Origin of the sequence: Aeromonas sp. 603757 (genome assembly GCF_049171255.1) — a bacterium.
Taxonomy (GTDB): Bacteria; Pseudomonadota; Gammaproteobacteria; order Enterobacterales; family Aeromonadaceae; genus Aeromonas; species Aeromonas veronii_A.
On the sequence record NZ_JAAKOE010000001.1, the window covers coordinates 173014 to 230684 of the forward strand.

General features: G+C 58.8%; 46 protein-coding genes and 2 pseudogenes (2 of these 48 only partly in view). 23 read left to right on the forward strand and 25 right to left on the reverse strand.

The window, feature by feature from the left end:
- A protein-coding gene (locus G5332_RS00715) for an insulinase family protein (protein ID WP_421311030.1) crosses the window boundary here: on the reverse strand, positions 1-2644 show its 5' portion. It extends 143 nt beyond the left edge of the window; 2644 of the gene's 2787 nt are visible here — the first part of the coding sequence; it begins with the start codon at positions 2642-2644; the stop codon falls past the left edge of the window.
- Between the two features lie 162 nt (positions 2645-2806).
- Between G5332_RS00715 and sixA the strand changes: the two genes are divergently transcribed.
- The 3 genes from sixA to G5332_RS00730 all read left to right on the forward strand — a co-directional run bounded on the left by sixA (position 2807) and on the right by G5332_RS00730 (position 4696).
- Positions 2807-3274, forward strand: a complete 468-nt coding sequence (gene sixA, locus G5332_RS00720; RefSeq protein ID WP_005351311.1) for a phosphohistidine phosphatase SixA — start codon at positions 2807-2809, stop codon at positions 3272-3274.
- A 133-nt stretch (positions 3275-3407) separates the two neighbouring features.
- The gene (locus G5332_RS00725) at positions 3408-3614 is read left to right on the forward strand and encodes a DUF1107 domain-containing protein (protein ID WP_005336998.1); all 207 of its coding nucleotides are present in this window, start codon (positions 3408-3410) and stop codon (positions 3612-3614) included.
- A 164-nt stretch (positions 3615-3778) separates the two neighbouring features.
- Positions 3779-4696: a DMT family transporter gene (locus tag G5332_RS00730; protein ID WP_421249219.1), complete on the forward strand. Its 918-nt coding sequence runs from the start codon at positions 3779-3781 to the stop codon at positions 4694-4696.
- Between the two features lie 104 nt (positions 4697-4800).
- Here G5332_RS00730 and G5332_RS00735 read toward each other — a convergent pair whose 3' ends face one another.
- Positions 4801-6417, reverse strand: a complete 1617-nt coding sequence (locus G5332_RS00735) for a peptide ABC transporter substrate-binding protein (RefSeq protein ID WP_227340693.1) — start codon at positions 6415-6417, stop codon at positions 4801-4803.
- Positions 6418-6799: 382 nt separating this feature from the next.
- Between G5332_RS00735 and fbp the strand changes: the two genes are divergently transcribed.
- Positions 6800-7834 (forward strand): class 1 fructose-bisphosphatase, encoded by a 1035-nt coding sequence (gene fbp, locus G5332_RS00740; RefSeq protein ID WP_005336993.1) that lies wholly within the window; start codon positions 6800-6802, stop codon positions 7832-7834.
- 245 nt (positions 7835-8079) lie between these two features.
- On the opposite strand, the gene mfd is transcribed toward fbp, so the two are convergent.
- Positions 8080-11547, reverse strand: a complete 3468-nt coding sequence (mfd, locus tag G5332_RS00745; protein WP_421249294.1) for a transcription-repair coupling factor — start codon at positions 11545-11547, stop codon at positions 8080-8082.
- A gap of 55 nt (positions 11548-11602) precedes the next feature.
- Positions 11603-12178 carry a hypothetical protein gene (locus G5332_RS00750; protein WP_005351323.1) on the reverse strand — a complete coding sequence of 192 codons (576 nt, stop codon included), beginning with the start codon at positions 12176-12178 and terminating at the stop codon, positions 11603-11605.
- A 76-nt stretch (positions 12179-12254) separates the two neighbouring features.
- Between G5332_RS00750 and G5332_RS00755 the strand changes: the two genes are divergently transcribed.
- The 3 genes from G5332_RS00755 to lolE all read left to right on the forward strand — a co-directional run bounded on the left by G5332_RS00755 (position 12255) and on the right by lolE (position 15518).
- A complete protein-coding gene (locus tag G5332_RS00755) occupies positions 12255-13490 on the forward strand; it encodes a lipoprotein-releasing ABC transporter permease subunit (protein WP_421311031.1) in 1236 nt (411 codons plus the stop codon).
- 88 nt (positions 13491-13578) lie between these two features.
- Positions 13579-14277 carry a lipoprotein-releasing ABC transporter ATP-binding protein LolD gene (gene lolD, locus G5332_RS00760; RefSeq protein WP_421249221.1) on the forward strand — a complete coding sequence of 233 codons (699 nt, stop codon included), beginning with the start codon at positions 13579-13581 and terminating at the stop codon, positions 14275-14277.
- Positions 14277-15518 carry a lipoprotein-releasing ABC transporter permease subunit LolE gene (lolE, locus tag G5332_RS00765; protein WP_005336986.1) on the forward strand — a complete coding sequence of 414 codons (1242 nt, stop codon included), beginning with the start codon at positions 14277-14279 and terminating at the stop codon, positions 15516-15518. Before lolD ends, lolE begins: the two co-directional genes overlap by 1 nt.
- 88 nt (positions 15519-15606) lie before the next feature.
- On the opposite strand, the gene yfbR is transcribed toward lolE, so the two are convergent.
- Both yfbR and G5332_RS00775 read right to left on the reverse strand, forming a co-directional pair.
- Positions 15607-16197 (reverse strand): 5'-deoxynucleotidase, encoded by a 591-nt coding sequence (gene yfbR, locus G5332_RS00770; protein ID WP_421249222.1) that lies wholly within the window; start codon positions 16195-16197, stop codon positions 15607-15609.
- A 92-nt stretch (positions 16198-16289) separates the two neighbouring features.
- Positions 16290-16724 (reverse strand): YccF domain-containing protein, encoded by a 435-nt coding sequence (locus G5332_RS00775; protein ID WP_005336982.1) that lies wholly within the window; start codon positions 16722-16724, stop codon positions 16290-16292.
- A gap of 441 nt (positions 16725-17165) precedes the next feature.
- Here G5332_RS00775 and tig point away from each other — a divergent pair, with 441 nt between their 5' ends.
- The 6 genes from tig (at position 17166) to ppiD (ending at position 25604) form a co-directional block, all read left to right on the forward strand.
- Positions 17166-18476 (forward strand): trigger factor, encoded by a 1311-nt coding sequence (gene tig / locus G5332_RS00780; protein ID WP_421249223.1) that lies wholly within the window; start codon positions 17166-17168, stop codon positions 18474-18476.
- A gap of 86 nt (positions 18477-18562) precedes the next feature.
- On the forward strand, positions 18563-19186 hold the full coding sequence (gene clpP, locus G5332_RS00785) for an ATP-dependent Clp endopeptidase proteolytic subunit ClpP (protein WP_005336979.1): 624 nt from the start codon (positions 18563-18565) through the stop codon (positions 19184-19186).
- 70 nt (positions 19187-19256) lie between these two features.
- The gene (gene clpX, locus G5332_RS00790; protein ID WP_005336977.1) at positions 19257-20531 is read left to right on the forward strand and encodes an ATP-dependent protease ATP-binding subunit ClpX; all 1275 of its coding nucleotides are present in this window, start codon (positions 19257-19259) and stop codon (positions 20529-20531) included.
- Positions 20532-20672: 141 nt separating this feature from the next.
- Positions 20673-23027 (forward strand): endopeptidase La, encoded by a 2355-nt coding sequence (gene lon / locus G5332_RS00795; protein WP_319920699.1) that lies wholly within the window; start codon positions 20673-20675, stop codon positions 23025-23027.
- 240 nt (positions 23028-23267) lie between these two features.
- A complete protein-coding gene (gene hupB, locus G5332_RS00800; protein ID WP_005315375.1) occupies positions 23268-23540 on the forward strand; it encodes a nucleoid-associated protein HU-beta in 273 nt (90 codons plus the stop codon).
- A 150-nt stretch (positions 23541-23690) separates the two neighbouring features.
- Positions 23691-25604 (forward strand): peptidylprolyl isomerase, encoded by a 1914-nt coding sequence (gene ppiD, locus G5332_RS00805; RefSeq protein ID WP_421249224.1) that lies wholly within the window; start codon positions 23691-23693, stop codon positions 25602-25604.
- A 206-nt stretch (positions 25605-25810) separates the two neighbouring features.
- On the opposite strand, the gene G5332_RS00810 is transcribed toward ppiD, so the two are convergent.
- The 5 genes from G5332_RS00810 to G5332_RS00830 all read right to left on the reverse strand — a co-directional run bounded on the left by G5332_RS00810 (position 25811) and on the right by G5332_RS00830 (position 32053).
- Complete coding sequence (locus G5332_RS00810) at positions 25811-27403, reverse strand: ABC-F family ATPase (protein WP_040068106.1); 1593 nt, start codon at positions 27401-27403, stop codon at positions 25811-25813.
- 167 nt (positions 27404-27570) lie between these two features.
- On the reverse strand, positions 27571-29223 hold the full coding sequence (locus G5332_RS00815; protein WP_047434904.1) for a cation acetate symporter: 1653 nt from the start codon (positions 29221-29223) through the stop codon (positions 27571-27573).
- Positions 29220-29531: a DUF485 domain-containing protein gene (locus G5332_RS00820; RefSeq protein WP_040068110.1), complete on the reverse strand. Its 312-nt coding sequence runs from the start codon at positions 29529-29531 to the stop codon at positions 29220-29222. The genes G5332_RS00815 and G5332_RS00820 overlap by 4 nt, the downstream gene beginning before the upstream one ends.
- Before the next feature lie 105 nt (positions 29532-29636).
- On the reverse strand, positions 29637-30263 hold the full coding sequence (locus G5332_RS00825; protein WP_421249225.1) for a 3'-5' exonuclease: 627 nt from the start codon (positions 30261-30263) through the stop codon (positions 29637-29639).
- A 2-nt stretch (positions 30264-30265) separates the two neighbouring features.
- Positions 30266-32053: a putative nucleotidyltransferase substrate binding domain-containing protein gene (locus G5332_RS00830; protein WP_421249226.1), complete on the reverse strand. Its 1788-nt coding sequence runs from the start codon at positions 32051-32053 to the stop codon at positions 30266-30268.
- Positions 32054-32221: 168 nt separating this feature from the next.
- Here G5332_RS00830 and G5332_RS00835 point away from each other — a divergent pair, with 168 nt between their 5' ends.
- The 3 genes and pseudogenes from G5332_RS00835 (at position 32222) to G5332_RS00845 (ending at position 33883) form a co-directional block, all read left to right on the forward strand.
- Positions 32222-33028 (forward strand): crotonase/enoyl-CoA hydratase family protein, encoded by an 807-nt coding sequence (locus tag G5332_RS00835; RefSeq protein ID WP_216953774.1) that lies wholly within the window; start codon positions 32222-32224, stop codon positions 33026-33028.
- Between the two features lie 18 nt (positions 33029-33046).
- Positions 33047-33573 (forward strand): annotated as a pseudogene (locus G5332_RS00840) (phage portal protein); the annotation flags it as partial.
- 58 nt (positions 33574-33631) lie between these two features.
- Positions 33632-33883 (forward strand): ogr/Delta-like zinc finger family protein, encoded by a 252-nt coding sequence (locus G5332_RS00845; protein WP_421249227.1) that lies wholly within the window; start codon positions 33632-33634, stop codon positions 33881-33883.
- A 53-nt stretch (positions 33884-33936) separates the two neighbouring features.
- On the opposite strand, the gene G5332_RS00850 is transcribed toward G5332_RS00845, so the two are convergent.
- From G5332_RS00850 to G5332_RS00870, 5 genes and pseudogenes are all read right to left on the reverse strand, one after another.
- The gene (locus G5332_RS00850; RefSeq protein WP_421249228.1) at positions 33937-34980 is read right to left on the reverse strand and encodes a hypothetical protein; all 1044 of its coding nucleotides are present in this window, start codon (positions 34978-34980) and stop codon (positions 33937-33939) included.
- A 107-nt stretch (positions 34981-35087) separates the two neighbouring features.
- The gene (locus G5332_RS00855; protein ID WP_421249229.1) at positions 35088-35432 is read right to left on the reverse strand and encodes a hypothetical protein; all 345 of its coding nucleotides are present in this window, start codon (positions 35430-35432) and stop codon (positions 35088-35090) included.
- A gap of 80 nt (positions 35433-35512) precedes the next feature.
- The gene (locus tag G5332_RS00860) at positions 35513-36235 is read right to left on the reverse strand and encodes a hypothetical protein (RefSeq protein ID WP_421249230.1); all 723 of its coding nucleotides are present in this window, start codon (positions 36233-36235) and stop codon (positions 35513-35515) included.
- A gap of 208 nt (positions 36236-36443) precedes the next feature.
- Positions 36444-37701 (reverse strand): annotated as a pseudogene (locus tag G5332_RS00865) (replication endonuclease); the annotation flags it as partial.
- A 290-nt stretch (positions 37702-37991) separates the two neighbouring features.
- The gene (locus G5332_RS00870; protein WP_245094306.1) at positions 37992-39491 is read right to left on the reverse strand and encodes an alanine/glycine:cation symporter family protein; all 1500 of its coding nucleotides are present in this window, start codon (positions 39489-39491) and stop codon (positions 37992-37994) included.
- Positions 39492-39839: 348 nt separating this feature from the next.
- On the opposite strand from G5332_RS00870, the gene G5332_RS00875 reads away from it, so the two are divergent.
- Both G5332_RS00875 and G5332_RS00880 read left to right on the forward strand, forming a co-directional pair.
- Positions 39840-40277 (forward strand): GNAT family N-acetyltransferase, encoded by a 438-nt coding sequence (locus G5332_RS00875; RefSeq protein ID WP_194496312.1) that lies wholly within the window; start codon positions 39840-39842, stop codon positions 40275-40277.
- A gap of 76 nt (positions 40278-40353) precedes the next feature.
- Positions 40354-41118 (forward strand): zinc-dependent peptidase, encoded by a 765-nt coding sequence (locus tag G5332_RS00880; protein WP_421311069.1) that lies wholly within the window; start codon positions 40354-40356, stop codon positions 41116-41118.
- Positions 41119-41199: 81 nt separating this feature from the next.
- Here the strand turns inward: G5332_RS00880 and G5332_RS00885 are convergent, their stop codons facing one another.
- The 9 genes from G5332_RS00885 to G5332_RS00925 form a co-directional block, all read right to left on the reverse strand.
- Complete coding sequence (locus tag G5332_RS00885; protein WP_005336948.1) at positions 41200-41796, reverse strand: acetate uptake transporter; 597 nt, start codon at positions 41794-41796, stop codon at positions 41200-41202.
- Between the two features lie 224 nt (positions 41797-42020).
- On the reverse strand, positions 42021-45029 hold the full coding sequence (locus G5332_RS00890; protein ID WP_421311032.1) for a DUF748 domain-containing protein: 3009 nt from the start codon (positions 45027-45029) through the stop codon (positions 42021-42023).
- A 52-nt stretch (positions 45030-45081) separates the two neighbouring features.
- Complete coding sequence (locus G5332_RS00895) at positions 45082-45843, reverse strand: substrate-binding periplasmic protein (protein ID WP_319920705.1); 762 nt, start codon at positions 45841-45843, stop codon at positions 45082-45084.
- Positions 45844-45879: 36 nt separating this feature from the next.
- Positions 45880-46290, reverse strand: a complete 411-nt coding sequence (locus tag G5332_RS00900) for a MerR family transcriptional regulator (RefSeq protein ID WP_047436889.1) — start codon at positions 46288-46290, stop codon at positions 45880-45882.
- A gap of 2 nt (positions 46291-46292) precedes the next feature.
- Complete coding sequence (locus tag G5332_RS00905) at positions 46293-47261, reverse strand: hydroxymethylglutaryl-CoA lyase (protein WP_421251744.1); 969 nt, start codon at positions 47259-47261, stop codon at positions 46293-46295.
- Entirely contained in the window at positions 47258-49228 is a 1971-nt protein-coding gene (locus G5332_RS00910; protein WP_421251743.1) for a biotin carboxylase N-terminal domain-containing protein, read from the reverse strand. The genes G5332_RS00905 and G5332_RS00910 overlap by 4 nt, the downstream gene beginning before the upstream one ends.
- Positions 49225-50079 (reverse strand): enoyl-CoA hydratase-related protein, encoded by an 855-nt coding sequence (locus G5332_RS00915; protein ID WP_421251742.1) that lies wholly within the window; start codon positions 50077-50079, stop codon positions 49225-49227. Before G5332_RS00915 ends, G5332_RS00910 begins: the two co-directional genes overlap by 4 nt.
- Positions 50080-50089: 10 nt before the next feature.
- Positions 50090-51691 carry a carboxyl transferase domain-containing protein gene (locus tag G5332_RS00920; RefSeq protein WP_421251741.1) on the reverse strand — a complete coding sequence of 534 codons (1602 nt, stop codon included), beginning with the start codon at positions 51689-51691 and terminating at the stop codon, positions 50090-50092.
- Positions 51688-52830: an isovaleryl-CoA dehydrogenase gene (locus G5332_RS00925; protein ID WP_100645989.1), complete on the reverse strand. Its 1143-nt coding sequence runs from the start codon at positions 52828-52830 to the stop codon at positions 51688-51690. Before G5332_RS00925 ends, G5332_RS00920 begins: the two co-directional genes overlap by 4 nt.
- 304 nt (positions 52831-53134) lie before the next feature.
- Between G5332_RS00925 and G5332_RS00930 the strand changes: the two genes are divergently transcribed.
- The 5 genes from G5332_RS00930 to G5332_RS00950 form a co-directional block, all read left to right on the forward strand.
- On the forward strand, positions 53135-54292 hold the full coding sequence (locus G5332_RS00930; protein WP_421172159.1) for an acyl-CoA dehydrogenase family protein: 1158 nt from the start codon (positions 53135-53137) through the stop codon (positions 54290-54292).
- A 140-nt stretch (positions 54293-54432) separates the two neighbouring features.
- Positions 54433-55215, forward strand: coding sequence for an enoyl-CoA hydratase (locus G5332_RS00935; RefSeq protein ID WP_005345131.1), 783 nt, complete (start codon positions 54433-54435; stop codon positions 55213-55215).
- A gap of 18 nt (positions 55216-55233) precedes the next feature.
- Positions 55234-56346, forward strand: coding sequence for an enoyl-CoA hydratase/isomerase family protein (locus G5332_RS00940; protein WP_421172158.1), 1113 nt, complete (start codon positions 55234-55236; stop codon positions 56344-56346).
- 51 nt (positions 56347-56397) lie between these two features.
- Complete coding sequence (gene mmsB, locus G5332_RS00945) at positions 56398-57300, forward strand: 3-hydroxyisobutyrate dehydrogenase (RefSeq protein WP_201953309.1); 903 nt, start codon at positions 56398-56400, stop codon at positions 57298-57300.
- A gap of 51 nt (positions 57301-57351) precedes the next feature.
- Positions 57352-57671, forward strand: the 5' end (the start) of a protein-coding gene (locus tag G5332_RS00950) for an SDR family oxidoreductase (protein WP_421172157.1). 460 nt of this gene lie beyond the right edge of the window; only the first 320 of its 780 coding nucleotides appear in the window; its start codon is at positions 57352-57354; its stop codon lies off the right edge, out of view.

Below are 57671 nucleotides of genomic sequence, written 5' to 3' on the forward strand. Positions count from 1 at the left end.
TAAAGCGCACCAGGTCGGCGCGGCTCAACTTGCCCACCTCGTCGCAGACCCGTTCCCGCTGATCAAACCCCAGATCCTTGTTGCCGATGCTGACCCACAGCCGCTGGCCGCGACTGCGCAGGTTGGCATCCCGCTCGCTCAGCTGGGCTTGCAGCCCCGCCTTGCTCTCCTGCCACTGCTGTTCGGTGAATTCGAGCATGGCGAGCGGGAAGAGGTCGATAAACTCCTCCACCGCATCGAGCAGGATCTGCGGTCCCGCCACCGGCGACTGGATATAGAAGATCAGCCCCGGATGGCGATTGAGGGGCAGGTTGCCGGCTCCCACCACATACCCCAGTTGCTGGCGGGTGCGCAGCTCGTGGAAGAAGGTGGAGGACATGATGTGGTTTGCCAGAGTGAAGCAGGCGAGATCCCGCGCCCGGGTGGTGCGGGACTGGTAGTAGACCAGCAGTGCCGAGTCCTCGTGATCGCAACCCTGCTCGCGAATAAGGGTGCCCCTGTCCTGAATGGAGATGAGCGGGCGGCGGGTCTCGCCGCTCGGCTTGCTGCTGGTGCCATTGATATCGCTCAGGTGACGCTCCATCAGAGCGGCCAGCTCCAGCGCTTCGGCGGCAGTCCAGTCGCCGTGTACCAGCGCCTCGACATGCACCTCGCCAAACAGTTGGGCCACGAAGCCGGGCATCTCTTCCAGCTCGACGGTGCGCAGGTGGCGCAGCAACTGCTCGAACGGCGGGTTGTTCGGCTGCAACAGGCTGGTGAGCTGGTTAAAGAGCTGGGAGATGGGGCGCGCCTTGGACTGGTTGTCCCAGTTGCGGATGAGCTGCTCCTTGATCTCGGCGAAGCGACCCGGATCCGGATACCCCAGGGTGCGGTTGCCGAGGATCATGTCGAGCAACAGCGGCTGCTTGTCGGCAAAACCGCTCAGGTTGATGGTAAAGCCCCCCTGATGGGCATAGATCTGATAGCCCAGCCCCGCCAGCTCCGCAGGATAGGTGAGGGCGTTGAGGTGGTCGGCCAACAGCTCCACGGCGAGGCGCGCCATGGCGATATTGCGCGGATTTTTTACCGCATGTTCGCTGTCGATGGAGATGTAGAGATTGCCCTTGGGCACGCTGAACAGGTGCTCATGGAGGTGCCAGAGGCGAAAACCGGGGCGATCGATAAGACAGGCGGGCATGTCGGCGGCAAGCTCGGGCGTACGCGGATCGAGCCTACTGCTGATAAAGGGGTTGGGCTTGGGTAGCGCCAGCGCCGGATCCGGCTCGCTCTGCTGCCAGCGAATTTTCTCGGCCTCGGTAATGGTCGTCACGCTGTAGGGGGTCTGATACCAGCGGGCCAGCCGATCGGTCGCCACTTCCGGCGCAGTGATGGTGATACGCAAATTGTGCGGGGTGAGTTTGGCGAGGAGGCGGCGGATCAGCCCCTCGTCATATTCGCGCATCATGTAGTCGCCGTAGAGCAGATCCTCAGGTTTGTAGCTAAAGAGGTTGAGCACCAGCCCCGACACCGTATCGAGGGGGCGGCCGCGCTCCTGAAAACGGAATGCCGATTCGAGCACGGTCCGTTTTTCGTCATAGCGCCAGCTCTGCAGCCCTTCGCGGCCAATCAGTTTCAGATAGCCAAACAGGGCGGCGAGGATGTCGTCCACATGTTCAAGGCCCAGAGGGGTGAGGCCGAAGTTGACGCCAAAATCCTTGAAGTTGGCGCCGCTGATGCCACCGCCCGCCGAGAGCTGGTTGACCCAGCCTTTCGCCTTGAGCAGGGAGAGCAGGCTGCCATCCCCCTCATAACCGATCAGATGGCTCAGGAAGGTGAGGGGCTTTTTGTCGTAGAACTCGTCCACATTGGGCAAGGGGAAGCTGAGCGACAGCTTGCGGGTCTCCTTGACCGGATTGATGTGGATGCGCACGCCGAGATCGTCGAGCCGGTAGAGCGGCATGGTGAGGGTCGGGGTTCCCAAATTGCGATTCAAAATGGGAGCAAAGTAGCGACAGCACCACTGCAACTGGGTATCGATGGATTCCGGCGAGATCATCACCAGTGCCATGCGATCCGCGCTGTAGTGGCTTTCGTAAAAACGGATAAGGTCGGAGCGCAGATCCCGTCCCGGCAGATCGGCCAGGGTATCGAGGTTGCCCACCGAGAACTTGGAGAAGGGGTGCGCCGGGTTGACCGTCTCTTTATGCACCTGATAGCTGCGGCGCATGTCGTCCTGCAGTTTGAGGCGATACTCGGAGTCGACCGCGTTGCGCTCCTTGTCCACCCACTCCGGATCAAAGGTGGGGCAGATAAAGAACTGGGAGAAGCGATCCAGCCCCGCTTCGAAGAAGCCGTTGTCGATCTCGAAGAAGAAGTTGGTGAATTCGGTGCCGGTCCAGGCGTTGTTGCTGCCGCCATGGCGGCTCATAAATTGCTGGTACTCACCAGGCTTGGGGTAGGTGCAGGTGCCGAGAAACAGCATGTGCTCCAGAAAATGGGCCATTCCCTGCCGGTCGGCGGGATCGTCAAAATGGCCGGTATTGACCGCCAGAGAAGCGGCGGATTTGTCGGTGTCGGGATCACAAATCAACAAGACCCTGAGCCGGTTGGCCTGCTCCAGAAAATGGTATTGCCGATGGTCATTGGGACTGGCATATGGGCTCATTGGCGTGTGACTCACGTTGGATTTATTTGAATTTAAACATGATTATCGACCCCGCTATCCCGTCAGGCAAACCCTTTTCTGAGAGGTAGCGCAATTGTTTCCACACCCGTGGCGGGGTAAGATCCCCCGGCTATCAAAACAGGCCCGTTGGGCGAGGTTGTAATGAAGATCTATATCATGCGTCATGGCCAGGCTGGCATGAATGCGAAAACAGATGAACAGCGTCCATTGACCGAGCAGGGTATTGAAGAGTCTATCCAGATGGCCCGCTGGCTGGCGCCTCAGCTGATTGGCCCGCTGGATCGGGTGATCCACAGCAACTATCTGCGGGCACGCCAGACCTGGCAAGCCATATGCAGTGAATTACCTGACGCAGCAGCCGTTGAAGAGAGTGGCGACATTACCCCTTACGGTGATCCCGCTTTCGTGGCCAGCTACCTCACCACTTTGGCGCAGCAACATGACCAGATCCTGATGGTCAGCCATCTGCCGCTGGTGGGTTATCTGGTGCAAAGCCTCTGTCCGGCCGCAGGAGCACCCATGTTCGCCACCTCGGGGATCGCCTGTATCGAGTGGCACGATGGCAAAGGAGCCTTGCTCTGGCTCGAAGGGCCGCATACAATAGGCTAAAAGTTAATAAAAAGTTATAGATTGAATTTTTTGGGAAGAGATGGGCGAGTTTTCCGGATTTTTATAAATACTTTACGGAATTAATTCGCAGAAGCTGCTGTCATACGGATACAACTGCAAGAGGTTGCAAACGATGAGAGTGTTCAAGAAGTACCTGCCACTGATGGTGGCAAAGCATGTCAAAACCTTCTTTAAAGGTCGGATTTACATCCATGGTCGGGGGCGGTTTGATTTCCAATCCGGTTTGTTGCTGATGCCGAATCCGGCGGATATTCCCCACCGCCAGACAGTCACCGAAGTCAACGAGCTGATCTCCAGACTGCACATGGATGCCGCGTGATGCGCTTCTGAACCTGTTTCTGCACTGATATGCCCGCACTTTTGCGGGCATATTTGTTTCTGGCTACTGGCGTTCACCATGTGGCTGTTCAGGCCCACACCTTTGTTTATCTTCCATCGCCCCCTATACTGGCCCGCTGTTGTCTCTTCGGTCTGGATCCTCTCATGCCCTTTGCCTTTCTGTTTCCTTTCTCCTGCATTGCTATCTGGGCTGGCAATGGCATCGTCAGCAAACTGGCGGTTGGTGTGTTGTCCCCGGCAGCCTTGGCCTGGTCGCGCTGGGTGGTGGCTGCGCTGGTATTAAGCCCGTTTCTGGCCCGTCGAGTATGGCGTGCCCGTGCCCGTCTGCGCGCTGGCCTTTGGCAGATCGCCATGCTGGCCTCGCTGGGCATGGTGCTTAATCAGACCTTTGGGTACTACGCCGCACAGACCATGGGGGCCACCGAGATGGGATTGATGATGGGGCTGACGCCACTGTTGACCGTGTTACTCAGCATCTGGCTGCTGCGTGAGCGGCCCACCTGGGGCGCCGTGCTGGGGGCGCTGCTCTCCATCTTTGGCTTGTCTATCTTGCTGGGGCAGGGGGATCCGACCCGACTGTTTACCCAGGGTATTCATATCGGCTCTGTCTACATGCTGCTCTCGGCGGGCACTTATGCCCTTTATAGCGTGCTGCTCAAGAAGTGGGATTTGGGGCTCGACAACTGGTCGCTGCTCTACGGTCAGGTGCTCTGCAGTGTGCTGATCCTGACCCCCTTCTTTCTGCTGGTGGATGGTCAGCTGCCAGAGGGGCGTGCGATCTGGCTGATCTTCTATGCGGGGATCCCCGCGTCGGCCCTCTGTCCCTGGCTCTGGATGCAGGGGATCACCCTGCTTGGTGCCAATCGTACCGCCATCTTTATGAATCTGCTGCCAGTGATGACGGCTGGCCTTGCCATCACCCTGCTGGGAGAGCGGCTGACCAGCTATCACCTGATCGGGGGCGGTCTGACTCTGCTGGGGGTTTTGCTGGCTCAGTTGCTGGTGCGTCCGGTGGTGATGGGCCGCCGCCGGGTAGTGCTGGCACCCTGTCCCGAAGAGTAATCTTGCGTGAAGGTGTAGAGGGGCCAAGTGGCCCGTTTGGCCGCCAATGAAAAGCGCCTGCAGCAATGCAGGCGCTTTTTTATGGTCACATCTTGCCGAGCCGGTTACTGGGCAACCAGATAGAGCTCCTTGCTGTAGACCACATCCTGCGGGTTAAGGTGGGGATAGCCTTTCACGAAAGGCTTGAGCAACCTGGATTTGACCGAGAAATAGATGGGGGCGATGGGGGCATCCGCATCAATGAGAGCCTCTGCCTGCTGATACAGGGCATTGCGTTCAGCGGGATCCAGCGAGTCGTGGGCCTTGGCCAGCAGGGCGTCGTACTCCTTGTTGAACCACTTGCCGCTGTTGGCGCTGCTGCTGGAGGTCATGATGTCGAGAAAGGTGGAGGCGTCGTTATAATCCCCGTTCCAGCCATAGCGGCTAACCCCGAAATCCCCCTCGTTCAGCGCCGAGACCATGGTCTTCCACTCCATGTTGTTGAGGGTGGCAGTGACCCCTAGGTTGTGTTTCCACATGGAGGAGACGGCCAGCGCAATCTTTTTGTGGCTCTCGTTGGTGTTGTAGAGAATGTCCACTGTGAGTGGCTTGTCCGGACCATAACCCGCTTCGGCCAACAGGGCTTTGGCTTGCTTGATCCGCTCCTCTTTGCTCTGCAGCTGGCTGGCCGGTTTTTTCAATTCAAAACCGTCCACAATGGGGGGCGTGAAGCTATATGCGGCAATTTGTCCCTGCCCCAGGATCTTGTCGGTGATAGTCTCCCGGTCGATGGCGAGCGAGAGCGCCTTGCGTACTTTCGGGTCATCGAACGGTTTGCGCTGGGTATTGAAGACATAGTAATAGCTGGCCAGCGTGGGGACGCTGACCAGTTCTTCCGGGCTCTTGCTCTTGAGCTGTTTGTATTGCTCCAGCGGATAAGTGGTGTAGTGCAGTTCACCGGTGCGATAGCGGTTGTAGGCGGCGGTTTCCGAGACGATCTCCAGATAGATCACCTTGTTCAGGACGGTGTGCTGGTTGTTCCAGTAGTGGGTATTGCGCTCGGCGCTCAGCCGCTCGTTGGGGGTCCACTCCTTGAGTACAAAGGCGCCGTTGGAGACGATATTGCCCGGTTTGACCCAATCCTTGCCGAATTTTTCAATGGTGGCCTTGGGGGCCGGGAATGTGGTGTAGTGGGCCAGCGTTTTTAGGAAGAAGGGAACCGGATTTTTCAGGGTGACCTGCAGGGTGTGGTCATCGAGCGCCTTGATCCCGAGCTCTGACGGGCTCTTCTTGCCCTGGGTCACCTCGCTTGCATTGACCACACCGGTCAACTCGATAAACCAGGCGTAGTTGGAGGCAGTCTTGGGATCGGCCGCCCGTTGCCAGCCGTAGACATAATCGGCGGCGGTGACCGGTTCACCGTTTGACCACTTGGCCTCGGGCCTCAGTTTGAAGGTGTAGACGGTACCTGTCTTGTCGACCTCGTAGCTGATGGCACCTGCTGGCTTGATCTTGCCGGTATTATCCAGCTCGTAGAGCCCTTCAAACAGATCGTTGACGATGGCACTACCGGCGGTCTCTTCTACCAGCTGGGGGTCGATGGTGGTAGGTTCGGTGCCGATATTGGTCACGTAGATTTGTTGGGCATCCGGCAGCAGCTTGGTACCGGCAGGCACCTGGGCAGCCCAGGCGGGAAGGGCAAACAGTCCGGCTACCATGCCGGCAATGAGAGTCTTGTTCATTGATAATCCTTGAGTTTTATTTGCTTCCAAAGCGAAATCAGTGTGCTGGATTGGCGATCGGATCTCAAGAGGCAATGGTTGAGGGAACGGCAGGGCCATCAGACTCCATTTTTAATGGCTCAAGGCCAGTCAGCTCATGGCTTGTCGCAGGTTATTGCCACGAATTAAGGGTCCGAAAGTTATCGATTGAAACCGAATGAAACGCGTCTTTTACCATAACGTGAGGCGAAATAGCTTATTTAATAGGCCGCTTAATTCGCTGCAAAAACAAAAAACAGACGTTACATTAGGTTACAAATCAAGGCCGCCGGTGATCGGCATTTTTTTTGCCGACGCCTGCAAACGTTTTCAATGCCAACGGATGCGATCTAAAGGAACAAAAATGCGAAACATGATCACCATGGGTGAGTTCATCGTCAAAAAGCAGGCGGATTATCCTACCGCGACCGGCGAGCTGACCTCGTTGCTCAGCTCGATCCGCCTTGCTGCCAAGGTGGTGAACCGGGAGATCAACAAGGCGGGACTGGCGGATATCATCGGTTCCATGGGCGCTGAAAACGTACAGGGCGAGGTGCAGCAGAAGCTGGATGTTTATGCCAACGAACGCTTCAAGGCGGCGCTCGAAGCGCGCGGCGAGGTGTGCGGCATGGCCTCGGAAGAGGAAGAGGACTTCGTCGCCTTTGACTCACCGCTCTCCAAAAACTCCAAGTATGTGGTGCTGATCGACCCGCTCGATGGCTCCTCCAATATCGACGTCAACGTCTCGGTCGGGACCATCTTCTCCATCTACCGCCGTTTGAGCCCGCAGGGTTCGCCGGTGACGCTGGAGGACTTCCTCCAACCGGGCAACCGTCAGGTCGCCGCCGGTTATGTGGTCTACGGCTCCTCTACCATGCTGGTCTACACCACAGGATTTGGCGTCAACGGCTTTACCTACGACCCCTCCATCGGCTGCTTCTGCCTCTCCCACGAGAACATCCGCATTCCGGAAGAGGGCAAGATCTACTCCATCAACGAAGGCAACTACATCAAGTTTCCGGACGGGGTGAAGAAGTACCTGAAATATTGTCAGGAGCGCGACGAAGCGACCCACAGACCCTACACCTCCCGCTATATCGGCTCCCTGGTCTCTGATTTCCATCGCAACCTGCTCAAGGGTGGCATCTACATCTATCCGTCCGGCACCAACTCGCCGAACGGCAAGCTGCGCCTGCTCTATGAGTGCAACCCGATGGCGTTTCTGGTGGAGCAGGCCGGTGGCAAGGCATCCGATGGCTTTGGCCGCATCATGGATATCCAGCCCACCGCGTTGCACCAGCGTACCCCTTACTTTGTTGGCTCGACCAAGATGGTGGAGCGGGCCGAGGCCTTTATGCGCGAGTTCTCCGCCCATGAGGATCCAGCCAACCAGGGCTGATCGTCAGAGGTGTAGGTTGGTGCTGAGCGCAGCGAAGCCCAACATTTACCGATGCGATTCCCTCTCCCCAGGGATAGGGCAGGGTGAGAGGAATGGTTTTCACTGCCCCCCTCATCCCCGACCCTTCTCCCACAAGGGGAGAAGGGAGACGCTAGTAGCCAGCCAACATAAGCAAAACGGGAGCCAATTTGGCTCCCGTTTTTGTTGGCATTCTCTTTCTGGCTCGCCGCCAGCGTTGCAGAGACTCACAGGCTGTTGCTGGCCAGATCAGCCAGCAAACCATCTACCAGTTTCAGGCGCATGGCGCGATCCTGGGTCGGCACCTGGAAGCGCAGCCGGGTCGGCCCGTCCATCTTGTAGACCCGTGGCTGGCTGGAGAGCAGTTTGACCAGATAGGCCGGATTGACCTTGGTCTCTTGCGTGAAGTCGAGATAGCCGCCGCGCTCGCTCATCTCCACCCGGCGAATGCCAAGGGCAGTGGCACGCTGACGGAAGGCAGCCAGCTCCAGCAGGGTTTTGGTCGCCTCCGGCAAGAGGCCGAACCGGTCGATCAGCTCCACTTTTAGCTCGCGAAGCTCCTGCTCGTCCGCCGCACTGGCAATCCGCTTGTACATGGAGAGACGCATATTGACGTCCGGAATATAGTCATCCGGCAGCAGCGCAGGCAGGCGCAGCTCCACCTCGGTGTGCTGGCTCATCAGTTGCTCCAGCGACGGCTCCTTGCCATTTTTCAGTGCCTCGACCGCCTGCTCCAGCATTTCCATGTAGAGGGTGAAGCCCACCGATTCAATCTGGCCGCTCTGATCGTCGCCGAGCAGTTCGCCCGCGCCACGGATCTCCAGATCGTGGGTCGCCAGCGCAAAGCCGGCACCGAGATCTTCCAGCGAGGCAATCGCCTCCAGCCGCTTGGCTGCATCCTTGGTCATCAGCTTGGGATGGGGGGTGAGCAGATAGGCATAGGCCTGATGGTGGGAGCGGCCAACCCGGCCCCGCAACTGGTGCAGCTGGGCCAGACCGAGGTGATCCGCCCGATCCATGATGATGGTGTTGGCGCTTGGCACATCGATGCCGGTCTCGATGATGGTGGTGCAGACCAAGAGGTTGAAGCGCTGGTGGTAGAAGTCGGACATGATCCGCTCAAGGTCACGTTCGCGCATCTGGCCGTGGGCGATGCCGATGCGGGCCTCCGGCACCAGTTCCGCCAGATCGGCGGCGCACTTCTCGATGCTCTCGACGTCGTTGTGCAGGTAGTAGACCTGACCGCCGCGCTTGAGTTCCCGCAGCACCGCCTCGCGCACCACCGCCGGTTCGTGCTGGCGGACAAAGGTTTTGATGGCGAGCCGCTTGGCGGGCGGGGTGGCGATGATGGAGAGATCCCGCATGCCGGACATCGCCATATTGAGAGTGCGTGGAATAGGAGTGGCGGTGAGGGTGAGGATATCCACATCGGCCCGCAGCGCCTTGATCTTCTCCTTCTGGCGTACCCCGAATCTGTGCTCCTCATCGACGATGAGCAGCCCCAGATCCTTGAAGGTGAGTTCGGAGCCGAGCAGCTTGTGGGTGCCGATGATGATGTCCACCTTGCCTTCAGCCAATTCCTTCATCACAGCGCTCTGCTCCTTGGCGGAGCGGAAGCGGCTCAGTACCTCGACCCGCACCGGCCAGTTGGCGAAGCGGTCGCGGAAGTTGTCGTAGTGCTGTTGCGCCAGCAGGGTGGTGGGCACCAGCACGGCAACCTGCTTGCCGCCGTGCACCGCCACAAATGCCGCCCGCATCGCCACTTCGGTCTTGCCGAAACCCACGTCGCCGCACACCAGTCGGTCCATGCTCTTGGCCTGACACATGTCCCCCAGCACCGCATTGATGGCGTTGAGCTGATCGTCGGTCTCCTCGAACGGGAAGCTTGCAGCAAATTGGCGATAGGCCTCTTTGTCGTGCTTGAAGGCAAAGCCGGCGCGAGCGGCGCGATGAGCGTAGACATCCAGCAACTCGGCTGCCACGTCGCGCACCTTCTCCGCCGCCTTGCGCCGCGCCTTGCTCCAGGCCTCGCCACCCAGCTTGTGGCTGGGCGGGTTATCAGAGCCGGTGTAGCGGCTGATAAGGTGCAAACTGGTGACCGGCACGAACAGCTTGTCGCCGCCGGCATATTCGAGGGTCAAAAACTCGGTGGGCAGACCACCGGCGTCGATGGTTTCGAGCCCCAGATAGCGGCCGACCCCATGATCCAGATGGACCACCGGCTGACCCTGGGTCAGCTCGCCCAGGTTTCTGATCACCGCATCGGAGCTTAAGTTTTTGCTCTTCTCCCGCGCCCGCTTGCTGCGCACTTTGCCGCCCAGCAGTTCGGTCTCGGTGATCAGCGCCAGTGGATCCTGACCGACCTCCTGCCACAGGAAGCCACGCTCAAGCGGTGCAACCAAGAGGCCGTGGCGATCCTGGCTTGCCATAAAGGCGTCGAGGGAGGGGAACTCTTTAGGTTGCAGCGAGATACGCGCCAGCAGATCGCCGAGCACCTCCCGTCGCCCTTCGGATTCCACCGCAAACAGGGTGCGCCCGGCAAAGCCTTGCAGGAACTGGTTAAGCGCCAGCAGAGGTTGCTCCTTGCTGTGATCGAGTTGCAGATCGGGCAGCGCCGAGATAGGCAGATCGTGCTGACCTGCATCGCCCGCAGTGGCGGCCTCTTGCAGCCGCACCGCGCCATATTGGCCCAGAGAGGCAAAGAGCTGCTCCACCGGTAGATAGAGCTGGGCTGGGGGTAGCAGGGGGCGGGTGTTGTCCCAGCGTCTGTCTTCATAGCGCTGGCCGATGTCGTTCCAGAAACGCTGGGCGGCGGGGTAGATATCCCCCACCGTGAGCAGCAGGGTCTCTTCCGGCAGGTAGTCAAACAGGCTGGCGGTCTGGTTGAAGAAGAGCGGCAGATAGTACTCGATGCCGGCGGGCCAGCGCCCCTTGCTCACCTCCTGATAGACGGAGCCCTCGGCCCGCGACAGCTCGAACTGCTCGCGGAACTGGCCGCGAAACAGTTCGATGGCCGCCTCGTCGGTAGGGTATTCCCGGGCGGGTAGCAGGCTGACAGTCTTGACCGGTTCGCTGGAGCGCTGGGTCTCGGGATCGAACGGGCGGATGGAGTCCACTTCATCGTCGAAGAAGTCGATGCGATAGGGGCTGCTACTGCCCATGGGGAAGAGATCGAGCAGGGAGCCGCGAGCGGCAAATTCGCCATGTTCCAGCACCTGATCCACCGCCACGTAACCCGCCTCGGCCAGGCGTCCGCGCAGCTGTTGCAGATTGAGGCGCTGACCGGCCTTCACCATCAGGCTGTATTTGTCGAGATAGACCCGGGGGGCGCAGCGCAACATCAAGGTGGAGATGGGGACAATCAGCACCCCCTTGTTCATCTGCGGCAGCTTGTAGAGAGTCTCGAGCCGCTGGGAGATGATGTCCTGATGGGGAGAGAAGGTGTCGTAGGGCAGGGTCTCCCAATCGGGGAACAGTAATACGGGGGCGGACTGATCGGCTAGCTGCTTGTCTGCCAGCAAATACTGAAGCTCCTGCTCCAGGCGCAGGGCGCTCGGGGTATCGGCGGTGATAAGCAGTACCGGCCCCTTGGCTTCATTGGTGAGACGGGCTGCAATCAGCGAGAGGCTGCTGCCGACCAGCTGGCCGAGCGTGATCTTTTGGCCCGCTTTGGCGGGCAAGGCGGGGAGTGTCATTGGCATGATTCGATTCTTTTAACGTTGACGTTATCTATCGCGACGTTCGCTCTGGTTAGCGCTGGCGTTCTTGGGCGCGCAGCTTGAGCTGCTTCGATTGCACGTGGAGGCTGGCTCGAACCAGCAGTTCACGGTCATCTTCGCGGATCCGCACATAGTCGAGCTGCACATGGGTGCCATGTTCACCGCCGTCGAGCTGTTTGACCTGGCCATAGCAGTAGATGGCGGCCGCCTCTTCCCGCAGGAAGATCTTGAGGCGGACGATCTGGTGCAGGTGCGGCGCATCCCCGTGATCATGATAGGGGTGTAGGTAGGTGAGCTGGCCAGCCCCGAAGCGCAGGGTGTGAAAGCGCTGCTCCGGATGGTCCTGCAGGGAGAGCACATAGCCCATGATCATGTCGATCTTGCGGGACTGCTGATTGACGATCTCGATCAGATCGTGCATCGACTCGTTCTGGTTGCGCAGCAGGCGAGTGGTCACCAGATCGATGGAGGTAATGGCCGAAGAGATCCGAAAGGGCTCCGGCAGCTCAGCGTCCAGCTCCTCCAGCGAGGGGAGGTGGAAGTCGGCCGGCATGGGGATCACATTGACCGGCGTGGCATGAGTGACGCTGAAGAACTGTTCCTGCATGGAGGCTATCCCTTGTTGTCATGGACGGTTTCCCTTTATTATCCGGTATCTTATTTTGTTGGCAACGTACATATCCTTGAAGACCGGACTTTTTCAGCCCCTTTCGCTGGCCATCGGCCTGCGTTATGCAGGCTCGAAGCGCAGCAATCGCTTCGTCTCATTTATCTCCCTGTTCTCTACCTTTGGCATCGCCATCGGGGTCGCCGCCCTGATGGTGGTCATTTCGGTGATGAACGGTTTCGAAGGGCAGCTCAAAGGGCGCATCCTCGGGGTGATCCCCCATGTGGTGGTGACCAATGAGGCTGGCCGCATTGATGCCGACCCGCAAGGCTTGCCGGATCTGGCCAAATTACCCCATGTGGTCGCCTCGGCCCCCATGCTCGACAGCGAAGGGATGCTGCAAAGCCCCGGCCAGCTGACCGGGGTGAGCGTGCAAGGGATCGACCCTGCGCAGTGGCCCAAGGATGACATCCTCCACAGCCAGATGCTGGGGGGGCGCCTCGATACCCTGCAGGCGGGTCACTACCGCATCGTGCTGGGGCAGGGGGTGGCACGCCGCCTCAATGTCTCCATCGGCGATCAGGTTCGCCTGATCCTGACCGAAGGGACCCGCTTCACCCCGTTTGGCCGGGTACCGGCCCAGCGCCTCTTTACCGTCTCCGGCATCTTCGGGGTTGGCGCCGATGTGGATAACCAGATTGCGCTGATCGCGCTGGGGGATGCCCAGCGGCTGCTGCGTCGGCCGCCAGAAACCGTCGGTGGCATTCGCCTCTGGCTCGATGATCCGTTTGCGGCCGATGAGGTGATCAAGACGCCGTTGCCTGACGGATTGGTCTGGCAGGATTGGCGCCGCGAGCGGGGCGAGCTGTTCCAGGCGGTCGCCATGGAAAAACGGATGATGGGGCTGATGCTGGTACTGATCATCGCCGTCGCTACCTTCAACATCCTCTCCGCGCTGGTGATGGTGGTGACGGACAAGGAGGGCGAAGTGGCCATCCTGCGCACCATGGGTATGAGTGAATCAGGGATCGTTAAAATCTTCATGGTGCTTGGCGCCTCCAGCGGGGTGATTGGCGCCCTGTTTGGCGGACTGGCAGGCCTTGCGCTCTCCCTGGGTCTCAACCCTCTGCTCAATGCGGTGGGGCTCAACCTCTATATGGCGGCGGGCGGCAGTGGCCTGCCGGTGATTGTCGAGCCGGCTCAGGTCATCACCATCTTGCTGGGCGCCGTGCTGCTGAGCTTCAGTGCCACCCTCTATCCGGCGGCCCGCGCTGCGCGGGTGAAACCGGCCGAGGCGCTGCGTTATGAGTAATGCCGTGAATAATACATCTTCTGTTGTGACTGGTGCCCCCGTAGTTGCGGGTGCCAGCGTTGTTACCGAGGCAAGTGGAGCCCCTGTTATGAATGAAGCCGTATCCCGTGAACCTCTGCTGCGCTGCCAGGCGCTCAATCATGTCTATAAAGAGGGGGAGCTGGAGACTCAGGTGCTCAAGGGGATCGATCTCTGCGTCGCGCCCGGTGAAATGCTGGCGGTGGTGGGGAGCTCGGGCTCCGGCAAGACCACTCTGCTGCATCTGATGGGGGCGCTGGACAACCCCTCCAGCGGCGCCGTGCTGTTCAAGGGGGAGGATATCCACCATTGGGACAGCCGTAGCCAGGCCCGTTTTCGCAACCGCGAGCTGGGCTTTGTCTACCAGTTCCACCACCTGCTCTCCGAGTTCAGTGCGCTGGAAAATGCGGCCATGCCGCTGCTGATCGCCGGTGAGTCGGTGGCGGTTGCCACCGAAAAGGCAACCAAGATGCTGGGGCGGGTGGGGCTCTCCCATCGCTTGAATCACCGTCCCTCCGAGCTCTCCGGTGGCGAACGTCAGCGGGTGGCCATTGCCCGGGCGCTGGTCAACGAACCGAGTCTGGTGCTGGCGGATGAGCCTACCGGCAATCTGGATCACGCCAGTGCCACCGCGGTGTACGAACTGCTGTGTGAACTGAATCGTGAACTGGGCACTGCGTTTGTGGTAGTGACTCACGACTTGAGCCTCGCGGCCAAGCTCCATCGCCGGGTGACCCTGGTGAGCGGCGTGATGGCGGAGGTTGCCTGATGTTCAAACCGCTGCCCCTCTTTCTGGGCCTGCGTTACAGCCGCTCCCGCCGTCGCAACGGGTTTATCGCCTTTATCTCTGCCTCTTCCCTGATCGGTATTGCCCTCGGGGTGATGGCGTTGATCCTGGGCCTCTCCGCCATGAACGGTTTCGAGCGGGAGCTTAAAGATCGGGTGCTCTCGGTCGTGCCGCAAGGTGAGCTGGACGCCGTCGAGCGGCCGCTGCCGGATTGGCCACGTCTGCGTGACTATCTGCTGGCCCAGCCGGGCGTTGAGGCGGCTGCGCCGGTCATTCGCCTCAATGGCCTGCTGGAGCATGGCTCTGCCCTCAAGGGGGTGCAACTGCGCGCCGTGCTGCCCGATCTGGAAGCCAATCTGTCGGATGCCGGCAAATACATGACGGGCCGTGGTCTGCGTGAGCTGCAACCGGGTGAACGTGGGGTGATCCTTGGCAAGACCATCGCCGACAAGCTGGGGGTCAAGGTGGGGGATTCTGTTGCCCTGCTGCTGCCGCAAGGGGGCGATCAGGCGGGGATCAAGAATCCCCGCCGCGAAGCCCTGACCGTGGTAGGGCTGCTGGAGATCGGCGGTCAGCTCGACGGCCTGCTCGGCTTTATGCATCTGGCCGATGCGCAAGCGATCACCGGCATGGGCAGCGATGTGGAGGGCTTCAGCCTGCGGGTGAGCGATGTGCTTAATGCACAAAATATTACGATCGCCGCGGCGCAGCAGTTCCCTCATCATGTTTACATCCGCAGCTGGATGAACAGCCAGGGTTATCTCTATCAGGACATCCAGATGGTGCGTACCGTCATGTATGTGGTGATGCTGATGGTGGTGGCAGTGGCCTGCTTCAACATCGTCTCCACCCTGGTGATGGCGGTGAACGAGAAGCGCAGCGAGATCGCTATCCTGAAAACCATGGGGGCGAGCCCCGGCCAGATCCGGCTCACCTTCGTCATTCAGGGGATGGTCAACGGCGTGGCCGGTGCCCTGCTCGGCGCCCTGCTGGGCGGGCTGCTCTCCAGCAAGCTGACCCAGATCCTGAGCGTTGTCGAAAAGCTCATCGGTCACCGCTTCCTCAATCCGGATATCTACTTTATCGACTTTTTGCCGACCGAGTTGCATATGCAGGATCTGCTTATCGTGACGGGCGCCGCCATCCTGATGAGTCTGGTGGCGACCCTCTATCCCGCCTGGCGGGCGAGCGGTCTGGTGCCATCTCGCGAGCTGGGTCACTGATGGGTTGCATCTAATCCGCTGATAAAGACGAAGAGCCCGCCGGTGTTAAACCGGCGGGCTCTTCTGTTTTCAGGTCATGTAGACTGGCTTAGTGAGCGTTCAGCTCATCGAGCGGCAGGGAGAAGCTGGCCACAAAGATATCGATAAAGTAGCGCATCTCCTCGCTCATCCGGGCTGCCAGCATGGCCTCGAGGCGCTTGCGAGCCGGTTCGAACTCCCGGTTGCCCGCGTTGATCTCCTCCAGACACTTGGTATAGGCGCAGAGGGTGTCGGCATCCTTGACCAGCCTGGCCAGCTCGTCATCCTGGGCTGCCGAATCGAGCAGGGGGCGAAAGTCCTCCACCAGTTCCGGCGGCAGCATGCCAAGCAGACGCTGCTCGGCGGCCAGCTCTATCTTCTTGTACTCGCGGGCAATTTCGGGGTTGAAGTATTTGACCGGGGTGGGCAGATCGCCGGTCAGCACCTCGCTGCTATCGTGGTAGAGGGCCATCACGGCGGCGCGGTCGGCATTCACGCTGCCGCCAAACAGTCGATTTTTGATGATGCCGAGGGCATGGGCCACCATGGCCACTTGAAGGCTGTGCTCGGCAATGTTTTCCGGCTGGATGTTGCGCATCAGGGGCCAGCGGTAGATGAGTTTCATGCGGGCGAGATTGGCGAAAAAGTGGCTGGGTAACATGACGGCCTCAACAAAAGAGAATAGAAAAGGGCAGACCCTAGTCTGCCCTTTTTTTCGTTGCAGGGCAGCGTCTGCCCGCGCATTTCCCGTGTTTAGCGGATATAGCGGCCCGATTCAGCCTCTTGATTGGTCACAATCATCTGGCCGATAGGCGCCAGACTGATGAGTGCCAGCTTGAGATGCTGGATACCGAACGGGATACCGATAATGGTCACGAAGCAGGCCAGCGCGGAAGCGATGTGGCCGATGGCGAGCCAGACACCGATCAGCACGAACCAGAGGATATTGCCAATCAGCCCCAGAGTGCCGGTGCCGATATCGCTCTGGCCAGTCATGGTCTTGCGATTGACGGCCTGCTTGCCAAACGGGAAGAAGGTAAAGGTGCCGATCACGAAGCAGGCACGTCCCCAGGGGATGCCGACCAGCGAGATAAAGCAGACAAGACCGGCCAGCCACCAGGCCAGGCCCATAAAGACACCTCCCAGTACAAACCAGAGCAGATTGAACAAGAAGCGGAAAAAGGCCATGTGAGTGACTCCAGATCATCAATTTGGTTGCCACCATAACGAGGGAGGGGTAGGGACGCAATGGTTGATTGGCCCAATCGCCATTTGGCTGGACAAATTGAGTCGCCGCCCGCAACGGTGGGCTGTTTTTCGGTGAAAAATGGGCAATAAAGCGGCGTTCGGATGAAAAAAGGTGAACAAACGCAAAATTATTGCCATCGGATAGTTGAAGTCGGGCACCTCTCTCCCCATATAAAGGGCAGTTTTGCACGAATTGTGCTTGCACGCCGCTCAATGTGGGGGATGTGTGGCTCGACTCGACCAAAGTGCGCCGCTATAATGCCGCGTCATATTTTCTCATCACAAAGACATATCGTTGTCTTTATAAACAGGAAGACTCCGGGCTTTGCCCAGGGGCAATAAAGGGTCAGCACACAGTGCTGAGTTGAACGAGGTAGAAGAATGCAAGTTTCTGTAGAGACAACCCAGGGTCTGGAACGCCGTCTTACCATCACTGTACCGGCTGCTACCGTAGACGCCGCTGTGCGTAAAGAATTGAATGGCCTGGCCAAAACTCGTCGCATCGACGGTTTCCGTCCTGGCAAGGCTCCGGTTGCCATCATCAAGAAGATGTTCGGCGCCATGGCTCACGCCCGCGTTGCTGATGAAATGATGCAGAGCAACTTCATCAAAGCCATCATCGAAAACAAACTGAGCCCGGCCGGTGCCCCGACCATGGATCCGAAAGAGATCAAAGAAGGTCAGGATTTCGAGTTCACCGCCACTTTCGAAGTGTACCCGGAGTTCGAAGTTGCAGGTCTCGAGACCATCAAGGTCGAGAAGCCGGTTGCGACCGTGAAGGATGAAGATCTGGCCAACATGATCGACACCCTGCGCAAGCAGCACGCTACCTGGGCTGATGCCGATGTTGCCGCTGCCAATGGCATGCGTGTGACCATGGACTTCGTCGGTTCCATCGACGGTGAAGAGTTCGACGGCGGCAAAGCTGAAGGCTTCAACCTGGTGCTGGGCGCTGGCCGCATGATCCCGGGCTTTGAAGACGCCATCCTGGGCAAGAAAGCGGGCAACGAGTTCACCATTGAAGTGACCTTCCCGGCTGACTACCACGCTGAAAACCTGAAAGGCAAAGAAGCCAAGTTCGCTTCCAAGCTGATCAAGGTTGAAGAGCAGATCCTGCCTGAGCTGACCGAAGAGTTCGTCAAGCGTTTCGGTATCGAGAGCGGTTCTGTTGAAGAGCTGAAAGCCGAAGTGCGCAAGAACATGGAGCGCGAACTGGCTCAAGCCCTGAAAAACAGCGTGAAAGAGCAGGTTCTGAACGGTCTGGTTGAAGCCAACCAAATCGACCTGCCGAAAGCAGCTGTTGCTCAAGAGATCGATGCTCTGCGTCAGCAGGCTCTGCAGCGCTTCGGTGGTTTCCAGGGCGGTAACGCTCCCGAGCTGCCGGCTGAACTGTTCCAGGCTCAAGCCGAGCGTCGTGTACGCGTAGGCCTGCTGCTGGGAGACGTGATCCGCACCAACGAGATCAAGGCTGACGATGCCCGTGTAAACAGCATCATCGAGTCCATGGCGACTGCCTACGAAGATCCGAAGGAAGTGATCGAGTACTATCAGAAGAACGAACAGATGCTGAACGGCGTTCGTAACCTGGCAGTAGAAGATCAAGCCATCGACCTGATCCTGTCCAAAGCGCAAGTGACCGAAAAAGAAGTTGCCTTTGACGAAGTGATCAACAAGTCTGGCGCCGCTGCCTAAGAACATTTGACTTAAGGTCAAGACTGTTAAGTATAATGGCTCGTGTGATCTCCACTCGGGCCATTTTATTTTAGGGACAATGCCTTATGTACAAGAACTATAACGATATGACCGATTCTCCCAGCAATGCGCTGGTCCCCATCGTGGTCGAACAGACTGCCAAGGGTGAACGTTCCTACGATATTTACTCCCGTCTGCTGAAAGAGCGGGTGATCTTCCTGACTGGTCAGGTTGAAGATCACATGGCTAATCTGGTGGTTGCCCAGCTGCTGTTCCTCGAGTCCGAGAATCCGGACAAGGACATCTATATCTACATCAACTCGCCGGGTGGTTCGGTGACTGCGGGCATGTCCATCTACGACACCATGCAGTTCATCAAGCCGGATGTCAGCACCGTCTGCATGGGGCAGGCCTGCTCCATGGGTGCCTTCCTGCTGGCCGGTGGCGCCAAGGGCAAGCGTTTCTGCCTGCCTAATGCCCGTGTGATGATCCACCAGCCGCTGGGTGGCTTCCAGGGTCAGGCATCTGATATCCAGATCCACGCCCAGGAGATCCTGAAGATTAAAAATACCCTGAACGAGCGCCTGGCGTTCCACACCGGTCAGGACATGGCTACCATCGAGCGTGACACCGATCGTGACAACTTCATGTCCGCCGAGCAGGCCGTGGCCTATGGTCTGGTAGACGGTGTCCTGAGCCAGCGTAGCTGAGCAGGGTGTCCCGGTCTGTTGTAAACTCAACAGGCCGATCCATCCTCTATTGATAAAACGAGGTTGCTGAATGACAGAGAAACGCAAGGGTGAGGGTGATAAGCTGCTCTACTGCTCTTTTTGCGGCAAAAGCCAGCATGAAGTGCGCAAGCTGATCGCTGGCCCTTCCGTCTACATATGTGATGAGTGCGTCGAGCTGTGCAACGACATCATCCGCGAAGAGATCCGCGAGATCTCGCCCAAGCGCGATGGTAACGAGCTGCCGACCCCTCATCAGATCCGCGCTCATCTCGATGACTATGTGATCGGGCAGGAGTACGCCAAGAAGGTGTTGGCCGTTGCCGTCTACAACCACTACAAGCGTCTGCGCAACAGCGGCGAAAACAGTGGTGTGGAGCTCGGCAAATCCAACATCCTGCTGATTGGCCCGACCGGTAGCGGTAAAACCCTGCTGGCCGAGACTCTGGCTCGTCTGCTGGATGTGCCGTTCACCATGGCCGATGCGACCACCCTGACCGAAGCCGGTTATGTGGGCGAGGACGTGGAGAACATCATCCAGAAGCTGCTGCAAAAGTGCGACTACGACGTAGAGAAAGCCCAGCGTGGCATCGTCTATATCGACGAGATCGACAAGATCTCCCGCAAGTCGGACAACCCCTCCATCACCCGCGATGTCTCCGGGGAAGGGGTACAGCAGGCACTGCTCAAGCTGATCGAAGGGACCATCGCTTCCGTGCCGCCGCAAGGTGGTCGCAAGCATCCGCAGCAGGAGTTCTTGCAGGTTGATACCTCCAAGATCCTCTTCATCTGTGGCGGTGCCTTTGCCGGTCTGGACAAGGTGATCGAGCAGCGTTCCGTGAAGGGAACCGGTATCGGTTTTGGCGCCGAGGTGAAATCCAAGGATGCCAAGGCCACCCTGAGCGAGACCTTCGCCAAGGTAGAGCCGGAAGATCTGATCAAGTATGGTCTGATCCCCGAGTTCATCGGCCGTCTGCCGGTGGTCGCGACCCTGACCGAGCTGGACGAGTCTGCGCTTATCCAGATCCTGAAAGAGCCGAAAAACGCGCTGACCAAACAGTACGCTGCGTTGTTCGATCTGGAAGGGGTCGAGCTGGAGTTCCGTGACGACGCACTCAACGCCATTGCCCGCAAGGCGATGGAGCGTAAAACCGGTGCTCGTGGTCTGCGTTCCATCGTGGAAGCCGTGTTGCTGGATACCATGTATGACCTGCCTTCTCTGGAAGGGGTCAGCAAGGTGGTGATCGACGAGACCGTGATCAAAGGGGACTCCGCGCCCTTGATGATCTACGAAAATCCCGAAACCCAGGCTGCTGCATCAGAGTAAATGTCTGATTTTTAATCAAATGGAAGGGGCTTTTTGCCCCTTTCATGCTTTTTACGGTTTCGGCGATTGAATCTCATCTCAGCGCCCCCATATACTCAGCCAAGCGCTTTGCCAACGGTATAACAAGCCGAGAGGACATATATGAACCTAGAGCGTTCAGAACGCATCGAGATTCCCGTCCTGCCTCTTCGTGACGTGGTGGTTTATCCCCACATGGTCATTCCACTCTTTGTGGGGCGGGAAAAATCCATTCGCTGTCTGGAAGCGGCCATGGAGCAGGACAAGAAAGTTCTGCTGGTGGCCCAGAAGGATGCGTCAACCGATGAGCCAACGGTGGAGGAGATCTTCACCGTCGGGACAGTGGCCAATATTCTGCAGATGCTCAAGCTGCCGGACGGCACCGTCAAGGTGTTGGTAGAGGGGGGACAGCGTGCCCGCCTGGAGCGGATGATCGACGACAAGGATTTCTTTGTCTGCGAGGCCCAATACATCCCCTCCCAAGCCATTGAGGAGAAGGATCAGGAAGTGCTGGTTCGCTCCGCCATCGGCCAGTTTGAAGGCTATATCAAGCTCAACAAGAAGATCCCGCCCGAGGTACTGACCTCGATCTCGGCGATCGACGATGCTGCGCGTCTGGCTGACACCATGGCGGCCCACATGCCGCTCAAGCTGGAAGACAAGCAGAAGGTGCTGGAGATCGTCTCGGTTTCCGAGCGCATCGAATTCCTGATGGCGATGATGGAGTCGGAAATTGACCTGCTGCAGGTCGAGAAGCGCATCCGTACTCGCGTCAAGAAGCAGATGGAAAAGAGTCAGCGCGAGTATTACCTCAACGAGCAGATGAAGGCCATCCAGAAAGAGCTGGGTGAGCTGGAAGATAGCCCGGATGAGTTTGAAGCCCTCAATCGCAAGATTGAAGAGGCTGGCATGCCGGAAGATGCCCGTGAAAAGGCCCAGGCCGAGCTTGCCAAGTTGAAGATGATGTCTCCCATGTCCGCCGAGGCTACCGTGGTTCGCAGCTATGTGGACTGGATGGTACAGGTGCCGTGGAAGGCGCGATCCAAGGTCAAGAAAGACCTTGGCAAGGCGCAAGAGGTGCTGGATGCCGATCACTATGGCCTCGAGAAGGTCAAGGATCGCATCCTCGAATATCTGGCGGTACAGGCAAGGGTGAACAAGCTCAAGGGCCCCATCCTCTGTCTGGTTGGGCCTCCCGGTGTGGGCAAGACCTCGTTGGGCCAATCCATCGCCAAGGCGACAGGCCGCAAATATGTGCGGATGGCCTTGGGTGGGGTGCGTGACGAAGCGGAGATCCGTGGTCACCGCCGTACCTATATCGGTTCCATGCCTGGCAAACTCATCCAGAAGATGGCGAAAGTCGGTGTGAAGAATCCGCTGTTCCTGCTCGACGAGATCGACAAGATGAGCTCGGACATGCGCGGCGATCCCGCCTCTGCCTTGCTGGAAGTGCTTGATCCGGAACAGAACAACAGCTTCAACGATCACTATCTGGAAGTGGATTATGACCTGTCGGACGTCATGTTCGTGGCCACCTCCAACTCCATGAACATCCCGGGTCCGTTGCTGGATCGGATGGAGGTGATCCGTCTCTCCGGTTACACCGAAGATGAGAAGCTCAACATTGCCAAGCAGCATCTGGTTGCCAAGCAGATCCAGCGCAACGGTCTGAAAGAGTCCGAGATCACCATCGAGGATTCTGCCCTGGTCGGGGTGATCCGCTACTACACCCGCGAGGCGGGGGTTCGTGGTCTGGAGCGCGAGATCTCCAAGATTTGTCGCAAAGCGGTCAAGCGCATCCTGCTGGACAAGAGCATCAAGCATGTTCAGGTCAATCAGGCCAACCTCAAGGAGTTCCTCGGGGTACAGCGTTTCGATTACGGTAAAGCCACCGACCAGAACCAGATTGGTCAGGTATGTGGTCTGGCGTGGACCGAAGTGGGGGGCGATCTGCTTACCATCGAGACCACCAACATGCCGGGCAAAGGCAAGCTAACTTATACCGGTTCTCTCGGTGAAGTGATGCAGGAGTCCATTCAGGCGGCCATGACGGTGGTGCGTACCCGTGCCGAGAAGTTGCGGATCAATGCCGACTTCTACGAGAAGCGCGATATCCACGTGCACGTACCGGAAGGGGCCACCCCCAAAGATGGTCCGAGCGCCGGTATCGCCATGTGTACTGCCTTGGTCTCCAGCTTGACCGGTAATCCGGTTCGTGCTGATGTGGCGATGACAGGGGAGATCACCTTGCGCGGCGAAGTGCTGCCCATCGGCGGTCTCAAGGAGAAGTTGCTGGCAGCCCATCGTGGCGGCATCAAGCGAGTGCTTATTCCGAAAGAGAACGAGCGTGACCTTGAGGAGATCCCGGCAAACGTCAAACAAGACCTTGAAATTTATCCGGTTCGCTGGATTGACGAGGTGCTGGAATTGGCGTTGCAGGACAATCCGCAGGGGTTTGAGCGCGTTTCTGTCGTGTAAATGTTGATGCGCCGCAAATTTGGCGCATTCGACGGGTGGTTAAGGCTTGCATGCGCCCGATAACGGAAGTAGCCTTGACCACCGATCGGGTACTCGTGATGAGTCGCAATGCGTTGTGTGGCGCGGGTTTGCGCCAGATTGTCACTTGCAACTGATCAGGAGGCTTGCTATAAAACCTCCACTTGTTGTGGCCAGGGAAATCAGCGCCGCAGCGGTGTTCGATAAAAGGGGAATATAAGAGTGAATAAATCTCAACTGATTGACAAGATTGCAGACGGTGCCGATATCTCCAAAGCTGCCGCTGGCCGTGCGTTGGATGCCTTCATTGATGCTGTTGGTGAAGCGCTGAAAGAGGGTGACCAGGTTGCTCTGGTTGGTTTCGGTACTTTCGCTGTACGCGAGCGTGCTGCCCGTTCAGGCCGTAACCCGCAGACTGGCGCGACCATCGAAATCGCTGCTGGTAAAGTTCCTGCCTTCAAAGCCGGTAAGGCCCTGAAAGACGCTGTTAACTAAGTCGGTCGCTGATATCCGTCGGCTACCGTCCTTGGTCGCAGACCAGACAAGTTAGAGAGTCTTCTCTCATACTGATTGACCAAGGCGCATCGCAATCGGTGCGCCTTTTTATTGTTTACGCCCATCGAGTTCGGGAGCATAAGTACAAACATGATGTTGGATAAACTACGCGAAGGGGCGCAGGGCAAGGTAGCCAAGGTTATCTTGGGCCTGATCATCCTCTCCTTTGCCTTGGCTGGTGTAGGTAGTTACCTGAACGGCCCGGCCCGTACCGCCCCCGCCACCGTCAATGGCACCGAGATCAGTGCAACCGCACTGGAAAATGCCTACCGCAACGAGCGCGCCCGCATGGAATCCCAGATGGGAGAGGCATTCAGCCAGCTGGCCGCGAACCCCGATTACATGAAACAGTTCCGCCGCGGTGTGCTGGATCGCCTGATCGATCAGGCGCTGCTGGACAGCAAGGCCCGTGAACTGGGTCTGCGCGTCAGCGATGAGCAGATCAAGCAAGCCATCGTGGCCATGCCGGAATTTGCCGAGAACGGCAAGTTCAACAATGACCGCTATCTGCAGCTGATCCGTCGTGCCGGCATGACTCCTGAAATGTTCCGTGACTCCCTGCGTCAGGACATGGTGCGTCAACAGTTGATGAGCGCCCTGCTGGGCACCGAATTCTCCCTCAAGGGCGAAGCGGAGCAGCTCGACAAGCTCTACAACCAGACTCGCGATCTGCGTCTGGTGCGTCTGGCTGCCGCCAACTACATGGCTGATGTTCAGGTCTCCGACAACGAGCTGGAGCAGTACTACAAGACCAATGGCGCCCGTTTCATGAACGACGAGCAGGTCAAGGTCGACTATCTGCTGCTGGACGCTGCCAACCTCGCCAAGGATATCAAGGTCACCGAGCAGGATGCCCAGGATTACTACGACCAGCATCAGGACTTGTTCCAGCGTGCCGAGCGTCGCCACGTGGCTCACATCCTTATCCCGTTTGGCAAGGATGAGAAAGCGGCCGAGCAGAAAGCAGAAGCCGTGCTGGCCAAAGCCAAGGCGGGTGATGATTTCGCTGCGCTGGCCAAGGCTGACTCTTCCGATACCTTCTCTGCCAAAAAAGGCGGCGAGCTGGACTGGTTCGAGAAAGGGGTGATGGATCCGGCCTTCGAGAAAGCCGCGTTCGCCCTGAACAAGGCTGGCGATCTCTCCGGCGTGGTGAAGAGCCCGTTCGGTTTCCACATCATCAAGTTGCTGGGGGTTGAAGCAGCCCAGACCAAGCCGTTTGCCGATGTGAAAGAAGAGACCATCACTCGTCTGCAAGCTGACAAGGCCAAGGAGAAGTTCTTCGCCGAGCAGCAGAAGATGGCTGACAACAGCTTCGAAAACCCGGACTCGCTGGATCTGACCGCTGATGCCATGGGGATGAAGGTTCAATCTTCCGATTTCTTCACCCAGGCGACTGCTCCGGCTCCGCTGAACGATCCCAAGGTGCTCTCCGTGGCGTTTTCCGAACAGCTGCGCGATGACAACACCAACTCTGACGTGATCGAGCTGGCTGACGGCAAGGCGCTGGTGCTGCACATCACTGGTCACAAGCCCAAAGCGGTCAAGCCGCTGGCCGAGGTGAAAGAGCAGGTGATTGCCGCCATCAAGCATGACAAGGCTAGCGAAGTAGCCCGTGGCAAGGCCCAGGGCCTGCTGGACAAGCTGAAAGTCGGTGAGAGCATCACCGCCGATCTGACTGCACTCGGTCTGAAAGTGGAGACCCACAAAGGGGTTGCCCGCTTCGATCGCGAGCTGGATCAGAACCTGATTGCCCAGGCGTTCACACTGCCTCATCCGGTCGACGGCAAGCCGAGCGTGGCTCTGGTTGCCGAGACCAATGGTGACCGCGTTGTAGTTGCGCTGGACAAGGTCAACGTCCCTGCCACCGCATCCGGCATGGCCGCCATGCTGCAAGCTCAGCTGGGTCAGGGCAAAGCCCAGGTAGATTACAAGTCTCTGATCGACGAGCTGCGCAAAGCTGCCAAGATCGAGTACTTCACCAGTGTGGAAGCAACCGTCGAGTAATCGGCACTGCGCAATCCATTGAAAACGGCTCCGTGATGGAGCCGTTTTTTTATCTGTGGGCAAGAGGGGGATATTTAAGCTCTGCTCTCTACTCTGTGGCGTGCAGTCACACCGCGGCTATACGCCATCTCAGTCGTCTAAATACGGAATATAAAAAAACCGGCACGTGTGTGCCGGTTTTTCATTGCGAGCTTGCAAGGCGGGGGTTACACCACGCCCTGGGTGCGCAGGTAATCCTCGTAGGTGCCGCCGAAGTCGCGGATGCCATCTTCGGTCAGCTCTAGGATACGGGTCGCCAGAGAGGAGACGAATTCGCGGTCGTGAGAGACGAAGATCAGGGTCCCTTGGTAGAGCTCCAGCGCCATGTTCAAGGATTCGATGGATTCCATGTCCAGGTGGTTGGTCGGCTCATCCATGATCAGGATATTGGGGCGCTGCATCATCAGCTTGCCGAACAGCATGCGACCCTGCTCACCACCGGAGAGCACCTTGACCGGCTTCTTGATGTCGTCCTGAGAGAAGAGCAGACGGCCCAGTATGGAGCGTACAGCCTGCTCGTCTTCGTTCTCCTGTTTCCACTGGGCCATCCAGTCGAACACGTTGAGATCAGTGTCGAAGTCTTCGGCGTGATCCTGAGCGTAGTAACCGATCTGGGCGTTCTCGGACCACTTGATGGTGCCGGTATCCGGTGCCAGTGCGCCGACAAGGGTCTTGATCAGAGTGGATTTACCGATACCGTTGGTACCCAGAATGGCGACCTTCTCGCCCACTTCCATCATCATGTTGAGGCCCTTGAACAGGGGACCGTCGCCATAACCCTTGGATACACCTTCCACTTCCAGGATGTTGCGATAGAGCTTTTTGTCCTGCTCGAAGCGGATGAAGGGGTTCTGGCGGCTGGAGACCTTGACGTCCTCAATCTTGATCTTGTCGATCTGCTTGAGACGGGAGGTCGCCTGACGGGACTTGGAGGCGTTGGCGCTGAAACGGGAGACGAAGGATTGCAGATCGGCGATCTGGGCCTTCTTCTTGGCGTTGTCGGCCAGCAGACGCTCGCGCGCCTGGGTGGCGGCCAGCATGTAGTCGTCGTAGTTGCCCGGGTAGACGCGCAGCTCGCCGTAGTCCAGATCCGCCATGTGGGTACAGACGGAGTTCAGGAAGTGACGGTCGTGAGAGATGATGATCATGGTGCTTTCACGTTCGTTGAGCACCTGCTCCAGCCAGCGAATGGTGTTGATATCCAGGTTGTTGGTCGGTTCGTCCAGCAGCAGGATGTCAGGGTTGGAGAAGAGGGCCTGTGCCAGCAGCACCCGCAGTTTCCAGCCTGGGGCCACTTCGCTCATTGGGCCGTTGTGCTGCTCAAGGGGAATGCCGACACCCAGCAGCAGCTCGCCTGCGCGCGCTTCGGCGGTGTAGCCGTCATACTCGGCAACCAGACCTTCCAGCTCGGCGGCCTTCATATAGTCTTCGTCGGTGGCTTCGAGGTTGGCGTAGATGGCATCGCGCTCGGCGATAGCCGCCCACAGCTCGGTGTGACCCATCATGACCACGTCCAGTACGCGCATATCTTCGTAGGCGAACTGATCCTGACGCAGCTTACCGATGCGCTCGTTGACGTCCAGGCTCACATTACCGCCAGTGGGCTCCAGATCACCACCGAGGATCTTCATAAAGGTGGACTTGCCACAGCCGTTGGCGCCGATAAGGCCATAGCGGTTGCCGCCGCCAAACTTGACGTTGATGTTCTCAAACAGCGGCTTGGCGCCGAACTGCATGGTGATGTTGTTGCTGCTTAACAAGGTATGTGTCCCGATTGGTCTGTCAAATGGCGCGCATTATGGCACAGATCCCCCGAAAGTTTTAGCGAGAAGTGTGATCTTGATCGGGGCAAGCGGGGCGTGCAGCCGATTGATGGGCAATAAAAAAAGCCGGCGCGAGGCCGGCTTGGAAGGATGAACTTGATCTGTTAGTGGGAGGTAGCGCCAGAGGCCCCCAGCCCGGTTTGGGAGCGAACGAACTGCGGCAGGAACTTGGCATGCTCGTCGGCGGCGTTCTGGGAGCTGTCGGTGATGGAGAAGAACCAGATCCCGACGAAGGCCAACCCCATGGAGAAGAGGGCAGGGTATTCGTAGGGGAAGATGGCCTGGGCATGGCCCAGCACTTTCACCCACACGGTCGGACCCAGGATCATCAGGGTCACTGCGCTCGCCAGTCCCAGCCAGCCACCGTAGACGGCGCCACGGGTGGTCAGGCGTGACCAGAACATGGAGAGGAACAGCACCGGGAAGTTGCAGCTGGCGGCGATGGAGAAGGCCAGACCGACCATGAAGGCGATGTTCTGCTTCTCGAACAGGATCCCCAGACCAATGGCAACCACACCCAGTACCAGAGTCGTCATCTTGGAGACGCGCAGTTCATCAGTCTCGTTGGCCTTGCCCTTCTTCAACACACTGGCATAGAGGTCATGGGAGACCGCAGAGGCTCCGGCCAGGGTCAATCCGGCGACTACCGCCAGAATGGTGGCAAATGCCACGGCAGAGATGAAGCCGAGGAACAGACTTCCACCCACTGCATCAGCCAGGTGGACGGCTGCCATGTTGGTGCCGCCCAGCAGGGCGCCGGTGGCATCCTTGAAGGCCGGATTGGTGCTTACCAGCAGGATGGCGCCAAAACCGATGATGAAGGTGAGGATGTAGAAGTAGCCGATAAAGCCAGTGGCGTAGAACACCGATTTACGCGCCTCTTTGGCATCGCTCACGGTGAAGAAGCGCATCAGGATGTGGGGCAGGCCGGCGGTACCGAACATCAATGCCAGACCGAGCGAAATGGCGGAGATGGGGTCGGAGACCAGCCCGCCCGGGCTCATGATGGCGGAGCCTTTCTCGTGCACTTTGACCGCTTCACTAAACAGGGCGCCGATGTCGAAGTTGACCGATTTCATGACCATGATGGCCATGAAGCTAGCACCGGAGAGCAGCATCACTGCCTTGATGATCTGCACCCAGGTGGTGGCCAGCATGCCGCCAAACAGCACGTAGAGCACCATCAGGATACCAACCAGCACCACGGCCACATGGTATTGCAGGCCAAACAGCAGCTCGATCAGTTTGCCGGCACCGACCATCTGGGCGATCAGGTAGAGGGCGACCACCACCAGCGAGCCGCAGGCGGAGAGGGTACGCACCTCAGTCTGCTTCAGACGATAGGAGGCGACATCGGCGAAGGTGTATTTGCCGAGGTTGCGCAGCCGTTCGGCGATCAGGAACAGAATGATGGGCCAGCCCACCAGAAAACCTATGGAGTAAATCAGGCCATCGTAGCCGGAGGTGTAGACCAGCGCGGAGATCCCGAGGAAGGAGGCGGCGGACATATAGTCACCGGCGATGGCCAGACCGTTCTGGAAGCCGGTGATACGGCCACCGGCCGCATAGTAGTCGGAAGCCGAGCGGTTGCGCTTGGAGGCCCAGTAGGTGATGAACAGGGTAGCGGCCACAAACACCAGAAACATCACGATGGCGGCGACATTAAGGGGCTGACGCTCCACGGCGCCAGAGATTGCATCGGCCGCCAGCAGGGGAGAGGAGGCCAGTGAGGTCAACAGCAGCAACTTGCCTTTCATGATTGCACCCCTTTGAGGATCTTCTGGTTCAGTTCATCAAACTCGCCGTTGGCGCGAAAGACATAGACGCCGGTCAACACGAAGGAGGAGAGGATCAATCCTACCCCGACAGGAATGCCGCGAGTAATGGTCGAACCTTCGCTCAAGGGGGTGCCCAGCCAACCGGGGGCAAAGGCGATGAGCAGAATAAACGCCAGGTAGAGTCCCAGCATCAGAGCCGAGAGGGCCCAGGCAAAACGCTGGCGCTTGGCGACCAGCTCCTGGAAGTTGGGATCTTGCTGGATCCTCAGATAGCTTTGCTGTTCCATTGCAGTTCTCCATGACATGAGTGTCAGCGGTGGATGGGGTAACCCCGACGAGCAGGCAATCTGCTCATGTAAGCAAAATGTGAATTAAATGTTATTTCTCGACAATTAGACTTTGGGATAAGTGAGCGGCGAGCCGCAGGTCAGGCGCAGGTAGATAAGCGCGGCCGTGGTGGCATCGGCAAGGGCATCGTGGGCGGGCAGGGGGGGCAGCGCCAAGTGACGGCAGATGGCACTCAAGTGGAGGTCAATCGCAGCATCGGGGTAGCGGCGATAGAGGTGGTCATGATAAAGCTGGCTCACCTCGATCCCTCGCTGGGGCAGGGTCAATCCCCACAATTTTTGGCAGGCGAGATTGAGAATACGCAGATCGTAGGCGAGGTGATAGCCCACCAGTTCGCGCGGGCCGATATAGTCGAGCAGCAGGCGCAGCGCGGCTTCCAGCTCCATTCCCTGTTGCAGATCCTGATGGCGCAGACCGTGGATTATCACCGATTGGCTGGTCAGGCTGGCCGGTGGCTGTACCTTGATGGCGAGGGCCTCACCGGTCAGCAGCCGGTTGCCCTGAATGCGCACCGCCCCGATGGAGACGATCTCGGCCTGCTCGGGATCGAGACTGGTGGTCTCGAAATCGAGGGCGATCCGTTCATCTTCCGGTGGGGTGGCAAAGAGCGGCGCGAACTCGCCCGTTCGGAACGTGCGGCCATACCAGTAGCGTCGAACGCGGCTCAACATGGCTATTGTCTCAGACGAAAGTGCAAGGTGAGCCACTGCTGGAACTTCTTCACCTGATGTAGCGCCTGGCGAAGCAGATCCCGCTCGCTGTGGCTAAGCTCGCTTGTCTGCACCCGACTATTGCCTCCCTTTAGCTGGCTGCGCAGCCTCAGCCGGATAAAGAGCCGAAACGCCTCTGCCAGATTGCTGCCATAGTCGGCACTGAGCCGATCGGCTGCCACCAGCGCATCGATACGCCCCAGGGTTGAGGTCTCCAGAATGCCAGCCTCAAGGGCCAGCATGCGGATACCGTGCACCAGCGGAAACAGGCCGCCCCGCTTGAGATCCAGCCCTTCCGGTGGCTGCTCCAGCCTGCCAAACAGAGTGAGGGGGGCATGAAAGGCCACCGCCGGTCGCACCATCTCCGCCAGCAGATCCCGCCTGTCCGCCAACTGCTCGCGCAGCGCTCTGGCAACAGGCAGATGGAGCTGACGATCCCCTGCTATGGGGTGAGCATCGGCCAGGGTGGCGAGCCAGAGCAGCTCATCCTCATTTGCCGTGGTACAGGCGCTGGCAATGGCGCTTTGCCACTCATCGCCTGTTTTTACCCAGGCCGGATTGTTCACCATTACCTGCCCGGGGCACAGCGGGTAGCCGAGGTGCTCCAGCAGGGCGCTGAATTCGGCCAGATCGGCTGCCTGGGTGGGCCATGCCAGCCCCTCTGGCAGGATCAGGGCGTTGTCCTGATCGGTTTTGAGGATCTGCTCGCCGCGCCCCTCCGAGCCCAGCATCAGCAGGCAGACCTTATCCTGCACCTCGGGGGGGATCACCAGCGCAAAGGCTTTGGCGATCAGTTGCTCGTTGATGGTGGCGATGAGCTTCATCAAAAAGGCGGTGTGGATCCCCTGAGCAAACAGCGAGCGGGTCAATTGTTGCTGCTCGCGGGCGACTGCCTCCAACGTCGGCAGGCTGTCGGCGCGGGCGATACGTAACGTCAGCACGTGGGAGTGGGTCGAGAAGAGCCCCAGCACCTGGGTCAGTTGCAAGATGCCCGCCACCTCGTTGCCGCGCCACACCACCAGTCGCTTGATGCGATGGCGGGTCATCAGCAGCAGGGCATCAAACAGATAGCTCTCCAGCGGCAGACCAATCAAGGGCGTGGGAGTCAGCACCGAGAGGGGGGCCGTCAGCGGCAATCCCTTGAGAGTCAGGGCGTGGAGCAAGGTCTTGCGGGTTGCCAGCGTGAGGGAGCCGTCGTGGGCCGGGGAGAGCAGGCAATCGGTCCCCTCGCTCACCATGGCTTCGGTGGCCGCCAGCAGTGACAGCTTGCTGTCGACGATAAGCGGTGCCTGCAGGTGGCCCGGTTCGATGCGGGTCAGGATAAATTCCGCCAGATTCTTCTGACCCAGCTGTTCGCGTTGCTCCTGCTGGCGCTGGCGCTCGGCCAGATTGGCGGTGAAGTAGCTGGCAAACTGTGGATCCTGCTCACAGAGCGCCAGAAAGGTGTGGCGAGGAATGAGCTGGCAGAGGCTATCTTCCAGCGCGGTGAAGCGGTGGCGGCAGCGGCCGTCAAACTGGGCGCGCACATCGAACAGATCATCAACCCCGTAATCACCAAACTGGTGGTGAGGGGCCGACTCTTCCACCGCTCCCTTGATGATGAGATAGAGGCCGGGAGGCTCGTCCCCCTCCTTGAGCAGCAGATCCCCGGCCCGAAAATAGCAGAGCGAAAGGTGACGGGAGAGCCGCTCGCGCGCCTCCTCGCCCAGTCGGTCGAACGGTGGTCTGGCAAAATTGAACAGGGTTGACATGACAGCGTCCTCTGCTGGCTTGCGGCACTCATGCAGCTCCCAGTGTGACAAAGGGAGGGGGAGGCGACCAGCCGACTTTAGTCTCAGCTGTACCGCCTGTTCACACTCTGATAACGTGGTGGTATGACCAGTGAGTCAGTTTCAGGGATCAAGGGGAGGACAAGGGAGATGGAAAAACCAAGGATCAAGTGCGAGATCCACGACGGGATTGCCGAAGTGATGCTGACGCGGGGGGACAAACTCAATGCGCTGGACCGCGCCATGTTCAGCGCCATCGATGAGACATTGACGCAGCTCGCCCGGCACAAGGGGCTGCGGGCGGTGATCCTGCATGGCGAGGGGCGAGCCTTCTGCGCCGGGCTGGATGTGAAATCCATGCTGAGACAGCCGGTAGCGGCGCTCGATATTCTCAAGCGTGAAGCAGACGAGGCGACCAATCTGGCCCAGCGGGTTGCCTATGGCTGGCACCAGCTGCCGGTGCCGGTGATTGCGGTGACCCAGGGAGTCTGTTTTGGCGGTGGCTTGCAGATTGCGCTCGGCGCCGATTTTCGCTTCAGCACCCCCGATTGCCGCTTCTCGGTGATGGAGATCAAGTGGGGCATCATTCCCGATATGAGCGGTAGCGTCACCATGCGCAACCTGATGGGAGTGGATACCGCCATGGAGCTGGCCATGAGCGGGCGCGAGCTGGATGCCATCGAGGCCAAATCCCTCGGGCTGGTAAGCCGGGTCTGCGCCGACCCGCTGGTGGAGGCGCGCGAGTTTGCCCGCACCCTGATCACCAAATCGCCCGATGCACTGGCGGGGATCAAGCAGCTTTACAGCCAGGCCTGGGCCCGCAGCGATGAAGCCATGCTCAAAGAGGAGACTCGGCTGCAAAAGCAGATTTTGGGGCGACCCAATCAGTGGCGAGCCACCCTTAACAGCCTGTTTCGCTGGCGGCTGCCCTTCGGGCCGCGCCGCAATCCGCTCTGACTGCGAGCTGCACGAGCGATCTACGGTATGCCCGACTACTTGGGTGGCTTGCAGTCGGCGCTGCTTAACCAGGATGCCACCCTGTTTCGGCGCAAGTACTTCCTCAACGGCGCCCACATGGGCTTCATCTTCTACGCCACCGACCCGAACATGGACGACGACACCGAGGAGGAGATGAAGGAGATGATCGCCAGCAGCAAGGGGGTGGGGAACTTTCGTTCCATGTTCGTCAATATCCCGGACGGCAAACCCGATGGCATCAAGCTTATTCCGGTGGGGGATATCGCCACCAAGGACGAGTTTGCCGCCATCAAAGGAATCACCGCTCAGGATGTACTGACCAGCCACCGTTTTCCGGCGGCGCTGGCCGGTATTATTCCGACCAATGGCGGGGGAGGGCTCGGGGATCCCGAGAAGTACGATGCCACCTATGCCCGCAACGAGGTGCTGCCGCTGTGCGAGCTTATCCAGGATGCCATCAACAGCGCGGGACTCCCGTCTCCCTGCGGGTCGATTTTCGGGAGAATATCGGTTCGGCTGTATAAACAAACAGTGTTTGCTGTGGCAAGATAGGCTGTTGATTTGGATAGAAAAGGGGGCGTAATGCGGGTTTATTGCAAAGTGTGTGGCCAGCGGGGCCGCATTACCAAGACCAACCGACTGAGCGATGATGTCTCGGATCTCTATTGTCAGTGCACCGATGCAGAGTGTGGCCACAGCTGGGTGGCCACCTTGTCGTTCGCTCACACCCTAAGCCCCTCGGCCAAGACCACCAACCAGCTGGTGCTGAGCTTGATGGGGTCACTGACGCCAGAGGGGCGGCAATTGGTATTGAAAGGTATGGGGGGGCAATAGTACCCCTAGTTGTTCGGTACCGTTATAAATAGCTTGTTTGTCTTGTTACAGGGTTAGACATTTTGCTGTTCCGTGAGCGGGATGCGAAGAATGGTCTCATGCTGTGCAAATCGATATTCGGTGATTCTCGAAAGGACCATATCCTGCAGGATCGCAAGCAAAGCAGCTATTGCTCGGACCAGAGGAACAAAATACTGCTTGTGATATTGCGCCACCTCTGGACTTTCCTCATGGGGAGTGTGTTCTCGCAAAATCGGATATGAGCCGTGCGCGATAGTACTTCTGAGATTGTAGAATTCCTTCATCCAGTTTTGTTGTTTCGATGGCGTACCAATGATTTTTGCAATTCGTTGCCCTAGGTTTTTTTGCTTTTGCTCATCTTTCTTAACTAATAGGCCATCTAGGGCTTGGGAGATGAGTAGCACCTCAGCAATATTGAAGTCCTCATAGCGGGCCATTTCAAGTAATGAAAATAGTGCTCGCTGCACAGGGGTCGCTGCGATATCCAAATCATGAATACCACAATCGATTAGCCACTGCCATGCATCTCTGAATGGAATCTGGCGATATTTTGGCCATCCTTCGTCTCGTCCAAAGCGTGCACAGTCCTCGAAGTAGAAACAGTGCATTGAAGGCGGTGGCGAATCTTCGCGGTCTAAATCAGTGATCTTGTAGAGCTTGCATGAGGCGGGGAGGCATAAGTTAGCTGCAATGAAAATCTCTTGAAGCAACAGGTCTACTAGTCGCCGTGGTGTGTGACGGCAGTTGGTTGCCGGTTCATTTACCGGCCTAAGCCGAAAAACCAGCGTTGTGCCACATTTGAGGTGAGAGTATAACTTGTAAAACAGGTCTTCTCTGTCGCCACTTGTCGTGTTGTACTCATGAAGAAGGCGCAGATCCTTAATGACTTGTGACGCATCCACATCAACTATGTATTCGGCCACCTTCGAAATATCATAAGCGCGGGCAGCTATCTTGTAGTTTGAGAAGAAATCGTTTATTTGTTCCCAAAGGGTAATGATTGGCTCAATTGGAGTTCGTGCGTCGTCTGGAAAGACATTTACCTTACCAATGCGTATCAAGTGTTCGGGGACCATAAGTAAATACCAAAATGTTTAAGGCTGCCAAAATACTCAGCTTTGTAGTGGATGCGAGGCCGCGATGAAATCGCTGTCATTGTACTTTTCCGTGTTAATTTATCACATCATTTGTTTATGGTAAGCGTTATTTTCAAACCGAGATTATTTAAAGCCGACACCTGACCTGAATGGCTTAGTAACTCACAGTTGTATGGGTTATTAGCCTCTTTTAGATCATCGTTAGAATACCCCAAGTATAGCCGAAGAGATTTTATTGAATGCTCAGATGAAACCGTGGCATCAGTAAATCGATGCATGGGAGAAGAAAATTCCGAGTACATCCCAGCGTAAGCCCCGTCGATAATAAGTTCTTGCAAGTGAACAAAGAAACCGTTCTGTTCCTGCCGAAGCATTACGCGCATCTTCTTGTTGTTGTTTGATTTAAAATCGATGTCTTGTAAAGGACTCATGGATTCTCCTAGAAAGTTAAAACTTTGCTCACCGTAAAATTAGGAGCGTAGCGAGTGATTTTTCCACGTGCAGCAACTTGTTATGTATTTTCTTCTGGAGCTGCAAGCTCCCAAGAAATTGCTCGCATAGTTCCATTGTCGTTCACAATCTCTAATTCTGGCGAGCTCACCAAGTTAACATCTCTTAATTTAAGATCGGATAAACTCATAAAGGAGGCATCTCGAGTGCGTCGTTCAATGAATCTCAACATATTTGATATGTACTCATTTTGATCAGAAGCCCACCTCTCTTTCGTTACATGAATACACACAATATCCGTTTCAGTGTTAATTACCATGTCACGAAATCTGTCCTTTTTTATACCTGATTCTGTAAAGTGCTCTGGGTGACCGTCATATTCCATTGCCCATATGCCAATAACTACCGACTCAGTATTTTTATCAAAGATTTCTATAGCCAGATCAACATACCAGTAGTCTTGCCTCTTTAAATTTTTTCCATTAAGCCTCAAAGGTTTAGGAACCCGATATTGAGGGTGAATCAATACTGGGTGACCATTTTGAGTTTTAGCTCTCAATATAACTTTGTTTGGCATAGTTTTGAAAGCATATAGCTCTATACCATTGAATTCTTTGAGCAATGCAGAAACAACATGAATTTCGGCATCTGAAGTTCTGCTACTACCGTAAAGTGCAGTTGGAACTAATAGCCCATGACTTTTAGATAAGATCTTTACCTTTTTTCTTTTTTTATTACTGAGATTCTTATTGAACTGCTCTAAAAACCTTTGTTCTGCTGTCATTAAAGACTCCTACAGCAAAAAATACATAACAGTGATTAGATGGAAGGTGGTTTTAATCCGTTCATATAGATATCTATACCGCACAGTATCACTTCGGTTACCACCATAAATAAATCATTTTAAAATCATAGTATTACTATCACATGCCAAGTGTCCATGTGTATTCGCCTGACGCCCTGTTTTTTGTGGCAGACGTTCTGCGTGCTGTTCATCCCCACTCGTCGCTGTAGTCGCCTTGTTCCTGCATCCACTCCGGGGTGTCCAGCCCCTCCAGCACCCGCCAGATCTCCGACTGATAGGGATCGGGCAGCATCTCGATCCAGTGGTGCGCCCCGGTGTGACCTTGTGCTTGGTAGACCTTGCCGCACAAATCAACCAGCATCGGCCAATCCTCATCCCCCTCTGGTACAGTGTATTCATTCGGCAGGTCCTGTTCGGCGGGCTGTAGTCCATCCAGTTGCAAATCCGGCTCGCTTGGTAGCGATCGGCTCGACTGCACCTGCCCGTTCTCCAGCCAGAGGGTGAAACCGTCCGCAGTGATGCTGGCTCCTGCCCGCAATCGGTCGATGGAGAAGGGCGATAGCCCCCATTGTTCTCTCATGATCTGGTCTGTGAAGGCATCAGGATATGGCTGCGTACAGTTATTGTCAGAGCTCCAAGGTGCCGGGCTGTCGCCCGTCTTAACCCCAACCCCCCCTCGCTGCAGCCTCGGCGGCTTTCCTGGCTTCATGGGTGCCGGCGGGCACAATTTCCCACCCTTGCAGGCGCGTTTTGATGCCCAGGCGAGCCGAGGTGATGCCCATCAGGCGCTTGATGTCTTCGCCATAGCTGTTGGCCTGCTCCTCAATGAGGTGGGCCAGCTTGATGGGGTGTTCGGCACGGGTGGCCAGTGCACCGCCCATGGCGTGCAGGTAGCAGCGAAAAATGCCGTTATCCGCGGCAAAGCGAGCCGCCTCAAAGCGCGGGTCTTGCAGCACTGGCTTGGGTGGGCCCACCAGATCGGCATTCTTCTTGGCGTTGCTGATGCGGCGCAGCTCGCGCCATACCCCGACCGGGGCGCCGCCGATCTGCTGGAAGGTGCGAATGCCCCACCAACTGGCCCAGGTGACGGCATGCTGGGCAGCTTCATTTGCGGCGGTGCCAGCTTCTTCGTCATCGTCCAGGTAAGCGCCATCGATGTTCTTGGCAATGTATTTAGCGATATAGCCTGCGGCATCACCTTTAGTTGGATCGATTTCCTCCCAGTCAAAGCGGGGAGTAAAGTCGGTAAAGGGTGGGGCGCCCTTGATATTCCGTACCAGCTCTTCGTGGTCATCGGTCAGGGCATAGCGTCGTAGGGTTCCGATCACCCGGTTGCGATCTTCCGGGCGCATAAATAGCAGCAGGTGCCAGTGCGGGGTGCCTTCGTGGTGGGCCTCGCAAACGCGAAATCCATAGACGGGCGCGTTCCACCGTTTGAGGGCGGCCACTTGATACTTCATCAGACGATGACATACGCCCACTTTGCACCGGATTATCTGAATGATGCGGTCCCGCTTTAACCCGCTGGAAAACCATCTTAAACCAGCTTGATCTTCCTCGAGAATGGGCCGAAAAAAGTGTCCACATTTTGCCAATTTTGGTGTCTTTTCACGTCATAAAGTGTCCCCTTATGTGGCACTTAACTCCTTGGGTTGAATGTAACTTATTGAAATTAAAGAAATAGAAATGGCAGCCGAGGCTGCCATTTTTTATTGATGTCTTATGTCGTTCTGGTTCAGGAGAGCTTGCGATCCTGATCCGGCTCGAACTGATGGCCCGATTTCTCCCGCTCCAAGTTCTCTTCGGAGCGTTTGCCCACCCAGTAATCGGCGTTCTTGATGCCGAGCTTCTCCGGGTGGAATACGGGGTCAATCCCTTGTGCCTGCTGCGCTTCATAATCCTTCAGACAGGTGAAGGCGGTCTTTTGCAGCAGCAGGATGGCGATGATGTTGAGCCATGCCATCAGGCCGACCCCGATATCACCCATGCCCCACGCCAGATCTGCCGTCTTGACGGTGCCGTAGACAGTGGCAGCCATCAGCGCAATCTTCAGCAAGAAGGTGAGCCAGGGGCGATTTATCTTGCGGTTGATGTAGGCGATGTTGGTTTCGGCGATGTAGTAGTAGGCAACGATGGTGGTGAACGCGAAGAAGAACAGCGCGATGGCCACGAAAATGCTGCCAAAGCCCGGCATCATGCTCTCCATGGCGGTCTGCACATAGCCCGGGCCTGCTGCGATACCGGCAATACCCGTGTAGATGGCGGCGCCGTCCGGCCCTTGTACGTTATAGAGGCCGGTGATCAGCAGCATAAAGCCGGTGGCGGAGCAGACGAACAGGGTGTCGATATAGACGGAGAACGCCTGCACCAGACCCTGCTTCGCCGGGTGACTCACTGCCGCCGCAGAGGAGGCGTGCGGCCCGGTACCCTGACCCGCTTCGTTGGAGTAGACCCCGCGTTTTACCCCCCACATGATGGCCAGACCCAGAATGGCACCGAAACCGGCATCCAGACCGAAGGCGCTCTTCCAGATCAGCAGGATCACGCCCGGCAGCTGGCCGATATTGAGGGCGATGATGACGCAAGCCACGATGATGTAGCCCAGCGCCATAAAGGGTACTACGGTACTGGCGAAGTTGGCGATGCGCTTGACGCCACCGAAGATAATAAAGCCGAGCAGCAGCGCCAGACCGGCGGCTGTGACGTTCGGATCGATATTAAAGGCGGTCTGCAGGCTTGAACCGATGGAGTTGGCCTGCACCCCCGGCAGCAGCACGCCGCAGGCGAATACGGTCGCGATGGCGAAGGTCCAGGCGTACCACTTCATGCCAAGCCCTTTCTCGATATAGAAGGCTGGGCCGCCGCGGTATTCACCGTTGATCTTCTCTTTGTAAACCTGACCTAGGGTGGACTCCACGAAAGCAGAGCTGGCGCCGAGGAAGGCGACCATCCACATCCAGAACAGGGCGCCCGGACCACCGAAGGTGATGGCGGTGGCCACACCGGCGATGTTACCGGTACCCACGCGACCGGCCAGGGTCATGGCCAGCGCCTGGAAGGAGGAGACACCGGCATCGGTGCTCTTGCCATCAAACATCAGACGCACCATCTCTTTGATATGACGCAGTTGCAAAAAACGGGTGCGCAGGGAGAAGTAAAGACCGACTCCCAGACACAGGTAGATGAGCGCAGGGCTCCAGATTACACCATTGATGGCATTGACGATTTCATTCATGTACAACAACTCCTTTGTTGTGTTTGTGGCGCTGTCTTGGCGAGATCTTGGCCTCGCTCTCTGTCACTGTTTTCGGCCCTGTTTGTTAACAATCCAGTTAACAAATGAGCGCGAGATTGAGGGGTTAAGCAGAGCGCAAACACGCGCCATGCATGGCTTGTAACATATCGAGTTGTATCGGTGCTTCCCAGCGAAAAATGTTGCCTTGTTGCAAATTTGTGAATTGACAAGGGTGAGGGGATAATGGCAGGCAGCGTTTTCTATGAGTAAAGATGAGATCCTCCTTGTTGATCTGCGCCAGACAATGTGACGGGCGTAACACAATGGAAAGCAAACATGAGGCCAACAATGAAAAATGACCCTGAGACGTTGACGATCCGTCCCCCTGAGGCCGACGACGGGAGCGCCATCGCCCACCTGTTCAGCCAATTGGGGTATCCTGCCGAAGGCGCTGACGTGACGGCACGCCTGTTGGCGCCGGATCCCGCGAGCGTTGTGCTGCTCGCCTCCCAGGGCGACAAGGTGGTCGGCGTGCTGGTGTGGCACAAGCTGGCACCGCTGCATGTTGCACCAGCTTGGGGCCTGATCTCGGCGCTGGTTGTCGATGAAGGGGCAAGAGGGGCGGGAGTGGGCGCAGCCTTGCTCAAGGGAGCCGAAGCGATGGCGCGGGCCGCAGGTTGCGCCCAGCTGGAGCTATCCAGCAGTCTCAAGCGCGAGGCGGCCCACCGTTTCTATCTGGCGCAGGATTATCAGGAGCGGCCGAAACGGTTCGTCAAACTGCTGTGACCTGTTTTTTGCATCAAAAGAAGGAGTAGGCGTGCTGGGATGGTTCAAATGGCTGGGTGGTCGCCCGCAAACGCCCATGAGTGAGGATGAGTTGGCGCTGTGGCGTCAGGCGCTGGCGGCTGTGCCCATCTTGCAAGGGCTCAGCGACACCGAGCAGACAATGCTTATCGGCTTGGGGCAACAGCTGCTCAAGCGCAAGACCCTGACCCTGATCGGGGTAGAGCTCAGCCCACGCCAACAGGCGGTGCTGGCGCTGCAGGCAGCGTTGCCCATTCTTCATCTCGGTATCGACTGGTATCGCGGCTTTCACGAAATCATCATCATTCCCGAGCCTGTCACCCGGCGTCAGGAGGTGCAGGATGAGTTCGGGCTGGTGAGCGAGTTTGAAGAGGAGAACGCCGGCGAATCCTGGCCGCAAGGGCCGCTGGTGCTGGCCTGGAGCGAACTGCAGCAAGATGGCGACTGGGACGGCTTTAATCTGGTGATCCACGAGCTGGCTCACAAGCTCGATATGCTGGGCGGTGAGGCGGACGGTGCGCCGCCGTTGCCGGGGCAGATGAGCAGCCAGCTGTGGCAACAGGCCTTTCAGAGCGCCTTCGACGAGTTGTGCCAGCAGCTCGACCGGGACGAAGTGACCGATATCGATCCCTATGCGGCCGAACATCCCGCGGAGTTTTTCGCCGTTAGCTGCGAATGTTTCTTTACCGATCCGCTGCGGCTGCAGCAGGTCTATCCCGCGGTATACCGGCAACTGAGCCAGTTCTTTAGCCAGGATCCCGCCCTGCGTTTCCCCGCGACCCGCTTGCTGGCGGGAGAAGCGGACGCCGGGTCACTTAGCTGATAACCGAGCTGTTAAACGGTTATTCAAGATAGCAAAAAGGCACCCGAGGGTGCCTTTTTCACAATCTGAGTGGCTTGCCTATCAGGCTGCGGCTTTCAGCTGTACGGCGGCGGCTTTCTTGTGATCGCCGATCGGCATCACGGTGCGGCCGAACTGCTCGTTGATCACGGTGGCCATAGCCAGGTAGATGGCGCTGGCGCCACAGATGATGCCTTCGAAACCGGCGATGGTGCCGATCAGGGTGCTGCCGGTGAAGTCACGGGCGGCCAGCAGGAAGAACAGCACGGTCAGGGAGGCGAACACGAACTGCTTGGCGCGCGGGTAGTTGATGGTGCCAACCAGCATGAACAGGGTGAACATGCCCCACATCAGCAGATACCAACCCATGTAGGCGTGCGGAGTGGCTTCGGCCAGACCCATGGTCGGCATGATCAGCAGGAACACCAGGCTCAGCCAGAACAGGCCGTAGGAGGTGAACGCGGTCACACCGAAGGTGTTGCCACGCTTGTACTCCATGATGCCAGCGATGATCTGGGCGATGCCGCCGTAGCACAGGCCCATGGCCAGGATCATGGCGCTGATGGGGAAGAAACCTGCGTTATGGATGTTCAGCAGGATGGTGGTCATACCGAAACCCATCAGACCCAGAGGGGCAGGGTTGGCCAATTTTTCGCTCACGTGGCGTTCTCCAAAAATAGAGGTGGGGGTTAACAAAAGACGCGCGATTTTAGGCAGGCTGTGGCGCGCCCGCAAGGGGGCAAGGGGGATAAATCGTAAAAAAACTACGTGATTATTTGCATCAGAGGCCAAATGCTCACCAGAACAGGCTGTTTGGTGAGCAAAGGGTGTCAAAATAGTTGAGGTGTTGTATTTTTATTACGCTTTTACGCAGTGCGGCGGCGTCACTGATCCAGTGTCAGGATCACTTTGGCTTCCTTGTCTTCTTCCTTGACCTGGCTGTCGAGCACGAACAGCCGCTCCGGGGCGATCCCCTGGCTGTCGACCAGAAACTCCTTGGTGTTTTGCGCCCGGCGCATGGCGAGATTACGCAGGGATTTGGCGGTGATGAGCTGCTGATCTCGCAGCAGGATCACCGCCTGGGCCCGCAGTGCCGCGCTCTCTTCATCCAGATGGAGCCGATCGGCCAGATCATCCAGATCTTCGCCAAAGCGCTCTTCATAGGCTTGGGCCAGCGCCTCTTGCAGGGCTGAGTCCTGTTCCAGCAGGTCGAGATCCGCCTGATTGCCGGTGAGCTTGGCCAGTACCCGCTCCAGCTTTTGCCGTTGCAGGATGGGGCGCTCCTCGTTGAAGTTGACCTTGCCACGAATGTTCATGCTGAGCTTGGGTCTATCCTTGAGGGCCTGCGCCAGCTTGACCAGTTTCTCCTGCTGGGTGGGGGTGAGATCGGGATCCCCCGGCAGGAAGGGGAGTTCGTCGAGATCTTCGGTGCCATCGGCCAGCGAGGCGAGCAGGGAGAAGGGGGAGGTGATCGCCTTGCTCAGTGTGTTGCCCAGCACATCCCAGAAGATATTGCCGATGCTGAAGTCCGGTTGATCGAGATCCCCCTTCACCTTGAGGTTCATCTGTATCACCCCGTTGGCATCGCTTAGCAGGGCGATAGCCAGCCCCAGCGGCAGATCCTTGGCCTGATCGCTCTTGATCTTCTCGCCCAGTTGCAGCTTCTTGATGGTGATGTCGTTATCCCCCTCCAGCCGGTTGCCCTCCAGCTTGTAGTGCAGCTTCATGGAGAGCTGCCCCTTGTCGATGGCATAACCGGCATAGGTGCCCGAATAGGGGGTAAAGGTGGTGAGCTCCAGATTGTGGAAAGCGACCGCGATGTCGAGGATAGGGTTGGCGACCAGCAGGTTGGTACCGCCGCGAATGGTCACTGGCGCATAGCGATCCACCTTGCCGTTGAAGGCGAGATCGGAGCGTTGCCCTGGAATATTGCTGATATGGCGACTTTGGCCGCCCAGCGAGGCGATATCGGCCACAAAATCCTGACTCAGACTGCGATCAGCAAAGCGCAGGTTGCCCTGCTCGGTGCGCAGCTGGTCGATGGTGAAACGAAAATCGGGAGCCTTGCTGCCTGCCTTTGCTTCAGTACTTTTTGCTGCCGCCGGTTGCGGCAACAGCAGCTGTTGCAGGTTGGTGGTGCCATCTTCGTTGATCTCGATGCGGGCGAAGGGCTTGTTCAGGGCAATGTCCTTGATCCGCATCTGCTGGCTGATGCCGTCGTACGTCAGACCGGTGAGAGCCAGGGTGTTGAACTCCAGCAGCCGCTGATTGTCTGCCCGATCGACTACTTTGAGCCCGTTGATATCGAGCCCCCCCTGCAGGGTCAGCTTGCTCAGATCTCCCTGGGCGGTGGTGGCGAGATCAAGGCGGGTCTTGCTGCTCAGCAGCCCGTTTTGCACCTTGATGCGTACCAGATCGGCCAGATAGGGCTGTGCCAGCGTCAGGGGCAGCCCCTGCTGGTTGATGTCGCCGCTTAAGGTGAAAGGAGTCAGGGTCAGTTGGCCATCAAAGGCGAGGGGGCTGCTCTGGTTGAACTGGGTGGCCAGAGTCAGTTTGCTCGGTTGCTCCCCCTTGCTGCCCAGTGGCCCCAACGCCAGCTTGAGGCCGGAGAGCTGGCGTGCCTGCGGTTTGCCGCTGCTCGATTCGGTGAGAGTGAGATCGCCCTTGTCGATAAGGATCTGCTTGATCTGCCACTGCCAGGGTTTGTCTGGCGCATGTTTCTTGCCGTTACCGGCTGTCTTTGCTTGTTGTGCCGACTTGGGCGCCGCATTGTTGGCCACCTCGTTTGCGGTGTTGGCTTCTTTGACGGGCTTGGCGGGGGCCTGTTCAATCAGCAAGTCAGCCAGATCCAGCTCCTGCTGTGGGTTGAGGGTGGCCTTGAGCAGGGGCTGTTGCAGGGTCACCTTGCCGATCTGGAGCGACTGTTTCTGGCCATCGATTGCCAGCTCGCTAAGGGCCAACTGGCCGAAGCGGGCAAATTCGTCGCCCTTGTGTTTTTTAAGCTGCCAGTTGTCCAGCGTCAGCTTGCCTTTGGACAATTGCCACAGCACCCCTTGCTTGCCCTCTTTAAGCTGGTACTCCACCTCTGCATTGGCGTGGCCCTTGGCCAGATCCAGTTTGAGATAGGGTGCCCAGAGCGGGGCGAAGGGTTTCAGGTCGACCTGTTTGAGGCTCGCTTTGCCCTGACCCATGCCGCTCATCACAGCGAGTTTGCCATGAGCGGCGAGGCTGCTTTTGCCGTTGATGGCGGCGCTCAGCTGATAGGCGGTCTGGTGATTTGCCTTGGTGCGCAGGTTATCGAGCTTGAGGGTCACTTTCTCCAGATTGAGGGGCGGCAACCAGCCGGGTTCGCTCTCCTTGCGCTGATCCTGATAGCGCACATGGCCGTCAGTGACATTGACGCTGGCAATGTCGATCAGCAGCGGTGCACTGGCTGGTTCGGGTTCGGGCTCGGGGGAGGGTGCAGGGGCGAGCAGGGTCGCCAGCGCATCGGTCAGATTGAGTCGAACCTCCCCCTTTTTGTCTGTCAGCCGTTGCAGCAGCACCACGGGTTTGGTCAGGGTGACGGCGGAAAGCACGACCCCTTTTTGCTGCCAGCTGGCTTGCAGGTCGGGGGTGATAAAGAGCTGCTCAAAACCGATGATGGGCTGCTGTTTGGCATCTAGCAGGGCAGTCGCGCCGAGGGTCAGAGAAGGGTTGCGTAGCCCTACGTCAATCTCCCCCAGCGTCAGTTGCATGCCATAGTGCTCAGCCAGCCAGCCGGGCAGATAGCGCTGGACCAGACGGGGGGTTTGCCACAGCAGCAGAGTGATCAGGATAAGAAACAGCAGGAAAGCGTAGGCAAGGTAGCGCAGCAGGCGGAGCTTGGGGGACGCGGGCTCGGTGGTGTTCATTTGGTGCACTCCCATTTGGTTCCCGCCATGGTACAGAAAAGCTGGATAGTAATCATGGGGTTGCGTGCTGTTGTACGCCGTACTTTGTCCAAAGGCGATCCAGTTCACCCTTTTGTTGCAGCGCTGCCAGCCACTGTTCCAGCTGGGCAGGGGTAATGGGGGCCTCAGGGTGAAGGATTGCGCGGTGCTGATACTGTTGATCCCATTTTTGCGAGATCAGCAGCTGGTCGGCGGTGTCGGGGTGGGCCAGCAGATACTGGTTAAGGTAGGAAACGTTGAGAATGGCTACTTCACCACGCCCTTTGAACAGCGCTTGCAGGGCACTGACGTTGTCTTTGACCAGGGTGATATTGAGCTTGCGCTGCAGGTAGAGGGGATCAGCATTGAACTGGCCGACGCCGTAGTGGTAGCCGGTCACCCCGATAAGATGATGCCGAGAGGGGTCATCGAAAAAGCGCTGATCCCGGCCCGTTTTGTTCAGGGCCACATAGACCTCACCACCACCGAGAAAGGGGGCTGTCATCTTGAATTTATCTGTGTCCCAGCCCCACTTGCTGTCTTCAAACAGCATCAGCGAGAAACGGCCCAGATCGAGCGCCTTGTAACGGTTGGCGGCCGAGGTGGGAACAAACACGAATCTTACCTCTTGCTGGATCTCGTTTAGCTTGGCGATGAGGTCCAGCGTCAGCCCTTCATAGCGGGAATCGGAGAGTTTGACCACAAAGGGGGCATAGGGGTATCCGCCAACCTTGATGAGGGGATGGCTCCAGCCAGAGAGGCTGAACAAGAGCAAAAACCAGCACCAATATCTCATGGGATCCCCAGGGCAATAGCTTGCTCCCAGATTCGGTTAATCTGCGCCAGTTTTCAAGCTGTTAAGGGAATTAACACAGCGCTGTTCGGCGGCTTCCAGCTCGGCCATCACCATCTGGATATCCTCCAGTTGTTGGCGCAGTGCGTCGCGCTTTTCATCGATCAGCTGGATCATGGAGTGGAGCTGGGTTTTGCTCGATTTGTCGGTGTCGTACATATCGAACAGCTCGCGGATCTCGGCCAGGCTAAACCCCAGCCGTTTGCCGCGCAGGGTCAATTTGAGCCGGATCTTGTCCCGGTGGCTGTAGATGCGGGTTTGCCCCTCCCGCAGCGGGGTGAGCAGCCCCTCATCCTCGTAGTAGCGGATGGTGCGCGGCGTGACATCGAATTCGTGGGCCAGCTCCGAGATGCTGTAGGTGATCTCCTTGCCGGGCAGGGAACGGGACATGGTCATGACTCCTGTTGCTGGGCGTGTGGCTGACAGAGGCGGGCACGCAGCCGTTCGGCATTGGCGTGCAAGGCCTGACCGACCCGCGAGCCGTTGGGGCGAGCGAGCTGCTCGCTCACCCACTGGCCGGTGGCCGCCAGTTTGTCGAGATCCACCCCCGTCGTCATGCCAAGGCCGTGTAGCAGGTAGACCACCTCTTCTGACGCCACATTGCCGGAGGCGCCCGGCGCATAGGGGCAGCCGCCAAGTCCCGCCACCGAGCAGTCGATGGTGCGAATGCCGCGCTCCAGCGCGGGTAGCAGGTTGGCCAACCCCTGGCCGTAGGTGTCGTGAAAATGGACCGCGAGTCGCCCCGCCGGGATCTCGTGCAGCACCGCATCCAGCATGGGGGCCACCGTGCCCGGGGTGCCAACGCCTATGGTGTCCCCCAGCGAAATTTCGTGGCAACCGAGATCCAGCAGTTGCTCGGCCATGGCAGCGACCCGTTTCGGGCGGGTCGGGCCATCGAACGGACAGGCGATGACGGTGGAGAGGTAGCCACGCACCTTGATGCCGAGGCGGCGAGCCTCCTGCACCAGCGGGGCGAAGCGCACCAGCGACTCCTCCACGCTGATGCCGATATTGGCCCGGGTAAAACCGTCGGAGCAGGCGGTGAAGAGGCCAATCTCATCGGCGCGGGCGGCAATGGCTGCCTGCAAGCCTTGCAGATTGGGCACCAGGGCGCCGTAACGGGTTGAGCCCTTGCGCGGCAGTGCCTCGAACAGCGCTGCGGAGTCCGCCATCTGCGGCACTTTTTTGGCAGAGACAAAGGCACCCACCTCGATGCGTTGCAGGCCGCTGTCGGTAAGGCGCTGGATCAACTCCAGCCGCTGTACCAGGGAGAGGGGCGCAGCTTCATTTTGCAGGCCATCGCGCGGCCCCATCTCCACCAGACTGACCCTGTCGTCACGGATGTCCTGTGATCGGTTCATGGGTGATCCTCCTGTGTGGCAATCTCTTCGGCAAAGCGCACCAGCATGGCCCCCTGGCTCACCTGCTCACCCTGCTTGCACTGCAGCGCCTCAATTACCCCGTCCCGCTCTGCGCGCAACTGGTGCTCCATCTTCATCGCCTCCAGCACCAGCAGGGGTTGCCCCTTGCTGACCGTTTGCCCCTGCTCGACCAGCACGGCTACCACGATGCCGTGCATGGGGGCGATGGCGCCTTGTGCCTTCTCGTTTTCCTGATCATGGTGGTGACTGTGCTGCCGATCATCGGCCGCGAAGCGGATGCGCTGGCCCCCCAGGGTCATGATGAAGGCTGCCTCCGAGCCTGCGACCGTCTGAATGGGGATCTGTTGCCAGCCGCCACCCTGTTGTAGTCGGATATGGTCGTCACTTCTTTGGTGGCAACGGGTTTCCCCTTGCCACTCAAACTGGCCGCCATGATCGTGAAGGGTCAATACCCGGTGCTCATCACCGATGCGCACCGCCGCTGTCCAGCAGCGAACCGGCCCCAGCCGAAATCCGCAGGCTTGCTGCCAGGGGGAGGTGCCTGCAGGGCGGCTCGCCAGCCAGAGGGTTGCCAGCGGCCAGGCGAGCTCAGGAATGGGCTGTGCTGTGGTGGGAATGGGCCACTGGGTATGGTGGCCCATGGCCAGGACGTCGGGCTCTTCACACAGGCGCAGCAGCAACGGGCCGTTGTGCACCAGCGGCCCGAGATCCAGTGCCGCCAGCGCATCTGCCAGTTTGGCGAACGCCTCGGCGCGGCTCTGGCCGTGGGCGATCAGCTTGGCGATCATGGGATCGTAATAGGGGCTCACCTCATCGCCAGCGGTGACGCCGGTGTCGATACGCACGCCATCTGGCCAGTGGAGCCAGTGGATAGGCCCGCTGGCGGGCAGAAAACCGGCCGCCACATCCTCGGCGTAGAGGCGCGCCTCCACCGCATGGCCGCGCAGCACCACTTCCTCCTGGGTGAGTGGCAGCGGCTTGCCTTCTGCCACGGCCAGTTGCCAGGCCACCAGATCCTGCCCGGTCACCGCTTCGGTGACCGGATGCTCTACCTGCAGCCGGGTGTTCATCTCCATAAAGAAGAACTCATCCTTGCAGAGTAGGAACTCGATGGTGCCAGCCCCCTGATAGTGGATGGCCTTGGCTGCGGCCACGGCTGCCTCCCCCATGGCGCGGCGCAGAGCCGGAGGTATGTCGGGGGCGGGCGCCTCTTCGATCACCTTCTGATGGCGTCGCTGCAAGGAGCAGTCCCTATCCCCCAGATAGATGGCGTTGCCGAGGCTATCGGCAAAGACCTGTACTTCCACATGTCGAGCTTGGGGCAGATAGCGCTCCAGCAGCACCAGATCGTTACCAAAGGCGGCCTTGGCTTCCCGTTTGACTGCCGCCAGCGACTCGTCAAAGTCGGCCAGCTGATCGACCCGGCGCATCCCCTTGCCACCGCCGCCACTGGCGGCCTTGATAAGTAGCGGGAAGCCAATCTGGCTCGCCTGATCGCGCAAAAAGTCCGGCCGCTGATCCGTGCCGTGATAGCCAGGCAGCACAGGTACGCCGGCAGCCTGCATCAGCGCCTTGGCGCCCGATTTGTCGCCCATGGCGAGAATGGCGGCGCCGCTTGGGCCGACAAAGCGCAGGCCGCGCTGTTCGCAGGCGGTGGCAAAATCGCTGTTTTCCGACAGAAAGCCGTAACCGGGATGGATAGCATCGGCGCGCGCCTCTTTGGCAATCTTCAGCACCTTGCCGGTGTCGAGATAGCTCTCTCTGGCCGGTGCGGGCCCCAGATGCCAGGCCTCATCGGCCAGACGGGTGTGCATGGCATGGGCGTCGGCATCGGAGTAGAGGGCGATGGTGTGAATGCCAAGGCGTTTCGCCGTTTTGATGATGCGCACAGCGATTTCGCCGCGATTGGCGATCAGCAGGCGCTTAATCTGAGTGTGATGGGTCATGTCTCATCCTTGAAACGGGGACGCCAGGCGGGAGGGCGTTTGTCGAAGAAGGCCTGCATCCCCTCCTGGGCTTCGAGCCCCACCCGAACCCGGGCGATGGTCTCGACGGTTTTCTCTTCGTGCAGGCGGGAAGGATGGGCCTCTATGGCCGCCAGCAGTCGTTTGGTCTCTTTCATCGCCTCCGGCCCGTTGCGGCACAGACGAAGGGCCTGCGCTCGCCCCTCCGCCAGCAGTTGATCCGGTTTGCAGAGTTGGTGTGCCACATTGAGCCGACAGGCGGTAATGGCATCGAACGGCTCGGCACTGAGCATGTAGCGGCGCGCCTGACGCATCCCCATGGTGCGTACCACGTAGGGGCTGATCACCGCAGGCACCAGGCCCAGGCTCACCTCTGAGAGGCAGAAGCGCGCATCATCGCTGGCCAACACCAGATCGCAGGCACAGATCAGCCCCAGCGCCCCGCCATAGGCGGCCCCTTGCACCAGCGCCACCGTGGGGAAGGGGAGCTCATCGAGGGTCTGCATCAGCCGCGCCAATACCCGGGCGTCTTCGCGATTGTGCTCAAAATCGGCGTGAGCCAGATTGCGCATCCAGTTGAGATCGGCGCCCGCGCAAAAGTGTTTGCCCTCTGCCCGTAGCAGCAGGGCGTGAGGGCGTTCGGCGAGATCATGACCATGGAGATGGGCCAGATCATCGAGGCAGTCGAGCAGCCCCAGCATCAGGTCGGCATCAAAGGCGTTGTGGCGGGCTGGGCGCGACAGCACCAGCTCGGCCACTGGGCCGTGCCGCTCCAGCCGAAACGGGCCCTGTGTTGAAGAGCCAAGTGCTGAGGAAGTAAGTGGATCTGACATAGGTTGCTCCTTACATCCGAAAGATGCCGTACTGCTCGGGTTCAATGTGGGCACCCTGACAGGCGGCGAGCGCCAGCGCCAGCACGGTGCGGCTCTGGGCCGGGTCAATGACGCCATCATCCCAGAGGCGGGCGCTGGCGTAGTAGGGGTGACCCTGCCGCTCATACTGCTCGATCACCGGGGCACGGATGGCGGCCGCCTCCTGCTCGCTCAAATCTTTGCCCTCGGCAGCCAGCTTGTCCCGGCGCACCTGCACCAGCACCCCGGCCGCTTGCTCGCCCCCCATGACGGAGATGCGGCTGTTGGGCCAGCTAAAGAGAAAATCGGGTTCATAAGCGCGGCCGCACATGCCGTAGTTGCCGGCACCAAAGCTGCCGCCGACGATCAGGGTGATCTTGGGCACCCGGCTGCAGGCCACTGCGGTTACCAGCTTGGCGCCGTGCTTGGCGATCCCCTCTTTTTCTGCGCTACTCCCCACCATAAAACCGGTGATGTTCTGCAAAAAGAGCAGTGGGATGGCGCGGCGATTACAGAGTTGGATAAAGTGGGCCCCCTTCTGGGCACTGTCGCTGTGCAGCACGCCGTTGTTAGCGAGGATCCCCACTTCCATGCCGCAAATACGGGCAAAGCCGGTCACCAGAGTGGTGCCGAACAGCGCCTTGAATTCGTCAAAGTCAGAGCTATCCACCAGTCGTGCAATCAGTTCACGGGCGTCGTAAGGGCGTTTGAGACTGGTGCCCACCAGACCGTAGAGCTCCTCGATCGGGTAGCAGGGTGGCTCGTAGCCGGGGCTGCTCTCTATCGGCTCGTTACCCAGATGAGTAACCAGCGTGCGGGCGATGGCCAGCGCATGGGCATCGTCACGGGCCATATGATCAGCAACTCCCGAGTGGGCGCAGTGTACCTCGGCGCCGCCCAGGGCCTCGGCGCTGATCTCCTCGCCGGTGGCGGCCTTGACCAGCGGCGGACCCGCCAGAAAGATGGTGGCTTGCTCCCTGACCATGATGGATTCATCAGCCATGGCGGGCACATAGGCGCCGCCAGCGGTGCAGAGCCCCATCACCACTGCCAGTTGAGGGATGTTTTGGGCCGACATGCGGGCCTGGTTGTAGAAGATGCGGCCAAAGTGATCCCGGTCGGGGAACACCTCGTCCTGCATCGGCAAGAAGGCGCCGCCGGAATCCACCAGATAGAGGCAGGGGAGGCGCAGCCGCTCGGCGATGGCCTGGGCGCGCAGGTGTTTTTTTACCGTGAGCGGGTAGTAGGTGCCGCCTTTCACGGTGGCGTCGTTCACCACCAGCATGCAGAGCCGGCCCGAAACCCGGCCGATGCCGGTGATGATACCGGCGGCGGGCACCGGCTCGTCATAGACCTGCCAGCCAGCAAGCGCCGAGAGTTCGAGAAACGGGGATCCCGGGTCCAGCAGCTGATTGATGCGCTCGCGGGGCAGCAGCTTGCCACGGGCCTGATGGCGGGCGTTGTTGGCCGCGCCGCCCCCTTGCGCGATCTCGGCAATGCGGGCATGGAGATCATCGACCAGCCCCTGCATGGCGGCCCGATTGGCCGCATATTCCGGGCTCGCCGTGTCGAGGCGGGAGTGGATACGACTCATGCATTTTCTCCCATCAGCTCGCGGCCGATGAGCCAGCGGCGGATCTCCGAGGTGCCGGCGCCGATCTCGTAGAGTTTGGCGTCCCGCAGCAGGCGGCCAGTGGGGTATTCGTTGATGTAGCCGTTGCCGCCGAGCAGCTGGATCGCGTCGAGAGCCATCTGGGTGGCGTTTTCGGCGGCAAACAGGATGGCTGCGGCGCAATCTTTACGGCTGGTGCGCCCCTGATCGCAGGCGCTCGCCACCGAGTAGACCAGCGCCCGGCTGCTGGCGAGGCGGGTATACATGTCGGCGAGCTTGCCCTGCACCAGCTGGAACTCGCCGATGGCTTGACCAAACTGCTTGCGCTCACGCACATAGGGCAGCACTACATCCATGCAGGCCTGCATGATGCCAAGGGGGCCCGCAGCCAACACCACCCGCTCGTAATCGAGCCCGCTCATCAGCACCTTGACCCCGCCGTGCAGGGTGCCCAGCAGGTTTTCCTGCGGCACTCGGCAGTTGTCGAACACCAGCTCGCAGGTGCTGGAGCCGCGCATCCCCAGCTTGTCGAGCTTCTGGGCGGTAGAAAAACCGGGAGTGCCGGCTTCAACGATAAAGGCAGAAATCCCTTTGGGGCCCGCACTGGTATCTGTCTTGGCATAGATGACGAAGGTGTCGGCATCGGGTCCGTTGGTGATCCACATCTTGTTGCCGTTGAGCACGAAGTGATCGCCCTCGCGCTCCGCGGTGAGGCGCATGCTGACCACATCGGACCCGGCTCCCGGCTCGCTCATGGCCAGCGCCCCCACATGCTCGCCGCTCACCAGCGGGGGAAGGTAGCGTGCTTTTTGCTCCGCCGTGCCGTGGCGGTGGATCTGATTGATGCAGAGATTGGAGTGGGCGCCGTAGGAGAGGCCGACCGAGGCGCTGGCGCGGCTTACCTGTTCCATCACCAGCACGTGGGCCAGATAGCCGAGGTTCACCCCGTCATACTCCTCCGCCACCGTGATGCCGTGCAGCCCCAGTTCACCCATCCGGGGCCAGAGATCACGGGGAAAGGCGTTGCTCTGATCGATCTCGCTGGCGCGCGGGGCGATCACTTTCTGGCAGAAGGCCGCAACCTGTTCGGTCAGGGCATTCAGGGTCTCATCCATCTGCATCCATGCTCTCCTTGCGGATATGACAGTCGGGTTGGAAGGTTGGCTCGACCGGCTGACTCGGCGTTACGGCTGGCAGTGGTCGGTCCATTTTGTACTTCACTTCTGCCACAAGTTTACGTTAGCGTAAACGTAAATCAATTGTTAATCTGTTGTGTGTCGATAGATAGGTGGTAGTGAGAGCGTCATCAGCTACCACGACAACAGCGCCATAGTGGCAGATCCGAATGACCAGTGTGTGGGCGCCGCGTCATAAAGCGCTAACTCAGGAAAATAAGCGCGGGACAACAAGGGAGCGAACGACAAGATGGATTTTACCCTGACCGATGATCAACAGGCGTATGTGGAGGCGGCCGCCGCCTTTGCCGATGAGGCGCTCAAACCCCATGCCGCGCGCTGGGACAAGGAGCATGAGTTTCCGATCCCGACCATCAAGCAGGCGGCCGAGCTAGGTTTTTGTGGTCTCTATACTCCGGAGCAGTTTGGCGGATTGGGGCTGCCGCGCCTCGATGCGAGCCTCATCTTCGAGCGTCTTGCCATGGGCTGTACCTCGACTACTGCGTATCTGACCATTCACAACATGGTGAGCTGGATGCTGGGTAGTTGGTTGCCCACCGAGGTTGCCAAGGAGTGGGTGCCCAAACTGGCTAGCGGCGAATTGCTGGGCTCCTATTGCCTCACCGAGCCGGGGGCGGGTTCCGATGCTGCGGCACTCAAGACCCGGGCGGTGCGTGAGGGTGACAGCTACCTCATCGAGGGAACCAAGGTCTTTATCTCGGGAGCAGGCAGCAGCAATGTGCTGGTGGTGATGGCCCGTACCGGTGGTGAAGGTGCGAAGGGGATCTCTGCCTTTATGGTGCCGGCTAATGCCCCCGGCGTGAGCTATGGCAAGGCAGAAGAGAAGATGGGCTGGAACAGCCAGCCGACCCGGGAGGTTGTTTTCAACAGGGTGCGTATTCCCGCCCGCTACCGGTTGGGTGAGGAGGGGGAAGGGTTCAAGTTCGCCATGCAGGCCCTCGATGGGGGGCGCATCAATATTGCCACCTGTTCGGTGGGCACCGCCCAGCAGGCGCTGGACGATGCGCTGGCTTATGTGCAGCAGCGCCAGCAATTTGGTCACCCGATCAGCGAATTCCAGAGCGTGCAGTTTCGCCTGGCCGATATGGCGACCGAGCTGGCTGCCGCCCGTTTGCTGGTACGTCAGGCCGCCGACAAGCTGGATCGCGGGGCACCGGACAAGAGTGCCTGGTGTGCCATGGCCAAACGGTTTGCCACCGATGTGGGTTATCGAATCTGTGATGAGGCTCTGCAACTCTTTGGCGGCTATGGTTATATCCGCGAGTATCCGCTCGAGCGCTATCTGCGCGATACACGGGTACACCGCATTCTGGAGGGCACCAACGAGATGATGCGACTCATCATCGCGCGCCGCATGCTGGCCGATCCCGGTTTGTCGCTGGGCTAACCGGTGGTCGCATCAAGGGTGTGTTGCCTGCCACCCGATTTGCACCATGCCATGCCGGTTTCGGCTTTGTGAGCCAGCCACAGGTTGGTGTCATTCAAGCCTGTCATCATGGCGGCAGCTTCATCGACAAGGACAATGCTATGACAAGGATCAGACTCGAATATCATGGCCACGTGGCCTATATCACCCTCGACCATCCCCCTGCCAACACCTGGACCCTCGCCAGCCTGCAGGCCTTTTTGCAGATGATGGTGGAGCTCGACAGTCGTCCCGACGTGGTGGCGCTGGTGATCCGTGGTGCGGGCGACAAATTTTTCTGCGCCGGTGCCGACCTCAATATGTTTGTCGAGGGGAATGTCGAGCTGGCCCGTGAAGTAGCCGAGGCCTTTGGCAAGGCCTTCGAGGCGCTGGCCCGTTTTCACGGCGTCAGTATCGCCGCCATCAATGGTTATGCCATGGGCGGTGGCCTGGAAGTGGCGCTGGCCTGTGATATCCGCATCGCCGAGCAGCAGGCGTTGCTGGGACTGCCGGAAGCCTCGGTGGGCTTGCTTCCCTGTGCCGGTGGCACCCAGCGTTTGACCGAGCTGGTGGGGCCGGGCTGGGCCAAGCGGATGATCCTCTGCGGTGAGAAGGTGAGTGCCTCGCTGGCCTACGAGATGGGGCTGGTGGAGGAGGTGGTGAAAACCGGTCAGGCGTGGGAGGCGGCGCACCAGATGGCCCATCTGGTGGAGCGCCAGAGCCCGAGCGCCCTGCGCGCCTGCAAAACCCTGATCAATCAGGGGCGCAGTGGCCCACGGGATGCCGCCTTGCCCCTTGAGCGAGCGCTGTTTCTCGATCTCTTTAGCGATGCCAACCAGCGTGAAGGGGTGGCCGCCTTCCTGGAGAAACGCTTACCGCGCTGGCAATATGGCCCAACAGAATAAATCCATACGGAGCCGTTTATGAGTGAGCCGGTCAAGGTTAGCTGTTATCCCACCGAAGATGGCCATCAGGTCGGGGTGTTGACCCTCGATAGCCCATCGTCTCTCAACGCATTGAGCCTGCCGATGATCCAGCTCCTGCAACAGACGCTGACCCGTTGGGAGCAGGATCCCGCCATCGTCTGTGTGCTGCTGCAGGGAGCGGGTGAGAAGGCATTTTGTGCCGGTGGCGATATCCGCTCCTTCTATTACCGCAAGCAGGAGGCGAGCGAGGCGGAACTGTTCGAATATGCCCGCGACTTTTTCGAGCAGGAGTACCGGCTCGACCACCACATCCACTCTTACCGCAAGCCCCTGATCTGCGTGGCGGACGGTATCTGCATGGGGGGCGGTATTGGCCTGTTTGCCGGAGCCGATTTTCGGGTGGTGACCGAAAAGAGCCTGTTCGCCATGCCGGAGGTGACCATAGGCCTCTACCCCGACGTGGGAGCAAGCTGGTTTTTAAGCCGGATGCCGGGGCGGCTGGGGCTCTGGCTCGGTCTGACTGGCGCCCGCTTCAACGGGAGTGATGCCATCGGTCTTGGGCTGGCGGATCACGCTATCGCCAGTGGCGAGCGCAGTGCGCTGTTGTCACGCCTCGCCGTGCTCGACTGGGCTGCTAGTGGTGAGCCCCGTGAGCAGATCGATCTGCTGCTCAGGGGATTGCACCGTGAGGTAGCGGCCCGCTTGCCAGCGCCAGTATTGCTACCCCATCAACAGAAAATCGATGTCCTGCTGGCGGGGCGCACGCTGCAAGGGGTATTGGCGCGGTTGTTCGAAGCTCAGTTCGATGAACAGGAGACGGTACTCCAGCAGGCGCAGCAGCTCTGCCGCACCGGCAGCCCCATCAGCCGCGCCATTTTGTGGCGTCAATATTGGCAGGCTCGCCGCAACTCACTGGCAGAGGTATTTGCCGAGGAGCTGACCCTCTCGGTCAACTGCGTGCTGAAGGGGGATTTTGTGGAAGGGGTACGGGCACTGCTGATCGACAAGGATAAAGATCCCCGCTGGCAACAGTTGCCACCGGAGGGGGAGTGGCTGGACGAGTTCTATCGCTGGCCGCAGGGGCGCAATCCGTTGGCCTGCAAGGAATAACATCTTGGCAACCGGCGCACGCCGCCATCAGCAACGCAAGGAGCAAGCGGGATGACAAGGATAGGGTTTATCGGGCTCGGCAACATGGGGGGGCCCATGGCGGCCAATCTGGCCAGGGCCGGGCACAGGGTGCAGGTGTTTGATCTGGTTGCCCAAAACATTGAGCGCGCTATCGCCGCTGGCTGCATCGCCGCGGGGGATGCCCGTGAGGCGGTGACCGGCTGCGAGGTGGTGATCAGCATGCTACCTGCGGGGGAGCATGTGCGCGACCTTTGGTTGTCTGAGGGGCAGGATCTGCTGGCAGCCCTGCCGGTTGGTGCACTGGTGATCGACTGCTCCACCATAGATGTCGACTCTGCCCGTCAGGTCGGGGAGGCGGCCCGCGCACGCGGTTTGCGCTTTATTGATGCCCCCGTATCGGGCGGTGTCGCCGGTGCGGCCGCCGGGACGCTCACCTTTATCGTTGGCGGCGATAGGGCGGATTTCGAGTCGGCAAAACCTCTGCTCGCCTGCATGGGGCAGAACCTGTTTCACGCCGGGGCGCTGGGTGCCGGGCAGATCGCCAAGATGTGCAACAACATGCTGCTTGCGATCCATATGGCGGGTACCGCCGAGGCGCTGGCCCTCGGGGTGAAGGAGGGACTGGATCCCGCCGTGCTCTCCACCATCATGGGCAAGAGCTCCGGCAACAACTGGAGTCTGGAGCGCTACAACCCCTGGCCCGGGGTGATGGAGAATGTCCCTGCCGCCCGCAACTATCAGGGGGGCTTTATGACCCGTCTGATGGTGAAAGATTTGGGGCTGGCCATGGCGCTGGCCGAGCATGGCCACAGCGCTGTGCCGATGGGGGCGCTCGCCCGTAACCTGTTCAACCTGCATGCTGCTCAGGGGCAGGGGAGCCGTGATTTCTCCAGCATCGTCGAACTCTATCTGGATAAACAGGATCCCGCCTGACGGGCCACCTCTCTTCAAGGCATCTCCCTTCGACCGCTACAAGGAGCATTGATGGATATCAAAGATAAGGTCATCGTTATTACCGGCGCTGGACGTGGCTTGGGACGGGCCATTGCGCTGGCCCTGGGCGCACAGGGGGCGACGCTGGCGCTGCTCGACATCAATCGCGCCGATCTGGAGGCGACCGCAGCCCTGGTGCGCAGTCAGAATGATCAGTGCGATCAAGATAGCCAGTGCGAGCTGTTTGTCTGCAATGTGGCGAGCGAAGCCGAGGTTGAGTCGGTTTTTGCTGGCATCAAGGAGCGTTTTGGCGTGCTGCACGGTCTTATCAACTGCGCCGGCATTTTACGCGATGGCATGCTGATCAAGGT

Bases quoted from the DNA above. Each gene is read 5' to 3' on its own strand.
- G5332_RS00895 (WP_319920705.1), bottom strand. From the start codon at position 45,843: ATGAGATATTGGTGCTGGTTTTTGCTCTTGTTCAGCCTCTCTGGCTGG.
- G5332_RS00735 (WP_227340693.1), bottom strand. From the start codon at position 6,417: ATGAACAAGACTCTCATTGCCGGCATGGTAGCCGGACTGTTTGCCCTT.
- clpX (WP_005336977.1), top strand. From the start codon at position 19,257: ATGACAGAGAAACGCAAGGGTGAGGGTGATAAGCTGCTCTACTGCTCT.
- G5332_RS00815 (WP_047434904.1), bottom strand. From the start codon at position 29,223: ATGAAAGGCAAGTTGCTGCTGTTGACCTCACTGGCCTCCTCTCCCCTG.
- mfd (WP_421249294.1), bottom strand. From the start codon at position 11,547: ATGACACTCCCCGCCTTGCCCGCCAAAGCGGGCCAAAAGATCACGCTC.
- fbp (WP_005336993.1), top strand. From the start codon at position 6,800: ATGCGAAACATGATCACCATGGGTGAGTTCATCGTCAAAAAGCAGGCG.
- lolE (WP_005336986.1), top strand. From the start codon at position 14,277: ATGTTCAAACCGCTGCCCCTCTTTCTGGGCCTGCGTTACAGCCGCTCC.
- G5332_RS00730 (WP_421249219.1), top strand. From the start codon at position 3,779: ATGCCCTTTGCCTTTCTGTTTCCTTTCTCCTGCATTGCTATCTGGGCT.
- G5332_RS00820 (WP_040068110.1), bottom strand. From the start codon at position 29,531: ATGGAACAGCAAAGCTATCTGAGGATCCAGCAAGATCCCAACTTCCAG.
- G5332_RS00875 (WP_194496312.1), top strand. From the start codon at position 39,840: ATGAAAAATGACCCTGAGACGTTGACGATCCGTCCCCCTGAGGCCGAC.
- G5332_RS00925 (WP_100645989.1), bottom strand. From the start codon at position 52,830: ATGCAGATGGATGAGACCCTGAATGCCCTGACCGAACAGGTTGCGGCC.
- G5332_RS00850 (WP_421249228.1), bottom strand. From the start codon at position 34,980: ATGGTCCCCGAACACTTGATACGCATTGGTAAGGTAAATGTCTTTCCA.
- G5332_RS00775 (WP_005336982.1), bottom strand. From the start codon at position 16,724: ATGGCCTTTTTCCGCTTCTTGTTCAATCTGCTCTGGTTTGTACTGGGA.
- G5332_RS00860 (WP_421249230.1), bottom strand. From the start codon at position 36,235: ATGACAGCAGAACAAAGGTTTTTAGAGCAGTTCAATAAGAATCTCAGT.
- G5332_RS00920 (WP_421251741.1), bottom strand. From the start codon at position 51,691: ATGAGTCGTATCCACTCCCGCCTCGACACGGCGAGCCCGGAATATGCG.
- G5332_RS00855 (WP_421249229.1), bottom strand. From the start codon at position 35,432: ATGAGTCCTTTACAAGACATCGATTTTAAATCAAACAACAACAAGAAG.
- G5332_RS00930 (WP_421172159.1), top strand. From the start codon at position 53,135: ATGGATTTTACCCTGACCGATGATCAACAGGCGTATGTGGAGGCGGCC.
- clpP (WP_005336979.1), top strand. From the start codon at position 18,563: ATGTACAAGAACTATAACGATATGACCGATTCTCCCAGCAATGCGCTG.
- G5332_RS00890 (WP_421311032.1), bottom strand. From the start codon at position 45,029: ATGAACACCACCGAGCCCGCGTCCCCCAAGCTCCGCCTGCTGCGCTAC.
- G5332_RS00835 (WP_216953774.1), top strand. From the start codon at position 32,222: ATGGAAAAACCAAGGATCAAGTGCGAGATCCACGACGGGATTGCCGAA.
- G5332_RS00750 (WP_005351323.1), bottom strand. From the start codon at position 12,178: ATGCAGGAACAGTTCTTCAGCGTCACTCATGCCACGCCGGTCAATGTG.
- G5332_RS00830 (WP_421249226.1), bottom strand. From the start codon at position 32,053: ATGTCAACCCTGTTCAATTTTGCCAGACCACCGTTCGACCGACTGGGC.
- G5332_RS00910 (WP_421251743.1), bottom strand. From the start codon at position 49,228: ATGACCCATCACACTCAGATTAAGCGCCTGCTGATCGCCAATCGCGGC.
- tig (WP_421249223.1), top strand. From the start codon at position 17,166: ATGCAAGTTTCTGTAGAGACAACCCAGGGTCTGGAACGCCGTCTTACC.
- yfbR (WP_421249222.1), bottom strand. From the start codon at position 16,197: ATGTTACCCAGCCACTTTTTCGCCAATCTCGCCCGCATGAAACTCATC.
- mmsB (WP_201953309.1), top strand. From the start codon at position 56,398: ATGACAAGGATAGGGTTTATCGGGCTCGGCAACATGGGGGGGCCCATG.
- G5332_RS00845 (WP_421249227.1), top strand. From the start codon at position 33,632: ATGCGGGTTTATTGCAAAGTGTGTGGCCAGCGGGGCCGCATTACCAAG.
- G5332_RS00725 (WP_005336998.1), top strand. From the start codon at position 3,408: ATGAGAGTGTTCAAGAAGTACCTGCCACTGATGGTGGCAAAGCATGTC.
- sixA (WP_005351311.1), top strand. From the start codon at position 2,807: ATGAAGATCTATATCATGCGTCATGGCCAGGCTGGCATGAATGCGAAA.
- G5332_RS00905 (WP_421251744.1), bottom strand. From the start codon at position 47,261: ATGAACCGATCACAGGACATCCGTGACGACAGGGTCAGTCTGGTGGAG.
- G5332_RS00915 (WP_421251742.1), bottom strand. From the start codon at position 50,079: ATGTCAGATCCACTTACTTCCTCAGCACTTGGCTCTTCAACACAGGGC.
- G5332_RS00940 (WP_421172158.1), top strand. From the start codon at position 55,234: ATGAGTGAGCCGGTCAAGGTTAGCTGTTATCCCACCGAAGATGGCCAT.
- G5332_RS00880 (WP_421311069.1), top strand. From the start codon at position 40,354: ATGAGTGAGGATGAGTTGGCGCTGTGGCGTCAGGCGCTGGCGGCTGTG.
- ppiD (WP_421249224.1), top strand. From the start codon at position 23,691: ATGATGTTGGATAAACTACGCGAAGGGGCGCAGGGCAAGGTAGCCAAG.
- lon (WP_319920699.1), top strand. From the start codon at position 20,673: ATGAACCTAGAGCGTTCAGAACGCATCGAGATTCCCGTCCTGCCTCTT.
- lolD (WP_421249221.1), top strand. From the start codon at position 13,579: ATGAATGAAGCCGTATCCCGTGAACCTCTGCTGCGCTGCCAGGCGCTC.
- G5332_RS00935 (WP_005345131.1), top strand. From the start codon at position 54,433: ATGACAAGGATCAGACTCGAATATCATGGCCACGTGGCCTATATCACC.
- G5332_RS00900 (WP_047436889.1), bottom strand. From the start codon at position 46,290: ATGTCCCGTTCCCTGCCCGGCAAGGAGATCACCTACAGCATCTCGGAG.
- G5332_RS00870 (WP_245094306.1), bottom strand. From the start codon at position 39,491: ATGAATGAAATCGTCAATGCCATCAATGGTGTAATCTGGAGCCCTGCG.
- G5332_RS00825 (WP_421249225.1), bottom strand. From the start codon at position 30,263: ATGTTGAGCCGCGTTCGACGCTACTGGTATGGCCGCACGTTCCGAACG.